Source organism: Enterobacter sp. 296B2, assembly GCF_034106185.1.
Lineage (GTDB): Bacteria > Pseudomonadota > Gammaproteobacteria > Enterobacterales > Enterobacteriaceae > Enterobacter > Enterobacter cloacae_N.
Window position 1 is genome coordinate 1 of record NZ_JAWNCA010000018.1, and the last position, 57477, is coordinate 57477.

Sequence of the window (57477 nt, forward strand, 5' to 3'; positions counted from 1 at the left end):
AATTATTCTGCCTAAATTTGTTTCCTGGCGGGGGGGGGGGGGGGCCCCCCCGGTGGGGGCCGCGGGCGTTCATCAGAACATGGTGTACAGGGAGTAGAAGATCGCAGAGATAGCGATAAGGCCCATGATAACCACAAACACGTTGCTGACCTGGCCGCTGTACTTGCGCATGGCAGGCACTTTCTGAATTGCGTACATCGGCATCAGGAACAGAATCATCGCGATAACCGGGCCACCCAGGGTTTCAATCATGCCCAGGATGCTTGGGTTCAGCGTTGCTACCGCCCAGGTGGTGAGCAGCATGAACAGTGCAGTGATTTTGTTCAGCTTGTTGATTTCAATGCTCTTGCCTTTACCGCGCAGAGATTTAATCACCATACCGTTGAAGCCTTCACGTGCGCCCAGGTAGTGGCCCAGGAAGGATTTGGTGATGGCGATCATCGCGATGATCGGTGCCATCCACGCAATCAGCGGTGCGTTAAAGTGGTTCGCCAGGTAAGACAGAATAGAGATGTTCTGCTCTTTCGCTGCCGCCAGGTCCGCCGGGGAGAGGCTCAGTACGCAGCTGAAGACGAAGAACATCACGGTCAGCACCATCATCACGTGAGCGCGGGCCAGAATGCTGGAGCACTTCTTCTCTGCACCATTACCGTACTCTTCGCGTTTCGCCACGGCGAAAGAGGAGATGATTGGGGAGTGGTTGAAGGAGAAGACCATTACCGGGATCGCCAGCCATAGGGTCATCAGCAGGCCGTTACCGGTCGCAGACGCGCTGCTCAGGGACAGGGTTTCCAGCGCTGCACCGTTCCACTGTGGGATCAGGTAGCAGGCCAGCAGCATCAGCGCAGCCACAAACGGGAAGACCAGCACGCTCATGGCCTTAACAATCATCTGCTCGCCGAAGCGCACGATGGTCATCATGCCCACGATCAGGATCAGAGACAGAATGGCACGCGGTGGCGGCGTCATGTGCAGTTGGTGCGTCATGAAGCTTTCAACGGTGTTGGTGATTGCCACGCTGTAAACCAGCAGGATTGGGTAAATCGCGAAGAAGTAGAGCAGGGTAATCAGTTTACCTGCGCCAACGCCAAAGTGTTCTTCAACCACTTCGGTGATGTCTTCGCCCGGGTTTTTACCGGACAGCACGAAGCGGGTCAGACCGCGGTGTGCGAAGTAGGTCATCGGGAAGGCGATGATGGCCATAATGATCAGCGGAATCAGACCGCCGACGCCTGCGTTGATAGGAAGGAACAGTACACCAGCGCCGATTGCCGTGCCGTAAAGGCCAAGCATCCACATGGTATCCGTTTTGCGCCAACCACTTCGGGATTCAATCGAAGCAACGGTGCTGGTTTGAGTGGTTTCCATCTGTATCTCCTGGAGGAAGCAAATTGTCAGGTTTTTAGTCAAATCCGATGAAAAAGTGCCTGACGGTAATATGAAATTCGTTCAGTGACGGTTTTTTAATAATTTTCGCCCGTAACTATTGGCGGGCGGAAAGATACATTCTCGTTATGAATCTATCAGTGATCGCGATCCCAAATGCAATAATCCACTTATGATGTGGGCATCTTTAGACCATTTATCTGTTAAAAAAACATCAAAGAGAATTTACGCGCGCGAAGGCTACCACCAACGACATGTAAGCTAAAAGAGCGGCCCGCTAGATAGGTGTCTTTCGCTGTAAAGAAATGTCTTTATAGGATTTTCTGGCAAGTAATTTGGATTAAGGCTGATAAATTACGGTTGTTAAATGGAGGTAATCGTTTGCGTTCACCGTAAGTTTGTTAAATCTATACGTGAAACCTATGAATTGATTCGGTAATAAAAAAAGCCGGGACCCGCTACAGGGTGCCCCGGCTTTACGAAGAAGACGCTGAGCGTTACGTGCAGATTTCGTAGCACGGAATGTAGGCTGAACCCGGCAACTTCATACGGTGTTGAGCCACAAAGCCCTGCAGCATGTCATCCATACGGCGCATCATCTCCGGGTCGCCGTGGATCTTGTACGGACCATACTGCTCAATCGCGCGGATGCCCATCTCCTTCACGTTCCCCGCCACAATCCCGGAGAAGGCGCGACGCAGGTCGGCGGCCAGCACTTCCACCGGCTGGTCCGGATAGAGTTTCAGGTTCGCCATATTTTCATGGGTAGGCTCGAACGGGATCTGAAGGTCTGGTGCAATACGGATTGACCAGTTAAAGCTGTACGCATCACCGGTATCACGACGATTCTCTTTCACCAGCGGCATCGCTTTTTTCATCTGACGCGCCACTTCCGCCGCGTCATCAATGATGATGCGATAGTGGCGACGCGCGGCTTCGCCCAGCGTATGCACGATAAACTCGTCCAGCACGCGGAAGTAGTCGGCGCTCTCTTTTGGCCCGGTCAGGATCAGCGGCAGAACCTGATCTTTGTTGGCCGGGTTCATCAGAATCCCCAGCAGATAGAGCAGCTCTTCCGCCGTTCCCACGCCGCCCGGGAAGATGATAATCCCGTGAGCGATACGGACAAACGCCTCAAGGCGCTTCTCGATATCCGGCATGATAATCAGCTCATTGACCAGCGGGTTCGGCGGCTCGGCGGCAATGATTGACGGCTCAGTCATGCCGATAAACCGTCCTTCTTTGTAACGCTGCTGCGCATGACCCACCGCTGCACCTTTCATTGGTGCTTCCATCGCACCCGGACCACAGCCGGTACAGATATTCAGCTCGCGCAGGCCAAGCTGCGTTCCGACCCGGCGGGCATAGAGATATTCGGTTTCGTTAATCGAGTGGCCGCCCCAGCAGACGACCATGTTCGGTGCTTCGCCAACGTGCAGGGCGCGGGCGTTGCGCAGAATAGAGAACACCAGGTTGGTGATATGGACCGAGCTTTCCAGGTCGAGATGCTGGAAGCGGCCTGCATTGTGGATCTGCCCGTTAACAAACAGGATATCGCGCAGCACCGCAAACAGGTTAGCCTGAAGGGAACGAATGATACGCCCGTCGACAAAGGCCTCTTCCGGCGGGTTGATGACTTCAAGCTTCACGCCGCGCTCGCGGCGCAGCACGTTAATATCAAAGCTTTCGAAGCGGGACAGCAGTTCTTTACTGTTATCTGTCAGGCTTCCGGAGTTCAGTACGGCAAGTGAACAGTTACGAAACAGTTGATAAAGATCGCTGCTGGCCGTGCGTTTAAGCATGTCCACTTCCAGCTGCGACAACATATCCATTGAGCCAAGCGGGCTAATATGTGTAATCAAGTGAGCTCCTTATGGGACGATTATCGTCATTCCCTTTGATTACAATAGCCCTGGCGCGTGACGTTTCACAACACTTCGGCGGAATACCGCCCGCATATTGTGAAAATATTTATATTATTGACGTACCAGCCGACCCGTTGCCGGCACAAAATCGGTGTTGGTGCGCCACGGGTTAATGTCCAGCCCGCCACGGCGGGTATAGCGCGCGTAGACGCTCAGCTTTTCCGGCTGGCAGAAACGCTGAATATCGTTAAAAATGCGCTCCACGCACTGCTCGTGGAATTCGTTGTGATTGCGGAACGACACCAGATAGCGCAGCAGCTTTTCCCGGTCAATTTTCGGCCCGCGGTACTGGATCTGCACCGAACCCCAGTCCGGCTGGTGGGTAATCAGGCAGTTAGACTTTAGCAGATGGCTGACCAGCGTCTCTTCAACCACTTTTCCGCTCGCCGCGTTTTCGAGGTAATCTGCGCTGAAATCATAATTCTCCACCTCGATGTCCTGCTCGTCGATGCAGGTCCCGTGGAAGTGGGCAATCGGCTGCCCCTCCAGCTCGTGCAGGCGGTACAGTGACACGCTCACCTTTCCCTGTGCGCAGGCGGTTAAATCGCGTTCCAGCGTCTGCTGAACATCATCCCAGCTGTTAAATTTGGTCTGGTTAAAGCTGTTGAGATAGAGCTTAAAGCTTTTGGATTCCACCAGGTTCTGGCTGGCGTAATCCAGCTCAACGTGGCCGACCGCCACCTGAGGCAGACCGCGCGCGTTAAGCCACGAGAGTTCGTACAGCGTCCAGATATCGCCGCCGACAAACGGCAATGCGTCCGCATGCAGTCCAAGGGGATCGCGGTTCAGGCTGCGCGGCACACCCTGCAGCAGGCCTGCATCGTAGGTATCGCGGTAATCGGTCGATTTACCCAGCGTTAAGCCGGTTAACGCCTGATGATTTTCGTAAGACATGTTTCATAGCCACTTTACAGGTACACTTATGGGCAGAGTTTATCCTGTCTTACAAGAAGAGAGAAATCGGTGGACATCGAAACCGCAAATGCCCTTACTACCTTCACGACCCGCTATTGCGATGCATGGCATGAAAAGCACGGAACATGGCCGCAAAGCGCTGATTTATATGGCGTGCCGTCGCCGTGCATTATCTCTTCGCAGGATGACAACGTTATCTGGCAACCGAAGCCCAATACCGCTGAGCAAAATGTAAATGCGGTTGAACGGGCTATGGACCTTGTGGTACAACCAGCGGTTCATGCATTTTATGCCACGCAGTTTGCAGGGGATATGCTCGCGCGCTTTGGTGATTTGACGCTGACGCTGTTGCAGACCTGGAGCGAAGACGATCTGCAGCGTGTTCAGGAAAACCTGATTGGTCATCTGGTCACGCAAAAACGCCTTAAGCTTTCTCCGACGCTCTTTATTGCCACGCTGGACAGCGAACTGGATGTGATATCCGTCTGCAACCTGTCCGGGGAAGTGATTAAAGAGGCCATCGGTACCCGCAATCGCGAAACTCTCGCCCCCTCTCTTGCGGATTTCCTTACCCAGCTTGAGCCACTTCTGTAATCCATGATGCTACGGCGCGTGTGAGAGATCTCTTACAAGGTTTGTAAGAGATCGCTGGATCGTTCAGTATTGCCTTATTTAATTCAGAATAATATCACTCTGTTTTTCAAAGAATTAGTTGTTCATCGCATCTTTTTTAGGGATTTCTTACGGCTTACAGTGCTGCAAGGGTGGGTTGTAAGACGAAGCGGAATAGCGGATTCTATCTCCGTCGACAGGACGCCGACACGAGAAACGAACATCAGGATGATGGCGTTTCTTACTCAGGACACGTCAGGATGGCGCTGCAGGAAGGCTTCAGGATGAAGTAAAGGGATAACGCAGGACGCGTAAGGGACACCTCCAGGAAGGAGAACGAGAACCGAACAGGATGGTCGGTGGGTCAGGAAGGCCAGGACGTTTCAGGATGAAACAAGCGTGTCAGGAAGATGCGGGCAGGATGCGAAAGGTATAAGGATGACCAGGCCTTCGGGCATCAGGAAAAGTTGTCACGGAAGAGCAGGGAGCACGAATTGTAGCTGGAATGCTGCGAAACGAACCGGGAGCACTGTTTTTACAGTGCTCCCTTTTTTATCACCTGAAGAAATAACCTCCGCTAATTATCTTCATACAAAGTCACTCCTCCGATGATTAAATTTATTCTGAGATCACCGCGCCATTCTTAAATTTTATTGTGCTGCCATTTTTGTCTCTTTATTATCGATTTTGATTTTAAGTCTTATCTATAAACTTCATGCATTATTCTATTCTGGAGAAGAAAATGGCAATTCCTGCTTATTTATGGCTGAAGGATGATGGCGGCGCGGATATAAAAGGGTCAGTCGACGTTGTTAATCGTGAGGGGAGTATTGAAGTATTAAGTTTTTCTCATGGTCTGGATATTCCTGTGAGTGGCAATGATGGTAAAATTACAGGAACACGAATTCATAATGCAATGACGATTGGCAAAGAGTTTGACCGCTCCTCGGCTTATCTCTATAAGGCTGCTGCAACAGGGCAGACGTTGAAATCTGCTGAGCTTAAGTGGTACAGAATCAACGATGCGGGGATGGAAGAAGAGTACTTCAACATCTTTGTTGAGAATGTCAAAATCGTATCTATTCATCCTTTGATGAACAATTGCAAAGACCCAGCCACTTCACATATTAACCATATGGAATTTATTAGTCTGAGATATGATACGATCACCTGGAAGACTTGTGATGGAAATATAATGTTCACGGATTCATGGAATGACAGGCGAACCGTGTAATAAAATTGGTTTTGAAAGCTTATATACTATCAGCTTAAAAACTCATTCCTGTCAATTTAGGGGGCAAACTTCCCTTAAGGTCATTTTATGCCTGTCTACAAGTATAAAAATGTTATTATTTCAAGTGCCTCTTCTAGCGCCAGACAGGCAGTGTTGATCTGTCATGGCGGCCATACTCCTGCTCGAAACAGACTCATGACGGGATCGGGAGAGGTAATGGTGCCACATGGATTGAATGTTGGCTTTAACACGACTGAAGATAACTTTTCTATTGGGCCAAGGGTACTGCATTTTTTGCAAGGTTATGATTATTCGCCTGTTGAGATCGTGCGCGGAGGTGAAATCATAAAAAATTACTCGCTCAGCTGTGATGAAAAATATGCGGAACTCAATCCTACGTTAGATAAAGATGTGATTACGATATCTGATAAAGGGAAGGCACATATGTCAGATGTCTTTGAGGCGATTCGTATCCACTCTCTCATGTATACTACCCTCTACAGTTTTGCCTGCCGGGTCAACAAGCTGACTTACACCGGGGCAATCCAGGTAAGACGCTAAACTTAATGAACAAACGTTCAGCGAAGCTGGGGACTCCAGTCCCATCCAGCCTTGCTGGACGTCATTATCATTCCTGAGAGATTATGGAACAGAGTAATAAAATACGTCTTCAACTTCACGCCATCGAAGCCCTTTTGCGCCAACATCAGCTGTGGCAGGAGACTGCGCCGCAGCCGGAAGCGTTCGCCAGTACCCAGCCATTCTGCCTGGATACGCTGGCCCCGTTCGAGTGGCTCCAGTGGGTATTAATTCCGAGAATGCACGCGCTGCTGGAAGGCGGCCACCCGCTGCCGCAGGCGTTTGCTGTTTCTCCCTATTATGAAATGGCGCTTGAGGCTACGCACCCTGCTCGGGCTGTCATGCTGGCTGAGCTGGAAAAACTGGACGCCCTGTTTGCCGGTGATGAGGCATGACGCTGGAAATCCTCTATCAGGATGAGTGGCTGGTAGCGGTGAACAAACCATCTGGCTGGCTGGTGCACCGCAGCTGGCTCGATCGCGACGAGAAAGTGGTGGTGATGCAGACCGTGCGCGACCAGATTGGTCAGCATGTTTTTACCGCCCATCGTCTCGACAGGCCCACTTCCGGCGTGCTGCTGATGGGGCTTTCCAGCGAGGCGGGCCGCCTGCTGGCACAGCAGTTCGAGCAGCATCAGATCCAGAAGCGCTACCATGCGATCGTCCGTGGCTGGCTGACCGAATCCGCCACGCTCGACTATCCGCTGGTGGAGGAACTGGACAAAATCGCCGATAAATTTGCCCGGGATGACAAAGGTCCGCAGCCCGCAGTGACGGATTATCGCGGCATGGCGATCGCGGAAATGCCGGTGGCAACAAGCAAGTTTCCCACTACACGCTACAGCCTGGTTGAGCTTTTGCCCAAAACCGGACGCAAGCACCAGCTTCGTCGCCACCTTGCGCACCTGCGCCACCCGATAATTGGCGATAGCAAGCACGGCGATCTGCGCCAGAACCGCAGCGCGGCAGAGCATTTTGGCTGTAATCGTTTAATGCTGCACGCCAGCGAGCTTAGCCTGACTCACCCGTTTACCGGCGAACCATTGATCATCCGTGCGGGGCTGGACGACGTCTGGATGCAGGCGCTGTCACAGTTTGGCTGGCGGGGGCAACTCCCCGAAAATGAAAGGGTTGAGTTTGTATCAGGCAACGTTCAGGATGAACGGTAAGCGCAATAATCATGGGAGCAAAGCATGGCTGAAGTAGGCATTTTTGTCGGCACGATGTACGGCAACTCGCTGCTGGTAGCGGAAGAGGCTGAGGCGATTTTGACAAGCCGGGGCCATAAAGCCACGGTCTATGAAGATCCAGAGCTGGCGGACTGGGAAAAGTATAAAGATAAATACATTCTGGTGGTGACCTCCACCACCGGGCAGGGCGATCTGCCGGACAGCATCGTGCCGCTTTTCCAGGGTATTAAAGACCAGCTTGGCTACCAGCCTGACGTTCACTACGGCATCATTGCCCTGGGTGATAGCTCCTACGCCAACTTCTGCGGCGGCGGTAAGCAGTTCGATGCGCTTCTTCAGGAACAGAGCGCTAAGCGCGTCGGCGAGATGCTGCTGATCGATGCCGGTGAGCATCCTGAACCCGAAAGCGAGTCGAACCCGTGGGTTGAACACTGGGCAACGCTCCTTAAATAGTTTCGTAAGCCGGGTAAGGCGTAGCCGCCACCCGGCAATACACTCCACACCAAACGCCAATTCCGTGAACCACCTTCCACTCACCTGGGCTTATGCCATAAACAACCTCTCACATGCCCTTTAATACTGTGTTTTTGCACGGTGAGAGGACGCGTCACTCCTTCATATACTTTTCCGGTCACGATAAAACGGCTTCATGCCGAACTAAAACGACAAAACTAATCTCATTCTGATTACCCTACCGGTGCTGTACAGAATGAACAGGCGAAAGCTATGTTTCAGGAGTGCAACAATGAGTACATTAAGCCACGCAGCGAGCAGCGCTGAAAAGCGCACCAATGCCCGCTACTGGATAGTGGTGATGCTGTTTATCGTCACGTCCTTTAACTATGGTGACCGCGCCACGCTGTCGATTGCCGGCTCGGAAATGGCAAAAGACATCGGCCTTGATCCGGTGGGCATGGGTTACGTTTTCTCTGCATTCTCATGGGCCTACGTCATCGGCCAAATTCCTGGCGGCTGGCTGCTGGACCGCTTTGGCTCTAAACGCGTCTATTTCTGGTCCATTTTTATCTGGTCTGCTTTTACCCTTTTGCAGGGTTTCGTCGATATCTTCAGCGGCTTCGGCATTATCGTGGCGCTCTTTACGCTGCGCTTCCTGGTGGGCCTGGCGGAAGCACCTTCCTTCCCGGGCAACAGCCGCATTGTCGCGGCCTGGTTCCCGGCGCAGGAGAGGGGAACGGCGGTGGCAATTTTTAACTCCGCCCAGTATTTCGCGACGGTGATCTTTGCGCCCATTATGGGCTGGTTGACGCATGAGGTGGGCTGGTCGCACGTCTTCTTCTTCATGGGCGGGCTTGGGATCGTCATCAGCTTTATCTGGCTGAAAGTGATCCACGAACCCAACCAGCATCCTGGCGTGAACAAAAAAGAGCTGGAGTACATTGCCGAGGGCGGGGCGCTGATCAATATGGATCAGAAATCCGAGAAAGCAAAAGTCCCGTTCAGCCAGAAATGGGCGCAGATCAAACAGCTCGTCGGCTCGCGTATGATGATCGGTATCTATCTCGGCCAGTACTGTATCAACGCCTTAACCTACTTCTTTATCACCTGGTTCCCGGTTTACCTGGTGCAGGCGCGCGGTATGTCGATCCTGAAGGCGGGGTTTGTCGCCTCGGTCCCGGCAATCTGCGGCTTCATCGGCGGCGTGCTTGGCGGCGTAATTTCCGACTGGCTGATGCGCCGTACGGGGTCGCTGAATATCGCGCGGAAAACGCCGATCGTGCTCGGCATGCTGCTCTCCATGACCATGGTGTTCTGTAACTACGTCAGCGCCGAGTGGATGATTATCGGCTTTATGGCGATGGCCTTCTTCGGCAAAGGCATTGGCGCGCTGGGCTGGGCGGTGATGGCGGATACTGCGCCAAAAGAGATTAGCGGCCTGAGCGGCGGCCTGTTCAATATGTTCGGCAACGTTTCCGGGATTGTCACGCCAATCGCTATCGGCTACATCGTCGGCACCACGGGGTCTTTCAACGGCGCGCTGATCTACGTCGGCGTGCATGCTCTGGTGGCGGTTCTGAGCTACCTCGTGCTGGTAGGCGATATCAAACGCGTCGAACTTAAACCTGTTGGGGAGCGCGGCTGATGACAACGCAATCGAGCCCAACCGTGAACGAAATGAAGGTCATACCGGTGGCCGGTCAGGACAGCATGCTGCTCAATATTGGCGGCGCGCACAACGCCTGGTTTACCCGGAATATCGTCGTGCTGAAAGACAGCGCAGGGAATACCGGCGTGGGCGAGGCCCCTGGCGGAGAGGTGATTTACCAGACGCTGGTCGATGCCATTCCGCAGGTGGTGGGCCAGGAGGTCGCCCGCCTGAACAAGGTGGTTCAGCGAGTGCATAAGGGTAACCAGTCGGCGGACTTTGATACCTTTGGCAAGGGCGCATGGACGTTCGAGCTGCGCGTCAATGCGGTGGCCGCCCTGGAAGCGGCGCTGCTGGATTTACTCGGTAAAGCCCTTAACGTTCCGGTCTGCGAACTGCTGGGGCCGGGCAAACAGCGTGATGCGGTCACCGTGCTGGGCTATCTGTTCTACGTTGGCGATCGCAATAAAACCGATCTCCCCTATCTGGCCCGCTCACCGGGCGACCACGACTGGTATCAGCTGCGCCACCAGGAAACGCTCTCCAGCGAGGCGGTGGTCCGCCTCGCTGAGGCTGCGCAGGATCGCTACGGTTTTAAGGATTTCAAGCTGAAGGGCGGCGTACTGCCCGGTGAACAGGAGATTGAAACGGCACGGGCGCTGAAAAAACGCTTCCCGGCGGCGCGCATCACCGTTGACCCGAACGGCGCATGGCTGCTGGATGAAGCGATTAGCCTGTGCAAAGGGCTGAGGGAAGTCCTGACCTACGCTGAAGACCCGTGCGGCGCTGAGCAGGGCTTTTCTGGTCGCGAGGTGATGGCTGAGTTTCGTCGTGCCACCGGCCTGCCGGTCGCGACCAATATGATCGCCACCAACTGGCGCGAAATGGGCCATGCGGTAATGCTGAACGCCGTCGACATTCCGCTGGCGGACCCGCACTTCTGGACGCTTTCAGGAGCGGTGCGCGTGGCGCAGCTGTGCGACGACTGGGGTCTGACCTGGGGTTGCCACTCGAACAATCACTTTGATATTTCGCTGGCGATGTTTACCCACGTTGGCGCGGCGGCGCCGGGGAACCCGACAGCCATCGATACCCACTGGATTTGGCAGGAAGGCGAAGCCCGCCTGACGAAAAATCCGCTGGAAATCAAAAACGGTAAAATTGCCGTACCCGATGCGCCCGGACTGGGCGTGGAGCTTGACTGGGATCGGGTCCATAACGCCCACGAGGCGTATAAAAAGCTACCGGGCGGCGCGCGTAACGACGCGGGTCCGATGCAGTATCTTATTCCCGGCTGGACATTTGACCGTAAGCGCCCTGTTTTTGGACGTCACTGATAAAAGGATTACACGATGAGTACTTTTACTACCCCTGTCGTCACTTCCATGCAAATCATTCCGGTCGCGGGTCATGACAGCATGTTGATGAACCTGAGCGGGGCGCATGCGCCGTTTTTTACCCGCAATATTGTCATTATCAAGGACAATGCCGGCCATACCGGCGTGGGTGAAATTCCGGGCGGGGAGAAGATCCGCAAAACGCTGGAAGATGCCATTCCGCTGGTGGTGGGAAAAACGCTGGGTGAGTACAAAAATGTCCTCAACACCGTGCGCAACACCTTTGCCGATCGCGATGCCGGCGGCCGCGGCCTGCAAACCTTCGATTTGCGCACCACTATCCATGTGGTGACCGGCATTGAAGCCGCGATGCTGGATCTGCTGGGCCAGCACCTGGGCGTTAACGTTGCCTCGCTGCTGGGCGAGGGCCAGCAGCGCAGTGAAGTGGAGATGCTCGGCTATCTGTTCTTTGTCGGCGACCGCAAGCTGACGCCGCTGCCGTACCAGAGCCAGCCGGACGAACGATGCGACTGGTACCGTGTACGTCACGAAGAAGCGATGACCCCGGATGCGATAGTGCGCCTTGCGGAAGCCGCGTATGAAAAATATGGTTTTAATGATTTCAAACTGAAAGGCGGCGTGCTGGCCGGGGAAGAGGAGGCGGAAGCCATTACCGCGCTGGCAAAACGTTTCCCGCAGGCGCGCGTGACGCTCGATCCGAACGGTGCGTGGTCGCTTGATGAAGCGATCAACATTGGCAAACAGCTGAAAGGCGTGCTGGCGTATGCGGAAGATCCGTGCGGGGCTGAGCAAGGCTTCTCGGGCCGCGAAGTCATGGCGGAATTCCGTCGCGCCACGGGGCTGCCGACTGCGACCAATATGATCGCCACCGACTGGCGTCAGATGGGGCACACGCTCTCTCTGCAATCGGTGGATATCCCGCTGGCGGACCCGCACTTCTGGACGATGCAGGGCTCGGTTCGCGTAGCGCAGATGTGCCATGAGTTTGGCCTGACCTGGGGTTCACACTCCAACAATCACTTTGACGTGTCGCTGGCGATGTTCACCCACGTTGCTGCCGCCGCGCAGGGCGCCATTACCGCGATCGACACGCACTGGATCTGGCAGGAGGGTAACCAGCGCCTGACCAAAGAGCCGTTTGAGATTAAAGGTGGCATGGTGCAGGTACCGTCAACTCCAGGTCTTGGCGTGGAGCTGGATATGGACCAGGTGATGAAGGCTCACGAGCTGTATCAAAAACATGGTCTGGGCGCGCGCGACGACGCGATGGCGATGCAGTACCTGATCCCTGACTGGACATTCGACAATAAACGTCCGTGCATGGTACGATAAACGCATTGGGACCGCTCCCATGAGCGGTTCTCTACGTGGTGTATGCTTAACGTAACGACTATGCGTAAGGATGGCTTATGAAAATTGTTATCGCACCGGACTCGTATAAGGAAAGTTTGAGTGCGCTTGAGGTTGCGACAGCAATCGAGCGCGGTTTTCGCGAGATTTTCCCTGAGGCGGTTTACGTCAAACTGCCAGTCGCTGACGGCGGTGAAGGTACGGTTGAGGCGATGATCGCAGCAACGCAGGGACGCATTGTGCACGTTCCGGTGACCGGTCCGCTGGGCGAGCGAGTGGAAGGGTTTTATGGGATATCCGGTGACGAGCAGAGCGCCTTTATTGAAATGGCGGCGGCAAGCGGTCTGGAGCTGGTTGTACCTTCACTGCGTGACCCTCTGAGAACGACCTCCTGGGGTACGGGTGAACTTATCCGCCACGCGCTGGATGCGGGCGTTAAGCATATCATCATCGGTATCGGCGGCAGCGCCACCAATGACGGCGGCGCCGGGATGGTGCAGGCGCTGGGGGCGAAGCTGCTGGACGACAATGAACAGCCGCTGGGGCAGGGCGGGGGCGAGCTGGGTAGACTCGCGCGTATTGACCTGAGCGGCCTCGACAAGCGTCTGGCGGAGTGCCGGATAGAAGTCGCATGCGATGTGACGAATCCGCTCACCGGGAAGGATGGCGCGTCAGCAGTGTTTGGCCCGCAAAAGGGCGCCACGCCAGAGATGATCGTCACCCTGGACAACGCGCTTGCGCACTATGCGAGAGTCATTGCCCGGGACCTGGATATTGATGTGCTCAACCTTGCCGGTGGCGGCGCGGCGGGTGGCATGGGCGCGGCGCTGTACGCTTTTTGTGGCGCACAGTTGCGCCAGGGCATTGAGATTGTGACCGATGCGCTACACCTGGCCGACCAGGTGGCCGATGCGGATCTGGTGATCACCGGGGAAGGCCGCATCGACAGCCAGACGATCCACGGCAAGGTGCCGGTGGGGGTGGCGAAAGTGGCGAAACGCTTTAATAAGCCCGTTATCGGCATTGCGGGCAGCCTGACGGCGGACGTTGGCGTGGTACACGATCACGGCTTAGACGCGGTGTTTAGCGTGCTCTATACCATCTGCTCGCTGGAGGACGCGCTGGAAAATGCCAGCGCGAATGTACAGATGGCCGCAAGGAATATCGCGGCGGTGCTGAAAGTGGGGCAGGGGATGTAGTTTCCCCCCTCACCCTAACCCTCTCCCCAAAGGGGAGAGGGACTTTGTACACCCTCGCCCCTTTGGGGAGAGGGCCGGGGTGAGGGGAAAATCAGGCCGCACCCGCCTCAGTTCCCCAATACCTTCATCGCTTCCCGCGTTACGTTATCCATTTCATCCAGCAGCTCCAGGAACTCCGGTTCAAGCTCCGATTCCGGCGTACCCGCGCGCAGCTGCTGCTCCAGCAGCTGGCAGAGGTTTTTCAGTCGCGGTACGCCGCTGTAGCCGCAGCTGCCGTGCAGCTTGTGGATCGCTTCCAGCAGTTCTTCCGGGTTCTCGCCCACCAGCTGTTCTTCAACCTTGTTCCGAATCTCCGGCAGAAACGCGACCAGCATTTGCAGCATCTCTCGCGCTAAATCGGGTTTTCCTGCTGCCTGGCGCAGGGCAAGCTGCCAGTCAAAAGTCGCGTTCTGGTTGACGCTGATTTCAACCGGTTCGCTGGAAACCGTGTACGTCCCACCAATGTGCCCCGGCTTATAGCGTAACAGCAGGTTATGAAGCTTCTCTTCGTCGATAGGTTTCGCCAGGTAATCATTCATCCCGGCACTCAGCAGCTTCTCTTTCTGACCGGCCATCGCATGCGCGGTGACCGCAATCACCGGCGTTTGCTGCTGGTGCGGGAGCTGGTGGATCAGCTCACAGGCCCGAATGCCATCCATGCCGGGCATCTGAATATCCATCAGAATCAAATCGAACTGCATCTGTTTAGCCAGTTCAACCGCCTGCGCGCCGCTGGTACACAGCTCAACGTGCTGAACCTGGTCTTCCAGCAATACGCCAATTAGCTTCAGGTTTGCCGGATTATCATCCACCGCCATCACGCTCATGGGCAGTTTTTGCTCATCGTTAATCAACGGCAGGGCGTGCTGGCTAAGACGGCAATACTCCGTGAGCGCGGGCAGCAGGCGAGTCGCGGTGAGCGGCTTAAGCAGGCATGCTGCCGCCCCGTCGTTTTTCAACTCTTCCGCATTTATCTGGGCGTGGCAGGGCAGTGCCAGCAGCAGGTAGTCTGTCATCGACGCGGCTTTCGCCAGCCGCTCCTGCTGCATGGTCAGCTCGCCGGTGAAAGTCACCGGGATCCCCATCAGCAGAATGTCGTAATGATCAACGGCAAGGGCTGAGAAGGTTGGACTGTAAACCACCTCCAGCGGCGTGGTGCTTAAGATATCCAGCGCGCACTGCGCCGCCGCCGCGTTAGGCTCGACGTAGGCCAGACGCTTCCCTTTCAGACAGTCCGTCACCGGGCCGTCGGTCAGCACGTTTGGATTGAGGTCCAGGTTAATGTGGAACCAGAAGGTTGAGCCGCGGTTTGGCTGGCTATGGAAAGAGATATCTCCGCCCATCTCGTTCACCAGCCTCTGCGTGATCACCAGCCCAAGCCCGGTACCGCCATGGCGGCGGGAAATGCTGGCATCTGCCTGGCGGAAGGCCTGGAACAGACGCGACTGATCCCGCTCCGGAATGCCGATGCCGGTATCGCGGATTTGAACCTCAATCTGTACCTTGTTATTACTGATCGCGCGTTTTTCTACCAGGATGTCGATGTTGCCGCTTTCGGTGAATTTAATGGCATTCCCGACAAGATTGGTAATGACCTGCTGCAGGCGCAGCGGATCGCCAATGACGTTGTCCGGCACGTCGTTTTTAATATTGAGCGTTAGCTCAAGGCCCTTGTCGTGCGAGGAGTGCGCGAGCAGCGTCACCACTTCATCGAGCGTACTGCGCAGCGGGAACGGAATACTTTCCAGAATCAGTTTGCCCGCCTCCAGCTTGGAGAAGTCCAGCACGTCGTTAATGATCGCCAGCAGGTTATTGGCCGAACGTTCAATGGTGTGCAGGTGATCGCGCTGAGTCGGATTAAGCTCGCTTTTTAGCGTCAGGCGGGTAAAGCCGATCACGCCATTGAGCGGCGTGCGCAGCTCGTGCGACATATTGGCCAGGAACTCAGACTTAATACGCGCCGCTTCCTGAGCGCGCTTTTTCGCCAGATCCAGTTCAACGTTCTGGATCTCCATCTGCTCCAGCGTTTCGCGCAGGTCAGAGGTGGCCTGGTCAACGTTATGCTGCATCTCTTCATGATAGGCCGCCAGCGACATCGCCATCGAGTTAATGCCGTTTTTCAGCATATCCAGCTCGCCCAGCATAAATCCTTCCACGCGGCTGTCGAGCTGTCCCCGGCGGATGCGGTCAACGGTGTTAACCATATTACGGATGGGGCCTGTTACGTCGCGCATCAGACGCCAGCCGAAGATCAGCGCGATACCAATGCAGAACAGCATCATCACGCCAGAGATAAAAATTTCTTTGTACTGCTGCAGCCGTACCGACTTGAGATCCAGCTCCAGCGCTACATATCCCAGCATGTTATTGCTGGATTTAGCATCGGATTGCGCAGACTCATCGGGGGAATAGCTTTCCGACACGATCGGCGTGCGCAGGATCATGATATCGCCGCGGCGCAACACGGTGAGATGGCGCGGGAAGGGCGTACCGTCCGGGATCTTCAGCGTTGCCGGATCGAGATGAAAATTCGAGGTGACAAACAGGCGGTTATGTTCGTCGTAAACGGAAATGGCGCGAACAATGTCCGAGTGGCGCCGGTGGAGCACGCTGATTAACTGCCCAATGGATTCGCGGTTTTGCAGGTTCATCCCGTACTCGCTTGAGACGGCGAGCGGTTCGATAATGCTGGCGCCTGCATCCTCCAGCTGTCGCTGCAAATCGTTATAGCGGTGCACGACAAAGAAGATACTCAGCAGCAAACCGATGAGAACGGTGGGGGCGAGGATCAAAATCATCATGCGCGCGCGCAGGCTGTAGTTGGTCATGGCGTTCCGTTATGGGACAATTAAAATAATTATGTTTATGTGAGAAAAATCTCGGCGATGGCGCAATTCTACTCTGCAAAGCGACGCGTGACGACGCGTCAAATCATTACTGTTGAAACCACGGAGCTTGATCCGTTTGGTCAGGGAGTGGCTCGTCACAACGGTAAGACTCTGTTTATAACAGGTTTGCTGCCAACAGAACGAGCAGAAATTACGCTGACGGAAGACAAACGCCAGTACGCGCGCGGACAGGTGAAGCGTCGCCTCAACGATAGCCCGCAGCGCGTGGCGCCCCGCTGCCCCCATTTTGGCGTGTGCGGCGGCTGCCAGCAACAGCATGCGAGCACAGAATTACAGCAAAAAAGTAAAAGCCAGGCCCTGGCGCGTCTGCTGAAGCACGACGTTAACGAAATTATCGCCGATGAGCCCTGGGGCTATCGCCGCCGCGCGCGTCTTAGCCTGAGCTATCAGCCTAAAACGGCGCGGCTGGAGATGGGTTTTCGCAAAGCGGCCTCCAGCGATATCGTTGACGTGAAGCAGTGCCCCATTCTGGCGCCCCATCTTGAGGCATTGCTTCCTGACGTGCACCGTTGTCTTGCATCGCTCGACGGGGTGCGTTCACTGGGCCACGTTGAACTGGTGCTGGCGAACAATGGCCCGCTGATGGTGCTGCGCCACACCGCGGCGCTGTCGAAAAAAGATCGCGAAAAACTGGAACGCTTTTCGCATTCTCATGAGCTTGCGCTTTTCCTCGCGCCGCAAAGCGAGATACTTGAACAGGTAACAGGTGAAGCTCCCTGGTATGCGTCAGACGGGCTACGCTTAACGTTCAGCCCGCGGGATTTCATTCAGGTCAACGACGGCGTAAACCAGCAGATGGTGGCGAACGCCCTGGCATGGCTTGACGTACAGCCCACTGACCGGGTGCTCGATCTGTTCTGCGGCATGGGTAACTTTACTCTGCCGGTGGCGCGCAGAGCGGCAAGCGTCGTCGGCGTGGAAGGCGTTGAGGCGCTGGTGGCGAAAGGGCAGGAGAACGCGCGGCAGAACGGCTTGCAAAATGTGACATTCTTTCATCAAAATCTTGAGGACGATGTCACCCAACAGCCGTGGGCACAGCAGGGCTTTGACAAAATCCTGCTCGACCCGGCGCGTGCCGGTGCCCCGGGCGTGATGGCACATATTATTAAACTCGCGCCGAAGCGTGTGGTCTATGTTTCCTGTAACCCGGCAACGCTTGCCCGGGACAGTGAGGCGTTACTCAGCGCGGGTTACCAGATTCAGCGTCTGGCAATGCTGGACATGTTCCCGCACACTGGACATCTGGAATCGATGGTGTTGTTCGAGCACATCTAATTTGTTTGGCTTGTCGACTTCGACAGGCCCTGGTCCCTAAAGGAGAGGACAATGGTTGCGGTAAGAAGTGCACATCTCAATAAAGCTGGGGAGTTTGACCCACAAAAATGGATCGCAAGTCTGGGAATTTCCAGCCAGCAGTCGTGTGAACGCTTAACCGAAACCTGGGCCTACTGTCTGCGCACCACGCAGGGACACCCGGATGCCGATCTTCTCTTATGGCGCGGCGTGGAGATGGTGGAAATCTTGTCCATGCTGAACATGGACATCGAAACCCTGCAGGCCGCGCTGCTGTTCCCTCTCGCGGATGCGGACGTGGTCAGCGAAGACGTGCTGCGCGACAGCGTCGGGAAATCCGTCGTTGCGCTGATCCACGGCGTGCGCGATATGGCGGCTATCCGCCAGCTTAAAGCCGCGCATACCGACTCCGTCTCCTCTGAGCAGGTTGATAACGTCCGCCGGATGCTGCTTGCCATGGTGGATGATTTCCGCTGCGTGGTCATCAAGCTGGCCGAGCGTATTGCCCACCTGCGCGAGGTCAAAGATGCGCCGGAAGACGAGCGCGTGCTGGCCGCAAAAGAGTGTACGAACATTTATGCCCCGCTGGCGAACCGCTTAGGGATTGGTCAGCTGAAATGGGAGCTGGAAGATTACTGCTTCCGCTACCTGCATCCGGCAGAATATAAGCGCATTGCTAAACTTCTGCACGAGCGCCGTATCGACCGCGAGCACTATATCGAGGAATTTGTCGGCGGCCTGCGCCAGGCGATGAAAGAAGAGAATGTGCGTGCCGAAGTTTACGGTCGACCTAAGCATATCTACAGCATCTGGCGCAAAATGCAGAAGAAACACCTCGCCTTTGACGAGCTGTTTGACGTGCGCGCCGTGCGTATCGTGGCGGAGCGTCTGCAGGACTGCTACGCCGCGCTGGGTATAGTACATACTCACTTCCGCCATCTGCCGGATGAGTTCGATGACTACGTCGCGAACCCCAAACCAAACGGCTATCAGTCCATTCATACCGTGGTGCTTGGCCCCGGCGGCAAAACGGTCGAGATTCAGATCCGCACCAAACAGATGCATGAAGACGCCGAGCTGGGCGTTGCCGCGCACTGGAAATATAAAGAAGGTACCTCGGGCGGAGCGCGTTCTGGCCATGAAGACCGCATTGCCTGGCTGCGCAAGCTGATTGCGTGGCAAGAAGAGATGGCCGACTCCGGCGAGATGCTCGATGAGGTGCGTAGCCAGGTCTTTGATGACCGCGTCTACGTCTTTACCCCGAAAGGGGACGTTGTCGACCTGCCGGCCGGCTCTACGCCGCTCGATTTTGCTTATCATATCCACAGCGACGTGGGGCACCGCTGCATCGGGGCGAAGATCGGCGGACGTATCGTACCGTTTACCTACCAGCTGCAGATGGGCGACCAGATTGAAATCATCACCCAGAAGCAGCCTAACCCGAGCCGCGACTGGCTTAACCCGAACCTGGGCTACGTCACTACCAGCCGCGGGCGCTCTAAAATCCACGCCTGGTTCCGCAAGCAGGATCGTGACAAAAACATTCTTGCCGGTCGCCAGATCCTCGACGACGAGCTGGAGCATATCGGGATCAGCCTGAAAGAGGCGGAAAAGTTCCTGCTGCCGCGCTACAACTTCAACGAGCTGGACGAGCTGCTGGCGGCGATTGGCGGCGGTGATATCCGTCTTAATCAGATGGTCAACTTCCTGCAGGCGCAGTTCAACAAGCCTAGCGCGGAGGAACAGGACGCGGCGGCGCTGAAGCAGCTGCAGCAGAAAACCTATGCCCCGCAGCAGCGCAGCAAAGACAACGGCCGCGTGGTGGTTGAGGGCGTGGGCAACCTGATGCACCACATCGCCCGCTGCTGCCAGCCGATTCCGGGTGACGACATCGTCGGCTTTATCACTCAGGGGCGCGGGATCTCTATCCACCGCTCCGACTGCGACCAGCTTGCGGAGCTGCAGTCCCATGCGCCGGAGCGCATCGTGGAGGCGGTCTGGGGTGAGAGCTACTCCGCCGGTTACTCGCTGGTGGTGCGCGTTACCGCCAACGACCGCAGCGGCCTGCTGCGCGATATCACCACCATTCTCGCCAACGAGAAGGTCAACGTGCTGGGCGTTGCCAGCCGCAGCGATACTCGCGAGCAGCTTGCCACCATCGATATGACCATCGAAATCTACAACCTGCAGGTGCTCGGCCGCGTGCTGGGCAAGCTGAACCAGGTGCCGGATGTGATTGACGCGCGTCGTCTGCACGGCGGTTAAGATTTCCCTCTTTTGTAGGCCGGGTAAGGCGTAAGCCGCCACCCGGCATTTTTTTATCAGGACTTAATCATGACTCAAATCGACCGCCTGCTTGGCATCATGAAACGCCTGCGCGACCCGGAAAACGGCTGTCCATGGGACAAAGAGCAGACTTTCGCCACCATCGCGCCCTATACCCTCGAAGAGACCTATGAGGTGCTGGACGCCATTTCCCGCGAGGACTTTGATGACCTGCGCGGTGAACTCGGCGACCTGCTGTTCCAGGTGGTCTTCTACGCCCAGATGGCGCAGGAGGAAGGGCGCTTTAACTTTGAGGATATCTGCGCCGCTATCAGCGACAAGCTGGAGCGCCGCCACCCGCATATCTTTGGCGATGCCACCGCAGGAAACAGCGCAGAGGTGCTGGCCCGCTGGGAGCAGATAAAAAGCGCCGAGCGCGCTGAAAAGTCCCAGCACTCTGCGCTGGACGACATCCCGCTGAGCCTGCCCGCGCTGATGCGCGCCCACAAAATTCAGAAACGCTGCTCGGCCGTGGGTTTTGACTGGGACTCTCTGGGACCGGTGCTGGGTAAAGTGCATGAAGAGATCGATGAAGTGATGCACGAAGCGCAGCAGGCGGTGGTGGATGAAGCAAAGCTGGAGGAAGAGATGGGCGACCTGCTGTTCGCGACCGTCAACCTTTCTCGCCATTTAGGGGTAAAAGCAGAAACCGCCCTGCAAAAAGCCAACCTGAAATTCGAACGACGCTTTCGTGAAGTAGAGCGGATTGTGGCCTCGCGCGGCCTGGAAATGACCGGAATTGACCTCGACGCTATGGAAGAAGTCTGGCAGGAAGTAAAACGCCAGGAATCTGATCTCTAACGGAATTTTGCGATCAAGCGCAATTTGTGTGATTTTTTAAATGACAAGCGCTTGATTTGCGTCAAAAACATTTACCCAAAAGGGGCTATTTTCTCACTCCTTATGTTTGTCATGGCCTGGAATGGAGACGGAGAATGAAAGTTTGTGGCGCTCGCCGTGTTCGGGTATACTACTTTCCCGTCCTGGTTATTCCATCGTTTCACCCTAACTTCTCAGGTTCAGCATGACAACGAACTATATTTTTGTGACCGGCGGGGTCGTATCCTCTCTGGGTAAAGGCATTGCCGCAGCCTCCCTCGCAGCCATTCTTGAAGCCCGTGGCCTCAATGTGACCATGATGAAACTGGATCCGTACATCAACGTCGATCCTGGCACCATGAGCCCAACCCAACACGGGGAAGTGTTCGTTACTGAAGACGGCGCTGAAACCGATCTGGATCTTGGCCACTACGAGCGTTTCATTCGTACCAAAATGACCCGTCGTAACAACTTTACGACTGGCCGCATCTACTCTGACGTTCTGCGTAAAGAGCGCCGCGGTGACTACCTGGGCGCGACCGTGCAGGTTATCCCACACATCACTAACGCAATCAAAGAGCGTGTCCTTGCCGGTGGCGAAGGGCATGACGTTGTGCTGGTTGAAATCGGCGGCACCGTGGGTGATATCGAATCCCTGCCATTCCTCGAAGCGATTCGTCAGCTGGCGGTAGACATTGGTCGTGAACACGCGCTGTTCATGCACCTGACGCTGGTGCCTTACATGGCGGCAGCAGGTGAAGTGAAAACCAAACCGACTCAGCACTCTGTTAAAGAGCTGCTCTCCATCGGTATTCAGCCTGACATCCTGGTTTGCCGCTCTGATCGCGCAATCCCGGCGAACGAACGTGCGAAAATTGCATTGTTCTGTAACGTGCCTGAAAAAGCCGTTATTTCAATGAAAGATGTCGATTCCATTTATAAAATCCCGGGCCTGTTGAAATCACAGGGTCTGGACGATTATATTTGTAAACGATTCAGCTTGAACTGTCCGGAAGCTAACCTGTCTGAATGGGAACAGGTTATTTACGAAGAAGCTAACCCGGCGGGCGAAGTGACTATCGGTATGGTCGGCAAGTACATCGAACTGCCGGACGCCTATAAGTCTGTTATCGAAGCGCTGAAACACGGTGGTCTGAAGAACCGCGTCTCCGTGAACATCAAGCTGATTGATTCGCAGGATGTTGAAACACGTGGCGTTGAAATTCTGAAAGATCTGGATGCTATCCTCATCCCTGGCGGCTTCGGCTACCGTGGTGTTGAAGGCAAGATCGCCACTGCACGCTATGCGCGTGAAAACAATATTCCATACCTCGGCATCTGCCTGGGTATGCAGGTTGCGCTGATCGAATTTGCGCGCAACGTAGCGGGAATGGAAAACGCGAACTCTACGGAATTTGTGCCAGACTGTAAGTACCCTGTAGTGGCGCTGATTACGGAATGGCGTGACGAAGACGGTAACGTTGAAGTCCGTACCGAGAAGAGCGATCTGGGTGGCACTATGCGTCTTGGCGCACAGGCTTGCCAGCTGTCCGACGATAGCGTGGTTCGCAAGCTGTACGGCGAGCCGGTCATCACCGAGCGCCATCGTCACCGCTATGAAGTCAACAACATGTTGTTGAAACAAATTGAAGCCGCGGGCCTGCGTGTTGCGGGTCGCTCCGGGGATGATCAGTTAGTCGAGATCATCGAGGTGCCAAACCATCCGTGGTTTGTCGCCTGCCAGTTCCACCCGGAATTTACTTCAACGCCGCGTGATGGACATCCGCTGTTTGCAGGCTTCGTGAAAGCCGCCAACGAGTACCAGAAGCGTCAGGCGAAGTAAAAAAAGTTAGAACGGCAACGCGTACCAACGGTACGCGTTGTTTGTCTGGAGTTTTAGTTTAACTTGTACTGAGGAAAATCTAATGTCCAAAATCGTTAAAGTCATCGGTCGTGAAATCATCGACTCCCGTGGTAACCCGACCGTTGAAGCCGAAGTTCATCTGGAAGGTGGTTTCGTCGGTATGGCAGCTGCTCCATCAGGTGCTTCTACAGGTTCTCGCGAAGCGCTGGAACTGCGTGATGGCGACAAATCCCGTTTCATGGGCAAAGGCGTACTGAAAGCGGTTGGCGCTGTTAACGGTCCTATTGCTCAGGCTATCGTTGGCAAAGATGCCAAAGATCAGGCTGGCATCGACAAGATCATGATCGATCTGGACGGTACTGAAAACAAATCTAACTTTGGTGCGAACGCAATCCTGGCAGTTTCCCTGGCGAACGCCAAAGCAGCAGCCGCTGCTAAAGGTATGCCACTGTTCGAGCACATCGCTGAACTGAACGGCACCCCAGGCAAATACTCTATGCCTGTACCAATGATGAACATCATCAACGGTGGTGAGCACGCAGACAACAACGTTGATATTCAGGAATTCATGATTCAGCCAGTTGGCGCGAAAACCCTGAAAGAAGCGGTTCGTATGGGTTCTGAAGTGTTCCACAACCTGGCGAAAGTTCTGAAAGCTAAAGGTATGAACACTGCTGTTGGTGACGAAGGTGGCTACGCGCCAAACCTGGGTTCTAACGCAGAAGCACTGGCTGTTATCGCTGAAGCGGTTAAAGCAGCAGGCTACGAGCTGGGCAAAGACATTACCCTGGCGATGGACTGTGCAGCATCTGAATTCTACAAAGACGGTAAATACGTTCTGGCTGGCGAAGGCAACAAAGCGTTCACCTCCGAAGAGTTCACTCACTTCCTGGAAGACCTGACCAAACAGTACCCAATCGTTTCTATCGAAGACGGTCTGGACGAGTCTGACTGGGATGGTTTCGCATACCAGACCAAAGTACTGGGCGACAAAATCCAGCTGGTTGGTGACGATCTGTTCGTAACCAACACCAAGATCCTGAAAGAAGGCATCGAGAAAGGCATCGTTAACTCCATCCTGATCAAATTCAACCAGATCGGTTCTCTGACCGAAACGCTGGCTGCGATCAAAATGGCGAAAGACGCTGGCTACACCGCTGTTATCTCTCACCGTTCTGGCGAAACTGAAGACGCGACCATTGCTGACCTGGCTGTGGGTACCGCTGCTGGCCAGATCAAAACCGGTTCTATGAGCCGTTCTGACCGTGTTGCTAAATACAACCAGCTGATTCGTATCGAAGAAGCGCTGGGTGAAAAAGCGCCTTACAACGGTCGTAAAGAGATCAAAGGCCAGGCATAATTGCTTAAGCCTTAAAATGAAAATGCCAGTCGAATGACTGGCATTTTTTTTGGCTATTTAAAATCGACCGCCATCTGCTCCGGAATGGTTAGCCCCCGGGTGGTTTGCACGCAGCGGGCAATATAATCCGTAAACCGGGGTGGCTTTGGCATCCCCATGCTGAGCAGTTTATCGTTGCTGAAGCGCACGTTCAGCGTGGCAAAGGCACCGTATAAACGCATGGCTCTCAGCATCAGACGTTCGTTGCATGGGCCAAAAATTGTTTTCAGCTCACGGCGCATTTTGACCAGCGTTTCGTAGCTGACCTGCGCGTACTTATCGCCAACAGGCGCTTTCTCCAGTGCCTGCGCCATCGCCCGATCGATATCCGCAAAGCGAACGCTATTCTCTTCCCCGGCAGAAATGTGTACCACTTCTCCCGGACGCGCGTTGCTGTTGAGCAGCATTAACATCGCATCGGCGCAATAATCCACCGGGACAACGTCGATTCGGTCTTCCATCGAGCACATAAACTTCTGCAGCATCAGGCCCATGCTAAAGACCCAGAAGATGCTGCTCGACGGCGTGCAGCCGTGGCGGGTATGGCCGACGACGATGGACGGACGAGCGATGAGCAGCGGCAGATTCGGGCACTTCTGGCGCATCAGCTGTTCGATGGTTGACTTCGAATACGTGTATTCCACCAGGTGCTCAGCATTTTCTCTGAATTCCGCACTTTCGGCGACCAGCGAATCCTGCTCCGGCGTGCATGACATTGCGGTGCCTACGTGCAGGAAACGCTGCAGCCCTGCGACCTGCTCCATGCGGCGCGCCAGCGCAAGGGTACCTTCGACGTTTACCTTCCAGATCAGCGGGTTATTCCCAAATGACGCAACTGCCGCACAGTTAACGACATGCGTAACCTTGTCCAGTCGGGGATCGTTCAGAAAGGCTTCCGGGTGGCTGAGGTCACCAATAAGGATATTATCCACGCTCAGGGAGGCCAGCTTCTTCTCAGGAACGTTAAACTTACGCATGTTCTCCTGCACGCGCGCCAGCCCGCTCTGCGGATCGTCGGCGCGGGCAAGCAAAAGGAGTTTTACGGATTGATCGCTGGTCAGGATTTTTTCAAGTACTGCCCCGCCCAGAAAACCGGTCACGCCTGTAATCAATAACATCTTCATTAATACCGTCTCATTATGATTGATGAGGCGGATTGTAGGCGCGCAAAAGTAAACGGCATTTAAATAATAAAACGCAGGAATCGAGAGCGTCTTAAGCTTATTTTAAGGAAAGGAAATCAGGGGAAAATATTGGACAGTGCGGAGAGCGGGAAAATTCAATTTATTAATATTTATATTTCAACCATATGATTTTAAATCGATTTTATCGAGGTTGGTGGCGCGATGAGTGTAATTCAAAATGTAATAAATAAAATATTTTGTTACACCAAACGTTTATCAGGTAAATGAATTGAGCCTTGCTTAAGTGAAATTGGGAAAAATAAAACGCAGGCTATTTATTAAGCCTGCGAATGGTTTTCAGAGCAGAAGAGGAAGCGTGGCGCTGGCCGTTTGCTGGCTAACGTCAGCGTAATGACCATCCAGAGCAATCATGGATGTCGTCAGCAATTCGATCAGCAGCATCACCCCAACCTTGGCATTGAGCGCACCTGCGCTAAGGGGGCCTTCTGGCTTGGCGGCCACCAGCTGCATATCGCTAAGAGACGCCAGCGGGCTGCGGGGCGTGTTACTGAGCGCAAGAACTTTCACGCCCTGCTTGCGGGCAAGTTTCACCACGTGAAGCAAATCTCGCGTTGAACCGGAACTGGAGATCGCCACCACCAGCGTCTCTGCCGAAAGCGTTGTCGCATTCATGGCTGCGCGGTGCATATCGCTAAACAGCTGTGCAGGTTTACCCAGCCTTAATAGCTTGTAATGCAGGTACTCCCCGAGGATCGCGCTGGCCGCGACGCCATAAATCTGCACGGATTGCGCCTGGTGCAGCGCCAGTGCGGCCTTTTCAAGCAGCGCGCGGTCGAGGAGTCTCGCGGTATCCTGCAGAGCCTGAACCGACTCATCCACCACGCTGTCAATCTCATCCCCCGCCTGACGCGCGGGCTGGCCCTGCTGAATATCCAGCGCCAGCGCCATTTTAAATTCGTTATACCCTTTGCAGCCCAGCGTCCGGCAAAGACGCGTCACGCTGGCCTCGCTGGTGTGGCTCTCGCGCGCCAGCTCGGTGATGGTCAGGTAGAGCACCCGGGCAGGGTCGCTCAGGACAAACTCGCCGAGTTTTTGCTGCGTTGGGCTGTACCCGGAAGCTTCCTGGCGGAGCTTCAGCAGCAGGTTTTCATGGTCCGACATGCCACGTCCTTAATGTGTTTCACTGCGACTAGTGTGGCGGAAAGCGGGGGAAAGATGCCAGTCATTTTAAAAAAGTATGATCGGCCTCCTGGTTTTTGATGATAATTTTCACTATTAAAAATTAATATGATAAAAATTTTCATCTTTTAACGGGGGGATGAAAAAATGATGCAAATATTCAGTGGTGCTTCGTCGGGGGAATGGTTTGAAAAAGCGCAGCGCTTTGGCAAATCCTTTATGTTGCCTATCGCCGTGTTGCCCGCGGCGGGTCTGCTGCTCGGTATCGGCGGGGCGTTATCGAACCCCAATACGCTGGCGGCCTATCCATTTTTAGATGTGAGCTGGCTTCAGGCCATTTTCACCATCATGAGCAGTGCCGGTTCAATTGTGTTTGCGAACCTCTCGGTGCTGTTTGCCGTTGGGGTGGCCGTCGGTCTGGCAAAAAGCGATAAGGGCACGGCGGGGCTGGCGGCGCTACTCGCGTTTCTGGTGATGAATGCCACCATCAACGCGCTGCTGATCCTCACCGGCAAACTGGCGCACGAAAACCCCGGTGCCGTCGGGCAGGGCATGACGCTGGGCATTCAGACGCTGGAAACCGGCGTGTTTGGCGGCGTGGTGATTGGTCTCGTGACCTGCGCGCTGCACCACCGTTTTAACAAGATAGCGCTTCCGCAGTTCCTGGGCTTTTTTGGCGGCTCGCGCTTTGTCCCTATTATCAGCTCGCTGGCGGCTATACTCGTCGGTGCGCTCATGACCGTGGTATGGCCGCACTTCCAGAAGCTGATTTTTGGTCTGGGCGGGCTGGTGGATGCCACCGGTTATCTGGGCACCCTGCTGTACGGCTTCATTTTGCGCATGCTGGGCCCGTTTGGTCTGCACCACATCTTCTATCTGCCGTTCTGGACCACCGCGCTCGGCGGCAGCGAGATTGTCAACGGTCACCTGGTGGAGGGCACGCAGCGGATCTTCTTCGCCCAGCTGGCCGATCCCACGACGCGTCAGTTTTACGAAGGCACGTCACGCTTCATGTCCGGGCGCTTTATTACGATGATGTTTGGCCTGCTCGGCGCCTGTCTGGCGATGTACCACACGGCTAAACCGGAGAATAAAAAGCGCGTTGCCGGGCTGCTGCTCTCCGCGGCGTTAACCTCGTTTCTGACGGGAATAACCGAGCCCATCGAGTTCTCCTTCCTGTTTATTGCCCCGGTGCTCTACGTCATTCACGCGCTGTTTGACGGGCTGGCGTTCATGCTCGCACACATGCTGCACATCACCATCGGGCAAACCTTCTCCGGCGGTTTTATCGACTTCGTGCTGTTCGGCATCCTGCAGGGGGAGGCCAAAACCAACTGGATGTTCGTTCCGCTGGTCGGCGTGCCCTGGTTCTTCCTCTACTACTTCACTTTCCGCTATCTGATTAACCGCTTTGATTTTGCCACGCCGGGTCGGGAAAGGGAGGCGATGGCCAGTGAAGTGGCCTTATCGCAGAGCGAGCGCGCCGTTGCGGTGATCGCCGGGTTAGGCGGAAAAGACAATCTCGAAGAGGTGGACTGCTGCGCCACGCGTCTTCGCGTCACGGTGAAAGACGGCAGCAAAGTGAATGATGCGGCGCTGAAAGCCACCGGCGCGCGCGGCGTCATCGTGCGCGGTAACGGCGTGCAGGTCATTTATGGCCCGCACGTCACGATTATCAAAAACGAAGTGGAAGAGATCTTATCGTAATGAAAACTGTACTGGGTAACCTGAAGGGAAAACTGGTCGTCTCCTGTCAGGCGCTGGAAAATGAACCGCTGCACAGCCCGTTTATCATGTCGCGGATGGCGCTGGCGGCGGCGCAGGGCGGGGCCGCCGCCATTCGCGCCAACAGCGTGGTGGATATCAAAGCCATTAAGCAGCAGGTCTCTTTACCTGTCATCGGCATCATCAAGCGGGATTATTCAGATAGTGAGGTGTTCATCACCGCCACGATGAAGGAGGTGGATGAGCTCATGGCCGTCTCTCCGGAAATCATTGCGCTTGATGCGACGGCGCGGGAGCGTCCCGGTGGGGAATCCCTGGAAACGCTGGTCACGCGCATCCGCTCGCGTTATCCCTCGGTACTGCTGATGGCGGATATTTCCACGGTAGACGAGGCCGTGACGGCGCAGGCGCTTGGCTTTGACTGCGTCGGCACCACGCTTTATGGCTATACGGCGGAAACGGCGGGCCATTCGCTTCCGGAGAACGACTGCGCGTTCCTGAAGGCCGTGCTGGCTGTCGTGACGGTTCCGGTGATTGCCGAAGGCAATGTGGATACGCCTGAACGCGCGGCCAGATGCCTGGCGCTGGGTGCGCATACGGTCGTTGTCGGCGGGGCGATTACCCGTCCACAGCAAATCACCGCGCGCTTTATGGCGGCGATTAGCGCGCAAAGCACCGATGGAGCATGACCATCCGGCGGGGATCTGCGATACTTATCGTTTATCCCCTTTACTGAGATGACTATGCAGTACCCGATTAACGAGATGTTCCAGACCCTGCAAGGCGAGGGTTACTTTACCGGCGTTCCCGCTATTTTCATTCGTTTACAGGGATGCCCGGTTGGCTGTGCCTGGTGTGATACCAAACATACGTGGGATAAGCTCGCAGATCGGGAAGTGTCGCTGTTTAGCATTCTGGCGAAAACTAAAGAGAGCGATAAGTGGGGCGCGGGCAGTCCAGAGGATCTGCTGGCCATTATTGGTCGTCAGGGCTGGACGGCGCGCCACGTCGTGATCACCGGCGGTGAACCCTGCATCCACGATCTGACGCCGCTGACCGAGCTGCTCGAAAAGAACGGCTACAGCTGCCAGATCGAGACCAGCGGCACCCATGAAGTGCGCTGCTCGCATACCACCTGGGTGACGGTATCGCCAAAAGTGAATATGCGCGGCGGGTATAACGTGCTGTCTCAGGCGCTGGAGCGCGCGGATGAAATCAAGCACCCGGTAGGGCGCGTGCGTGATATCGAAGCGCTGGATGAACTGCTGGCAACGCTGACGGATGAGAAGCAGCGGGTGATTGCCCTGCAGCCGATCAGCCAGAAAGAGGATGCGACGCGCCTGTGCATTGAAACCTGCATTGCGCGCAACTGGCGCCTGTCGATGCAGACGCACAAGTACCTGAATATTGCCTAAAAAAAAGCCCGGTTTGCCGGGCTTTTTTTTACTCTCCGCGATACACGCAGCCTGCCGTGCAGGTCTCTTTGATCATCACCGCGCTCAGCAGCGGTACCAGCGGCTTCATCTGATCCCAAATCCATTTTGCCAGCACTTCGCTGGTCGGGTTTTCAAGACCCGGGATTTCATTCAGGTAGTAGTGATCCAGACGATCGTAGGTCGGCTTAAACGCGGCTTTCAGCTCGGCAAAGTCCATGATCCAACCGGTATGCGGATCAACTTCACCGGTGATCTCAAGACGCACCATGAACGAATGCCCGTGCAGGCGGCCGCATTTATGCCCTTCAGGCACATGCGGAAGGTGGTGGGCGGCTTCGAAGGTGAAATCTTTAAACAGTGTGGTGGACATGATCGCTCTCAGTAATGCGGAAAAAACCGCCGCATAGTACCGGAAAGCACAATTTTTAGCATTAACTAAAACGGCTCTGAACGACACCAGCCTCACATTCAGGGGCTTTATCTATTTTTATTATTGCATTTCAATAGGTTATTTAATCGTTTTTATCGTTAAGAACGATAACTAAAACAGGTTAGTCCATTTGGTTATTTATTATTTCCATCCCTTCTTTAATTGTTATTATCCACGCCGTTAACCTTATCTTCAGTTTGGATTTATTCGCTTAAAGTCCGCTTGGCTACTGGAACATAACGACGCATGACAACACAGGCCCCACCTTCAAACTTGCTTCCCCTGAACCCGGAGCAACTGGCGCGCCTTCAGGCTGCCACCTCTGATTTTTCTCCCACTCAGCTTGCCTGGGTCTCCGGTTATTTCTGGGGAATGCTCAACCAGCAGCCTGGCGCTGTGGCGGGCGCACCGGCAACGGCCGTGGAAATTCCGGCCATTACGCTGATCAGCGCCTCGCAAACGGGCAACGCACGCCGCGTGGCCGAAGCGCTGCGTGACGACCTGCTGGCCGCCAAACTGAACGTGAACCTGGTCAACGCCGGGGATTATAAATTCAAGCAAATCGCGTCAGAAAAACTGCTGGTGGTGGTGGCTTCTACGCAGGGTGAAGGTGAACCTGCTGAAGAAGCGGTGGCGCTGCATAAGTTCCTGTTCTCGAAAAAAGCGCCGAAGCTGGATGGCACGGCGTTTGCCGTATTTGGCCTGGGCGATACCTCCTATGAATTCTTCTGCCAGTCCGGTAAAGACTTCGACAGCAAGCTGGCGGAGCTGGGCGCGGAGCGCCTGCTGGACCGCGTGGACGCGGATGTGGAATACCAGACGGCCGCCGCCGAATGGCGCGCGCGCATCGTTGAGGTGCTGAAAGCCCGCGTCCCGAAAGAGACCCCGGCGCAGGCTGCCGTAACCGCTGCGGGCACCGTCAATGAGATCCACACCAGCCCCTACACCAAAGAGGCGCCGCTGACGGCGAGCCTGTCGGTGAACCAGAAAATTACCGGTCGCGACTCGGAAAAAGACGTGCGCCATATTGAAATCGATCTTGGCGACTCCGGCCTGCGCTATCAGCCTGGGGATGCGCTGGGCGTCTGGTATCAGAACGATCCGGCGCTGGTGAAAGAGCTGGTCGAGCTGCTGTGGCTGAAGGGTGATGAGCCTGTCACCGTGGAGGGCAAAACGCTGCCGCTCTCCGAGGCGCTGCAGTGGCATTTCGAGCTGACTGTGAACACCCCGAATATCGTTGAAAATTACGCCACCTTAACGCGCAGCGAATCGCTGCTGCCGCTGGTGGGCGATAAGGCGAAGCTGCAGCATTACGCCGCTACGACGCCGATTGTCGATATGGTGCGTTTCTCTCCGGCACAGCTGGATGCCGACGCGCTGATCGGCCTGCTGCGTCCGCTGACCCCGCGCCTGTACTCCATTGCCTCTTCCCAGGCGGAAGTGGAAAGCGAAGTTCACGTTACCGTCGGCGTGGTGCGCTACGACATCGAAGGCCGCGCTCGCGCGGGTGGCGCGTCGAGCTTCCTGGCCGATCGCGTGGAAGAAGAGGGCGAAGTGCGCGTCTTTATCGAGCACAACGACAACTTCCGCCTGCCGGCGAACCCTGAGACCCCGGTCATCATGATTGGACCGGGCACCGGCATTGCGCCGTTCCGCGCCTTCATGCAGCAGCGTGCTGCAGACGAAGCGCCGGGCAAAAACTGGCTGTTCTTCGGCAACCCGCACTTTACCGAAGATTTCCTCTACCAGGTTGAGTGGCAGCGCTACGTCAAAGAAGGCGTACTGACCCGCATTGACCTGGCCTGGTCCCGCGACCAGAAAGAAAAAATATACGTACAAGACAAACTGCGCGAACAGGGCGCAGAGCTGTGGCGCTGGATCAATGACGGTGCCCACATTTATGTCTGCGGCGACGCCAATCGCATGGCGAAAGACGTTGAGCAGGCACTGCTGGAAGTGATTGCCGAGTTCGGCGGTATGGATGCCGAAGCGGCGGATGAATTTTTAAGTGAGCTGCGCGTTGAGCGCCGTTATCAGCGAGATGTCTACTAATGAGCGAAAAACATCCAGGGCCACTGGTGGTCGAAGGTAAACTGACAGACGCCGAGCGCATGAAGCTGGAAAGCAACTATCTGCGCGGCACCATTGCTGAAGATCTGAATGACGGTCTCACCGGCGGCTTCAAAGGCGACAACTTCCTGTTGATCCGCTTCCACGGCATGTATCAGCAGGACGACCGCGATATCCGCGCCGAGCGCGCTGAACAGAAGCTGGAGCCTCGCCACGCCATGCTGCTGCGCTGCCGCCTGCCGGGCGGGGTGATCACCACCAAACAGTGGCAGGCGATCGATAAGTTTGCCGGTGAAAATACAATTTATGGCAGCATCCGCCTGACCAACCGTCAGACCTTCCAGTTCCACGGCATTCTGAAGAAGAACGTCAAGCCGGTTCACCAGATGCTCCACTCCGTCGGGCTGGACGCGCTGGCGACCGCCAACGACATGAACCGTAACGTGCTCTGCACCTCGAACCCGTACGAGTCCGAGCTGCACGCCGAAGCGTATGAGTGGGCGAAGAAGATCTCCGAGCACCTCCTGCCGCGCACCCGCGCCTACGCGGAGATCTGGCTCGATCAGGAGAAAGTCGCCACCACCGACGAAGAACCGATCCTCGGTCAGACCTACCTGCCGCGTAAGTTTAAAACTACCGTGGTGATCCCTCCGCAGAACGATATCGATCTGCACGCCAACGACATGAACTTCGTGGCGATTGCCGAAAACGGCAAGCTGATTGGCTTTAACCTGCTGGTGGGCGGCGGCCTGTCTATTGAGCACGGTAACAAGAAAACCTACGCCCGCACCGCAAGCGAGTTCGGTTTCCTGCCGCTGGAGCACACGCTGGCCGTGGCAGAAGCGGTGGTGACCACCCAGCGCGACTGGGGCAACCGTACCGATCGTAAAAACGCGAAAACCAAATACACCCTGGAGCGCGTGGGCGTGGAGACGTTCAAAGAGGAAGTGGAGCGTCGCGCGGGGATAAAATTTGAGCCGATCCGCCCTTACGAATTCACCGGTCGCGGCGATCGCATCGGCTGGGTGAAAGGGATCGACAATAAATGGCACCTGACGCTGTTTATTGAAAACGGCCGTATTCTGGATTATCCGGGCCGTCCGCTGAAAACCGGTCTGCTGGAAATTGCGAAGATCCACAAAGGCGAGTTCCGCATTACCGCTAACCAGAACCTGATCGTTGCCGGCGTGCCGGAGAGCCAGAAGGCGAAGATCGAGAAGCTGGCGCGCGATCACGGGTTGATGGATGCGGTCAAACCGCAGCGTGAAAACTCGATGGCCTGCGTGTCGTTCCCGACCTGCCCGCTGGCGATGGCCGAAGCGGAACGTTTCCTGCCGTCATTCACCGATAAAGTGGAAGCGATTCTGGAAAAACACGGTATTCCGGACGAGCATATTGTTATGCGCGTGACGGGCTGCCCGAACGGCTGCGGTCGAGCGATGCTGGCCGAACTGGGGCTGGTAGGCAAAGCGCCGGGCCGCTATAACCTGCACCTGGGCGGTAACCGTATCGGCACGCGCATTCCGCGCATGTTCCGCGAGAACATCACCGAGACGGAAATTCTTGATTCCATCGACGAGCTTGTCGGGCGCTGGGCGAAAGAGCGCGAAGCGGGTGAAGGCTTCGGCGACTTTACGGTGCGTGCGGGCATCATTCGCCCGGTGCTCGATCCCGCAAGGGATTTCTGGGAGTAACCACGAGAGGTAATTATGTCCGTACTCGATCTAAATGCCCTGAATGAACTGCCAAAAGTCGAACGCATTCTTCAGCTTTCAGAAACTAACGCCCACCTTGAAACGCTGGATGCCGAAGGGCGCGTGGCGTGGGCGCTGGAAAACCTGCCGGGAGACTATGTGCTCTCGTCGAGCTTTGGTATTCAGGCGGCAGTCAGCCTGCATCTGGTGAATCAGATCCGTCCGGACATTCCGGTGATCCTCACCGATACCGGCTACCTGTTCCCGGAAACCTATCAGTTTATTGACGAGCTGACGGACAAGCTCAGGCTGAACCTCAAAGTCTACCGCGCCACGGAAAGCGCGGCCTGGCAGGAGGCGCGCTACGGCAAACTGTGGGAGCAGGGCGTTGAGGGCATTGAAAAATACAATGAGATCAACAAAGTTGAGCCGATGAACCGGGCGCTGAAAGAGCTAAACGCGCAGACCTGGTTTGCCGGCCTGCGCCGCGAGCAGTCGGGAAGCCGCGCCACGCTACCGGTGCTGGCGGTTCAACGCGGCGTGTTCAAAGTGCTGCCGATTATCGACTGGGATAACCGGACGGTGTATCAGTATCTGCAAAAACACGGGCTGAAGTACCATCCGCTGTGGGACCAGGGCTACCTGTCGGTGGGCGACACCCACACCACGCGCAAATGGGAACCGGGAATGGCGGAAGAAGAGACGCGATTTTTCGGGCTGAAGCGCGAGTGCGGGCTGCACGAAGGGTAAAGATACTACCCCTCACCCCTGCCCTCTCCCCAACGGGGAGAGGGGGAAAAGACGGCTTCGTGCGAGCCCCTCTCACCAAAGGGGCGAGGGGGAAAAGACGGCTTCGTGCGATCCCCTCTCACCAAAGGGGCGAGGGGGAAAAGACGGCTCCGTGCGATCCCCTCTCCCCTAAGGGGAGAGGGTTAGGGTGAGGGGGAAAATAACGCGCTAGGCTTTCCCCGCTTTCGCCAGCTCCTTCACCAGCGGCAGCATCACCTTCACCACGTCGCGGCTGCGATGTTCAATCCGCTGCGGCAGGGCACTGTCTATGTGCTGCTGGTTATCCAGCTGCACATTATGCCAGCTGGTCCCGTCCGGGAACGCTTTCGATTTAGCGCGCTGCTGATAGCCATCTTTTTTGCCCAGCGCCCAGTTCGTCGCCTCGACGTACAGCACCGGAATGCCTGCCTTATCAAACACTTCTCCGTCATTACAACAGCCAGTGCCTTTTGGATAATCCGGGTTACCGCCTGGGTTTGTCGCGGCATAGACGCCATGCGTACGGGCAAGCGCCAGCGCGCGGTCGCGGGTGAGTTTACGCACGCTGCTCGGCGTGCTCTGTCCGCTATTAAAATAGAGCTTATCGCCCACGATCAGATTATCGAGGTTAATCACCAGCAGCGTATTTTTCTTCTCCTCGGCGCTCATCCGTTTAAGGAGATTCTCAGCGCCGAGTTTCCCTTCTTCTTCGCCGCTGGTCGCCACAAAGCGAATACCGTATTTCGTCGGGATATTCTTAAGGCGTTCAGCCAGTTCAAGCATCACGCCGAGACCCGCTGCGTTGTCGTCCATACCCTGCAGCGTCAGTCCCCCAAGGTTATTATCAATATCGGCGTCGCTCATTGGCGCGTAGGTATCCAGGTGAGCCATGATAATGATCTGCTCAGCCGCCTTTCCTTCGTGCGCTGCAATCACCGTACTGCCGGTCACGTTATGCCAGTTCTGCGTTTTATTGCGTGAGGTATAGATGTAGCGGCTGTGAAACGAGCGAATATCACTCTGGTAGCCCATCTGTGCAAACTGCTGGCGAATATAGTCGGCGGAGAGCATCTCCGCGGGTGAACCGGTCATGCGGCCAGGGAAAACCGTCGCAATATGCCGCGCCTGCATAGTGGCGATTTCACCATAAGGTTGATTTTTTGCCTGAGCCGGAAGGATAAAGCAAACGCCGAGCGCCAGGGCAGCAATACGGTGGCGCGTTGCGGAAAACATAGTGAGTCCTTAAAAACAGAGCAAAATAATAACGTGCATAGTATGAAACTGTGATCGTCCATACACAATTTGAATTGCTCTTAAATGCCCGAAATGTCGCGAGTTAAGCACTTTTTGGTATTTGCTTTTTCATGTCGTTATTCCATTGAGTAACTACTCATTCCAATTCGTAATTTCATTCGATCTAAGCCGCCCCCTATAGTCCCTCTATTCCTCGTTGTTAGTGAGTTGTTGCCTGTGGACTATCTGCCCCTTTTTGCCGCCTTAAAAGACCGACCGGTACTGGTTGTCGGCACGGGTGAAATTGCCGATCGCAAAATCGCGTTTCTGCAGCGTGCAGGGGCACAGGTGCGTGTCGTTGAAGAGGCGGATTTCGACGAGTCACAACTCGACAGTGTGGTGCTGGTGATTGCGGCAACTGAAAATCGGGAACTGAACCGGCGTGTCTCTGAAGCCGCCCAGGTCCGTCACCGTCTGGTGAACGTGGTGGACGACCAGCCTTTATGCTCATTTATCTTCCCGTCGATCGTTGACCGTTCGCCGCTGCTGGTGGCGATCTCCTCCGGCGGCACCGCGCCGGTGCTGGCGCGCGTCCTGCGGGAAAAAATCGAAGCGCTGCTGCCGACCAGCCTCGGACGCATGGCGGAGAAAGCCAGCTACTGGCGCAACCATTTAAAAAACCGTCTGACCAGCGTGACGGAACGCCGTCGCTTCTGGGAGCGCGTGTTTCGCGGCCGCTTTGCCAGCCTGATGCATGCCGGTAATGAAACGGCGGCGCAGAAAATCCTCGAAGACGAACTGGATAACCCCGGCAACACGAGCGGGGAGATCATTCTTGTGGGGGCAGGGCCGGGCGATGCCGGGCTGCTGACGCTGCGTGGCCTGCAGGTTTTGCAGGACGCGGACGTGGTGTTCTACGACCATCTGGTCACCGACGGCGTGCGCGAGTTGATCCGTCGCGACGCGGAGCAAATCTGCGTCGGCAAACGGGCTGGCGAGCACTCGGTGCCACAGCACGACACCAACCAGATGCTGGTTGATGCCGCCAAAGCGGGTAAAACCGTGGTGCGCCTGAAAGGGGGCGATCCGTTTATTTTCGGTCGCGGCGGTGAAGAGCTGCAGGCGGCAGCCGAGGCGGGCGTACCGTTCCAGGTGGTGCCCGGCATCACGGCGGCCTCTGCGGTGACGGCCTACGCCGGTATTCCGCTGACCCATCGCGATTACGCCCAGAGCGTGACCTTTGTAACCGGCCACTACAAGGCCGACAGCACTCCGTTCGACTGGTCGCATCTCGCCCAGAGCCGCCAGACGCTGGCGATCTACATGGGCACGATGAAGGCGGCAGACATCAGTGAACAGCTTATTCAGCACGGTCGCGAGGCGACGACGCCCGTTGCCGTCATTTCTCGCGGCACGCGCGTCGATCAGCACGTTGCGACGGGCACGCTGGAACATCTTGCAACCCTGGCGAAAGACGCCCCGATGCCCGCCCTGATTGTGGTGGGGGAAGTGGTGCAGCTGCACAGCACGCTCGCCTGGTTTCAGAACACAACCGATACAGAAGGCTTTGGTTCTTCTGTCGTAAATTTGGCTTAAGGAACGGTTATGGACCAAAAACGTCTTACACACCTGCGGCAGCTTGAAGCGGAGAGTATCCATATTATCCGCGAAGTGGCCGCCGAGTTTTCTAACCCGGTGATGATGTACTCCATCGGTAAAGATTCCAGCGTCATGCTGCATCTGGCGCGTAAAGCGTTTTATCCAGGTACGCTGCCGTTCCCGCTGCTGCACGTGGATACCGGCTGGAAATTCCGCGAAATGTACGAGTTCCGCGACCGTACCGCGAAAGCCTACGGCTGCGAGCTTCTGGTGCATAAAAACCCGGAAGGGGTGGCGATGGGCATTAACCCGTTCGTGCACGGTAGCGCCAAGCATACCGATATCATGAAAACCGAAGGGCTGAAGCAGGCGTTGAACAAATACGGTTTCGACGCGGCTTTCGGCGGCGCGCGCCGTGATGAAGAGAAATCCCGCGCCAAAGAGCGTATCTACTCCTTCCGCGATCGCTTCCACCGCTGGGACCCGAAAAACCAGCGCCCGGAGCTGTGGCACAACTACAACGGCCAGATCAACAAGGGCGAAAGCATTCGCGTCTTCCCGCTCTCCAACTGGACCGAGCTGGATATCTGGCAGTACATCTATCTGGAAAATATTGAGATCGTGCCACTTTATCTGGCCGCCGAGCGCCCGGTGCTGGAGCGCGACGGCATGCTGATGATGATCGACGACGATCGCATCGACCTGCAGCCGGGTGAAGTGATCAAAAAACAGATGGTGCGTTTCCGTACCCTCGGCTGCTGGCCGCTGACCGGCGCGGTGGAATCCAACGCGCAGACGCTGCCGGAGATCATCGAAGAGATGCTGGTGTCCACCACCAGCGAGCGACAGGGGCGCGTGATTGACCGCGACCAGGCCGGCTCCATGGAGCTGAAGAAACGTCAGGGTTATTTCTAAGGAGCCGCCATGAACACCACTATTGCTCAACAAATTGCCAACGAAGGCGGCGTCGAAGCGTATCTGCACGCGCAACAGCACAAAAGCCTGCTGCGTTTTCTGACCTGCGGCAGCGTGGATGACGGGAAAAGTACCCTGATTGGCCGCCTGCTGCACGATACGCGCCAGATTTATGAAGATCAGCTCTCTTCCCTGCACAACGACAGCAAGCGTCACGGTACCCAGGGCGAAAAACTCGACCTGGCGCTGCTGGTGGACGGCCTGCAGGCGGAGCGCGAGCAGGGCATCACCATTGACGTGGCCTACCGCTACTTCTCGACCGAAAAGCGCAAATTTATTATTGCCGACACGCCAGGGCACGAGCAGTACACCCGTAATATGGCGACCGGCGCCTCTACCTGCGATCTGGCGATTCTGCTGATGGACGCGCGTAAAGGCGTGCTGGATCAGACCCGCCGCCACAGCTTTATCTCGACGCTGCTGGGGATCAAACATCTGGTGGTGGCGGTCAACAAGATGGATCTGGTGAACTTCAGCGAAGAGAAATTCGAGGAGATCCGCCAGAGCTACCTGACCTTTGCCGAACAGCTGCCGGGCAACCTGGATATTCGTTTTGTGCCGCTTTCGGCGCTGGAAGGCGATAACGTCGCCTCACAGAGCGCGAACATGCCGTGGTACAGCGGCCCGACGCTGCTGGAAGTGCTGGAGACCGTTGAGATCCAGCGCGTGGTCGACACCCAGCCGATGCGCTTCCCGGTGCAGTACGTTAACCGTCCTAACCTCGATTTCCGCGGCTTCTCCGGCACTATCGCCTCCGGCGCCGTGAAGGTGGGGCAGCGCGTCAAGGTGCTGCCATCGGGTGTGGAGTCGGCTATCGCTCGCATCGTGACGTTCGACGGTGACCTGCAGGAAGCCGGGGCAGGGGAAGCGGTCACGCTGGTGCTGAAAGACGAAATTGACATCAGCCGCGGCGACCTGCTGGTCGACGCGCAGGAGACGTTGGCGGCGGTGCAGGGCGCGTCCGTGGACGTGGTGTGGATGGCCGAACAGCCGCTGACAGCAGGCCAGAGCTACGACATCAAAATTGCGGGCAAGAAAACCCGCGCCCGCGTGGACGGCATTCAGTTCCAGGTGGACATCAACAACCTGACCCACCGTGACGTGAGCGAGCTGCCGCTGAACGGTATTGGCCTGGTGGATCTGACCTTCGACGAGCCGCTGGTGCTGGATCCGTATCAGCAGAACCCGGTAACCGGCGGGCTGATCTTTATCGACCGTCTGACGAACGTTACCGTCGGCGCGGGGATGGTGCGTGAGCCAAACGAGCAGGCGACCGCGGCCTCGGAATTCAGCGCCTTCGAACTGGAACTTAACGCGCTGGTGCGTAAGCACTTCCCGCACTGGGGCGTCCGCGATCTGCTGGGAGGTAAGTAATGGCCGCCCATGATGAGAACGTCGTCTGGCATCCTCATCCGGTCACCGTCGCCCAGCGCGAACAGCTCCACGGCCACCGTGGGGTTGTGCTGTGGTTTACCGGGCTGTCTGGCTCCGGTAAATCCACGGTAGCGGGCGCGCTGGAAGAGGCGCTGCATCAGCAGGGAGTGAGTACCTACCTGCTGGATGGCGACAACGTGCGTCACGGCCTGTGCAGCGATTTGGGGTTCAGCGACGACGACCGTAAAGAGAACATTCGCCGGGTGGGGGAGGTTGCCAGCCTGATGGCGGACGCCGGGCTGGTGGTGCTGACGGCGTTTATCTCACCGCACCGCGCCGAACGCCAGATGGTGCGCGAGCGCGTGGGCCAGGATCGCTTTATTGAAGTGTTTGTCGATACGCCGCTGGAGATCTGTGAAGCGCGCGATCCGAAAGGGCTGTATAAAAAAGCGCGTGCCGGCGAGCTGCGAAACTTCACCGGAATTGACTCGGTTTACGAAGCGCCTGAATCGCCTGAGATTCATCTGAAGGGTCAACAATTGGTAACAAATTTAGTAAGCCAATTATTAGACCTGCTCAGACGGGACGATATTATCAGATCCTGAGGCGGTATCGTTCGGGAGCTGTCTTCCCGAACGATGAGTCACGGTCACAGGATTAGCTATGCGCAACAGTGAAAACTACATTATCACCACCGGGTCGGAACCGTTAACCACCGATGACGAGACGACCTGGTCCTTCCCTGGGGCGATAGTCGGCTTTGCGTCGTGGTTACTGGCGCTGGGTATCCCGTTTTTGATCTACGGGGGTAACACCCTTTTCTTTTTTCTCTACACCTGGCCCTTCTTCCTGGCGCTGATGCCCGTTGCGGTCGTTGTTGGGGTTGCGCTGCACTCCCTTTTCAACGGCAAGCTCCTGTATAGTACGGTTATCACGATTGCCACCGTTGTCGTCATCTTTGGTCTGCTGTTTTTATGGCTGATGGGCTAACTTGCGACATAATTAAAACCCCGCAGTAGAGTCGAACGGAAAGTTATGGGATGATGATGCCGTTTTTTCAGGGGGCAGGATGGGTAAACTAACGCTGCTGTTGCTGGCTTTGCTAATCTGGCTGCAATATTCGCTGTGGTTCGGTAAAAACGGACTGCACGACTACAGCCGGGTGAGCGATGACGTCGCGGCTCAGCAGGCAACAAACGCCAAACTTAAGGCGCGTAACGATCAACTCTTTGCTGAAATTGATGACCTCAATGGCGGACAAGAGGCGATTGAGGAACGCGCGCGTAATGAACTTAGTATGACTAAGCCGGGCGAAACCTTTTATCGTCTGGTTCCGGATGCGTCTAAACGCAATCAGGGCTCAGCACAAAACAATCGATAATCAGGCCCAGGATTACGACATGGCAGCAACTTTTTCGGACGTATGTGCCGTGGTGCCGGCCGCAGGTTTTGGTCGGCGCATGCAGACAGAATGTCCCAAGCAGTATCTCTCAATTGGCGATAAAACGATCCTCGAGCACGCCGTGGCGGCGCTGCTGGCGCACCCGCGGGTGACGCACGTGGTCATCGCCATCAGTTCCGGCGATGCGCGTTTTGCGCAGCTGCCGCTGGCAAACCACCCACAGATTACCGTTGTCGATGGCGGTGCCGAGCGCGCCGATTCCGTGCTGGCAGGCATTCAGGCTGCCGGAAACGCGCAGTGGGTACTGGTGCATGACGCGGCGCGTCCGTGTCTCCATCAGGACGATCTGGCACGCCTGCTGGCGCTGAGCGAAACCAGCAAAGTGGGCGGCATTCTGGCCGCGCCGGTGCGCGACACCATGAAGCGCGCCGAGCCGGGCATGCATGCAATCGCCCACACCGTTGAGCGCGTCGACTTATGGCACGCGCTGACGCCGCAATTTTTCCCCCGCGAACTGCTCCACGACTGCTTAACGCGTGCGCTTAACGAAGGTGCGACCATCACGGACGAAGCCTCCGCGCTGGAGTATTGCGGTTTTCACCCAACGCTTGTTGAAGGACGCGCTGATAATATAAAAGTGACGCGCCCGGAAGATTTACAGCTCGCGGAATTTTATCTTACCCGTTCGACCCATCAGGAGAAGGCATAATGCGAATTGGACACGGTTTTGATGTACACGCCTTTGGAGGCGTTGGCCCAATTATCATTGGCGGCGTACGTATTCCTTACGAAAAAGGGCTGCTGGCGCATTCTGATGGCGACGTGGCGCTGCATGCGCTGACCGACGCGCTGCTCGGCGCTGCCGCGCTCGGCGATATCGGCAAGCTGTTCCCGGACACCGATCCGGCCTTTAAAGGAGCAGACAGCCGCGAACTATTGCGCGAAGCGTGGCGCCGCATTCAGGCCAAGGGTTACACCCTCGGCAACGTCGACGTGACGATTATTGCCCAGGCCCCGAAAATGCTGCCGCACATTCCGCAGATGCGCGTGTTCATCGCCGAAGATCTGGGCTGCCATATGGACGATGTCAACGTCAAAGCTACCACCACGGAGAAACTGGGCTTTACCGGTCGTGGCGAAGGGATCGCCTGTGAAGCCGTGGCGCTGCTGCTGAAGGCAACAAAATGACGGACTTCGATAACCTGACGTACCTGCACGGTAAGCCGCAGGGGAACGGTGTGCTGAAAGCCAGCCCGGAGGATTTCCTCGTGGTGGAGGATCTGGGCTTTGAGCCGGATGGCGAAGGCGAACATATCCTGGTGCGTATTCTGAAAAATGGCTGCAATACCCGCTTTGTGGCCGACGCGCTGGCAAAATTCCTCAAAATTCATGCCCGCGAAGTGAGCTTTGCCGGGCAGAAAGATAAACATGCCGTCACCGAGCAGTGGCTCTGCGCGCGCGTTCCCGGCAATACGATGCCTGATTTAAGCAAATTTGAGCTTGAAGGCTGTAAGGTGCTGGAGTACGCCCGCCACAAGCGCAAGCTGCGCCTGGGAGCGTTGAAAGGCAACGCGTTTACGCTGGTGCTGCGCGAAGTGTCTGACCGTGAAGACGTTGAAAAACGCCTGAATGCCATTAATGACCGCGGCGTACCGAACTACTTTGGCGCGCAGCGCTTTGGCATTGGCGGCAGCAACCTGCAGGGCGCGCTGCGCTGGGCGCAAAGCGATGCACCGGTGCGCGACAGGAATAAACGCAGTTTTTGGTTGTCGGCGGCCCGCAGCGCGTTGTTTAATCAGATTGTGAGCGAAAGGCTGAAAAAACCGGACGCGAATCAAGTTGTTGTTGGCGATGCGCTACAATTAGCGGGACGCGGAAGCTGGTTTGTTGCAACGGCCGAAGAAATGGCCGATGTCCAGGCGCGCGTGGATGCCAAAGCGCTGATGATTACCGCAGCTTTGCCGGGCTCAGGCGACTGGGGCACCCAGGGCGACGCGCTGAGCGCAGAGCAGTCGGCGGTGGCGGATGCGCCAGAATTACAATCCTTGCTGGTGCGGGAAAAAGTCGAAGCAGCACGCCGCGCGATGCTGCTCTATCCGCAGCAGTTAAGCTGGAACTGGTGGGATGACGTAACCGTCGAGTTACGCTTCTGGCTGCCGGCAGGTAGCTTTGCCACCAGTGTTGTCAGGGAACTTATCAACACCTCGGGTGATTATGCGAATATTGCTGAGTAACGATGACGGGATCCACGCGCCGGGCATTCAGACCCTGGCGAAGCACCTCCGTGAATTTGCGGATGTGCAGGTTGTGGCTCCCGATCGTAACCGCAGTGGAGCGTCTAACTCGCTGACGCTGGAGTCGTCGCTTCGCACCTTTACCTTTGAAAATGGCGATATTGCCGTGCAGATGGGCACGCCGACCGACTGTGTCTTTCTGGGCGTGAACGCGCTGATGCGGCCGCGTCCGGATATCGTCGTCTCCGGCATCAACGCCGGGCCGAACCTTGGCGATGACGTGATTTACTCCGGAACGGTAGCGGCGGCAATGGAGGGGCGCCATCTGGGGTTCCCGGCGCTGGCGGTCTCGTTAAACGGCCACACGCACTACGATACCGCCGCCGCGGTAACCTGCTCGATCCTGCGGGCGCTCGGCCGCGAACCGCTGCGTACCGGACGTATTCTCAACATCAACGTGCCGGATCTTCCTCTCAGTGAAATTAAAGGCATTCGCGTTACGCGATGCGGAAGCCGACACCCGGCCGATCAGGTGATCCCGCAGCAGGATCCTCGCGGCAACACGCTTTACTGGATAGGGCCTCCTGGCGATAAGTGCGATGCGGGTCCGGACACCGATTTTGCCGCCGTGGATGAAGGCTACGTCTCGGTTACCCCGCTGCACGTAGATTTAACCGCGTATAGCGCGCATGATGTGGTGTCGGGCTGGCTGGATCGCGCAGGAGTGAACGCGCAATGGTAAGCAAACGTGTACAAACTCTTCTGGAACAACTTCGCGCACAGGGGATCCGCGACGAGCACGTGCTTGAGGCGCTCGCTCAGGTCCCGCGTGAGAAATTTGTAGACGAGGCGTTTGAACACAAAGCGTGGGAAAACGTGGCGCTGCCCATCGGGCAAGGCCAGACGATTTCGCAGCCTTATATGGTGGCGCGGATGACGGAGCTGCTGGAGCTCACGCCCGACTCACGCGTGCTGGAGATTGGCACCGGGTCGGGGTATCAGACCGCCATCCTGGCGCATCTGGTACACCATGTCTGTTCCGTAGAGCGGATCAAAGGTTTGCAATGGCAGGCGCGTCGTCGCCTGAAACAACTTGATTTACATAATGTTTCGACACGACACGGTGATGGATGGCAGGGTTGGCAGGCTCGCGCCCCGTTTGACGCTATCATCGTGACGGCGGCTCCGCCTGAAATTCCCGCTGCGCTCTTGTCGCAGCTGGATGAGGGGGGCATTCTTGTTCTGCCCGTTGGGGACGAGCAGCAGCTGCTGAAGCGCGTTCGTCGGCGCGGCGACGAGTTTATTATCGACACCGTGGAAGCCGTGCGCTTTGTGCCTCTGGTAAAAGGGGAGTTGGCCTGAGACTCAGATTTATCCAGGGTTATTAAGGCAAATTCAGCGTATGGTGTGGCGCGAAAGATTCGTGTCATCACGGTAAATTTTAAGTCACTGGTAGTTAACACATTCCTGGGGGATAAATGAGCGCGGGAAGCCCTAAATTCACCATCAGCCGTGTTGCGGCATTATCACTGGTTTCGCTCTGGCTGGCAGGCTGTACAAGTTCTAATAACGCGCCTGCGCCCGTCAGTTCCGTCGGGGGAAACAGCGGCTCTGGTAACACGTCCAGCGGAATGTTGATCACGCCTCCGCCTAAAATGGGCACTGCTGCGCCGCAGCAAACACCACAAATTCAGCCTGTGCAACATCCTGTTACACAGCCAACGCAGATTCAGCCAGTTGAACAGCCTGTTCAGACCCAAAATGGCCGCATAGTCTATAACCGCCAGTATGGGAACATTCCGAAAGGCAGCTATACCGGCGGCAGCACCTATACCGTGAAGCGCGGCGATACGCTGTTCTATATTGCCTGGATCACCGGGAACGATTTCCGTGACCTCGCGCAGCGCAATAACGTCCAGGCCCCGTATGCTCTGGAAGTTGGCCAAACGCTCCAGGTGGGCAACGCAACGGGTACGCCTCTGACGCCTGGCAATACGGTTTCAGCGGCCGATGTGACGGCTCAAAATAACAGCGTTAAGCCTGCACAAAAATCCACCACGGTGGTTGCTTCACAACCTGTAATTACGTATTCTGAGGATTCAGGTGATCAGACTGCTAACAAAATGTTGCCGAATAATAAAGGGACTGCGACTGTTGTCACAGCACCGACCACGGCACCTGTGGTTAGCTCTACTGAACCGACTGCAAGCAGTCAGAATGCCAGTTCGTCCATCACCGCATGGCGCTGGCCAACCGACGGCAAGATTATCGAGAACTTCGCAACCTCTGAGGGTGGAAACAAAGGGATCGATATCGCAGGCAGTAAAGGACAGGCTATCATCGCGACCGCAGACGGACGCGTTGTGTATGCCGGTAACGCTCTGCGCGGTTACGGTAATCTTATTATCATCAAACATAATGATGATTACCTGAGTGCCTACGCCCATAACGACACAATGCTGGTCCGGGAACAACAAGAAGTTAAGGCGGGGCAAAAAATCGCTACCATGGGTAGCACCGGAACCAGTTCTACACGCTTGCATTTTGAAATTCGTTACAAGGGGAAATCCGTAAACCCGCTGCAGTATTTGCCGCAGCGATAAATTGACGGGGCATGCCAGCCAGGGTGTCTCGTTCAGGGATCACGGGTAGGAGCCACCTTATGAGTCAGAATACGCTGAAAGTTCATGATTTAAATGAAGACGCGGAATTTGATGAGAACGGAGCAGAGGCTTTTGACGAAAAAGCCTTAGTAGAAGAGGAACCCAGTGATAACGATTTGGCTGAAGAAGAGCTGTTATCGCAGGGCGCCACACAGCGTGTACTGGACGCGACTCAGCTTTACCTTGGGGAGATTGGTTACTCCCCACTGCTAACGGCCGAAGAAGAAGTCTATTTCGCACGTCGTGCTTTGCGTGGTGATGTTGCCTCGCGTCGTCGCATGATTGAAAGTAACCTGCGACTGGTCGTGAAAATTGCCCGCCGTTACGGCAATCGTGGTCTGGCTCTGCTGGATCTGATTGAAGAGGGCAACTTAGGTCTCATCCGCGCAGTTGAGAAGTTTGACCCGGAACGCGGGTTCCGTTTCTCAACCTACGCGACCTGGTGGATTCGTCAGACCATCGAACGGGCTATTATGAACCAGACCCGTACGATCCGCCTGCCGATCCACATCGTCAAAGAGTTGAACGTCTATCTGCGTACCGCGCGCGAGTTGTCCCATAAACTGGACCACGAGCCAAGCGCAGAAGAAATTGCCGAACAACTCGACAAACCGGTTGATGACGTAAGCCGTATGCTGCGTCTCAACGAGCGCATTACCTCCGTTGACACCCCTCTGGGTGGCGACTCCGAAAAAGCGCTGCTGGACATCCTGGCCGATGAAAAAGACAACGGTCCGGAAGACACCACGCAGGACGATGACATGAAGCAGAGCATCGTCAAATGGCTGTTCGAACTGAACGCCAAACAGCGTGAAGTGCTGGCACGTCGTTTCGGTTTACTGGGGTATGAAGCTGCGACACTGGAAGACGTCGGCCGCGAAATTGGCCTGACCCGTGAACGTGTTCGTCAGATTCAGGTAGAAGGTCTGCGCCGCCTGCGTGAAATCCTGCAGGGGCAAGGTCTGAATATCGAAGCGCTGTTCCGCGAATAAGCAACCTTTCGTCAAAAAAGGCCCGTCGTGAGACGGGCCTTTTTCTTTTGTGTTACGGCTGTGCCGCCGTTTCGTGCAGCAGACGCCACGTTATTTTGTCGCCTTCCTGACTGAGCACCGCGGTTGACCAGCGCACGTTGACGGGCAGGTCTGGCCGGGTTTGCGTCTCTCGGTAGTGCAGCACCGCGCCGTGGGGCCACGCCTGTCGCGTCGTTAATTCATCAATAACGATCTTCAGTCCGGGACGGCTTCCGCGCTGACTGTGCAGAAAGCCCACAAGGCCGTCATAGTCGACATGGACGCCGCCCGGCGGGATCATCAGAAAATCTGGACGGAAGCGGGCGAGCAGGGCGTCGGAATCGCCTTCACCTTTGCCTAACCAGTCTTCAAGCGCAATGTGGAGGTCGATAATCTCGTGTTCGAAAGGCGTCATGAATTCTCCTGTCGCAGCTGGGTCAGCAGCTGCGTATTGTTAAGACGAAAAACGTACAGTACAGGCAGCAAGGTCATGCCTGCGGCAAAAATAAACATCCCGTGCCAGGCGGCGAGCGGTGCCAGATAACTCTGCGCCAGACTCAGGGCCTCTGCCAGCAGCAGGGCGCCGGCAAAAAAGCTCAGCTGACGATTGAGATTCCACAGCGCGCTGGCATCCGGCATCTCTTCCCGGCGCATCGTCAGAAAAGCGCTGCTCTGAGCTGTACTGCTGCACAGGCTTCCCCCCGCGCCCATCAGGGTAAACGCAGCGGCAGGAAGCAGCGTAGCCGAGCTGACGAGAATCAAAATCAGGATACCCGTCGCCTGCAGCAGGCAGCCGATGACAATCAGCGGCTGGGGGCCGATACGGTTAAAATAGCGTCCCGTCGCCGTGATGGCGATAAACGATGCCACGGACCAGGGCAGCATGAGCATTCCCGCTGCGGCTGGGCTCATGTTCGCCTCGTGCTGAAGATAAAACATGCCCGTAACGTTCACCCCAATAAACATGCCGGGCACGCATAAATAGACAAGCATAGAAAAACGCAAAAGCGGGTCCGCGAGCAACCGCAGGTTGAGCAGTCTGGCCGCTTTCATCGCGGGTATTTCGTGTTTAAGCCACAGGCAGGCCAGCACAAAGGTCACGATGGCCACCGGGAGCGTGGCGAAAAATATCCAGCGCCAGCTCACTGCCTCTACCAGCACGCCTCCGAGCGCAGGGGAACAGGCGGGAGCAAGCAGCGCCACCAGCATCACCGCCGAGGAGAGTCTGGCACGCTCGTGAGGCTGAAACTGTTGCCAGGTCAGCGCCTGTCCGACGGGGATGAGTAAGCCTCCGCCCACGCCCTGCAGCACGCGCCAGGCAATCAGACTTTCCAGCGTTGCAGACAAGCCTGCCGCAGCAGAAGCCGCGCTGAACAGAAAAAGCGAGAGCAGGATGACGCGCTTTGGTCCGACGCGGCGCGTGAGCATGCTGCTGAACGGGATCGCCAGCGTCAGGCCGGCAATGTACCCGTTACTCACCCAGGCAAGCGCTGAAGGCGTGGCGTTAAGGGCATGCGCCATCGCCGGAAAGGCGACGCTGGCAATAAACATGTTGATCAAATCAAGAAAAAAGCCCAGCAGATAGACGGCGGCGACTTTACTGCGATACGTCATGGTGGATCCTCCCGTGAGGAGGCGTATCGTATCGGCCCCGGAAGTACGGATAAACCTGACAAAGCGCGATATACTGTCAAAAAAATTTTGACAGTAAAAGGCGTGAGGATGATTAACCTACAGCGGACGCAGATGTTTGTTGCGGTGGCCGATACCGGCAGCTTTACTGCCGCAGCCGATGCGCTGGGGCTGACAAAAGCCGTGGTCAGCTTCAATATTCGCCAGCTCGAAGCCGAGCTGGGGGTTACGCTGCTGCTGCGCTCCACCCGCCGCCTGACGTTAACCGAGGCGGGAGCGCTTTTTCATCAGCGCAGCGTGGCGCTTTTGAAGGACGCAGAACGGCTGCAGGATGATGTTCGCGCGAATCATGCGGGACTCACGGGTGAATTGCGGATCACCACCACGCCTGAGTACGGTTCACGGGTCGTGGTACCGTTGCTGGCCAGGTTCAGCCAGATGCACCCGGAGCTTCGCGTGCGTCATGTTTCGTCTTCACTCCATGCTGACCTTATCTCAGAGCGCTTTGACGTGGCTATCCGGTTGGGAACGCTTACCGATTCACGCTACCACGCCGCATTGATTTCACATTTTTCTATCCTGCCCGTCGCGACGCCCGAGTGGCGGGTTAATCATCCGGTTGAATCGCTTGAGCAGCTGGCGCACGCCGACTGGATTATTCACGAGCGCTTAGCTTCGCCGCTGCGCTGGCAGGTGAAAGATGCCAGCGGTACGCCTGAAATGCTGGAGATAAAAAAAGCGCCGCGCCTGTTTGCCGACAGTGCTCAGGCGCTTATGGCCTTTGCGCTCGCGGGAAGTGGCGTGGCGTTACTGCCTGAATGGCTGGTGCGCGATGCGCTTGATGCGGGAAAACTGGTCCCGGTTTTACCGGGCTATACCTTTACGCGGCAGGGCATCTACGCGGTTTATCCCGATGCCCGGCATGTGCCCGCGAAAGTGCGCACCTTTATCGATTTTATGCGCACCAGCGTCAATTAATCGTGCATCATCTTTTTGATGAGCGCAGAGAACTGCTCCCGTTCGGCCTTATTAAGACGCCCTAAAAACGCCTCATCCACCTCGTTGCCGACCGGCTGGCAGTTTGCAAGCAGGGCTTCGCCTTCCTGCGTCAGGAAGACAAACCGGCGGCGCTTATCTGCGGGATCGTGCTCGCGTTTGACCAGCCCGCGCGCCTCCATTCGGCTGAGCATCTCCGCCAGAGTCGCCTTCGTGCTGACCGCCACTTCGGTCAATGCCACCTGCTCAATGCCCGGGTGCTCGGCAATGGAGCGCATAACCGCATACTGCGGCTTGGTCAGTTCCGGCAGGGCATGTTGCCACTTAGCGGTATGCTGTTGAAAAAGCTGACGTAACAGGTGGAACGCCTCTTGTCTTAGTTCCATGAACACTCCGACAGAAAAAATCATCCCCTATGATAGCCGCTAAAGCCCGGGATGATAACGCGGGATTTTTTAGCAATTAGTGTGATCGTGTACGAACAATCTTGTCAGTAGAGCGATCCGGGAGTAGTTTATCTACAATGTTCGTACACGAACAAATTGATTGAGGTGATGAATGAGATTGATCGTGGGAATGACAGGAGCAACGGGGGCTCCGCTGGGCGTGGCGCTACTGCAGGCGCTGAGGGAAATGCCGGAGGTGGAGACCCATCTGGTCATGTCGAAGTGGGCAAAAACAACCATTGAGCTGGAAACGCCTTACAGCGTGCAGGACGTTGCTGCGTTGGCTGACGTTGTTCACAGCCCGGCTGACCAGGCCGCCACCATCTCCTCCGGCTCGTTTCGCACCGACGGCATGATCGTCATTCCCTGCAGCATGAAAACGCTGGCGGGGATCCGCGCGGGCTACGCCGAAGGGCTGGTGGGCCGTGCGGCAGATGTGGTGCTGAAAGAGGGGCGTAAGCTGGTGCTCGTTCCCCGCGAAACGCCGCTCAGCACCATTCATCTGGAGAACATGCTGGCGCTTTCCCGCATGGGCGTGGCGATGGTGCCGCCCATGCCTGCGTATTACAACCACCCGCAAACCGCCGATGACATCACCCAGCATATCGTAACCCGTGTGCTCGACCAGTTTGGTCTGGAGCACAAAAAGGCGCGCCGATGGAACGGGTTGCGGGAGGCGAAACATTTTTCACAGGAGAACAAAGATGGCATTTGATGATTTGAGAAGCTTCCTGCAGGCGCTCGATGAGCAAGGGCAACTGCTGAAAATTGAGGAAGAGGTGAATGCGGAGCCGGATCTGGCGGCGGCAGCCAACGCCACAGGCCGTATTGGCGACGGCGCACCCGCGCTGTGGTTCGACAACATTCGTGGCTTTACCGATGCCCGCGTGGTGATGAACACCATCGGCTCGTGGCAGAACCACGCCATATCGATGGGGCTGCCAGCGAATACCCCGGTAAAAAAACAGATCGACGAGTTTATTTGCCGCTGGGACAAATTCCCCGTTACGCCGGAGCGCCGCGCTAACCCGGCCTGGGCGCAAAATACCGTCGACGGTGAAGACATTAACCTGTTCGATATCCTGCCGCTGTTTCGCCTGAACGACGGTGACGGCGGTTTTTATCTCGATAAAGCGTGCGTTGTCTCGCGCGATCCGCTCGACCCGGACCATTTCGGCAAGCAGAACGTCGGGATCTACCGCATGGAGGTCAAGGGCAAGCGCAAGCTCGGCCTGCAGCCGGTACCGATGCACGATATCGCCCTCCATCTGCACAAAGCGGAAGAGCGCGGGCAAGACCTGCCGATCGCGATTACTCTCGGCAACGACCCGATCATCACCCTGATGGGCGCCACGCCGCTGAAATACGATCAGTCTGAGTATGAAATGGCCGGCGCGCTGCGCGAAAGCCCGTACCCGATTGCCACCGCGCCGCTGACCGGCTTCGACGTGCCGTGGGGGTCTGAAGTGATCCTGGAAGGGGTGATTGAAGGCCGCAAACGTGAAATCGAAGGGCCGTTCGGCGAGTTTACCGGACACTATTCCGGTGGCCGTAATATGACGGTGGTCCGTATCGACAAAGTTTCTTACCGCACCAAACCGATCTTCGAATCCCTTTACCTCGGCATGCCGTGGACCGAGATTGACTATCTGATGGGACCAGCCACCTGCGTGCCGCTTTATCAGCAGCTGAAGGCGGAATTCCCGGAAGTGCAGGCGGTGAACGCGATGTACACCCACGGTCTGCTGGCAATTATCTCCACCAAAAAACGCTACGGTGGTTTTGCCCGCGCGGTCGGTTTACGCGCCATGACCACGCCGCACGGTCTGGGCTACGTGAAGATGGTGATTATGGTGGATGAGGATGTCGATCCGTTCAACCTCCCGCAGGTGATGTGGGCGCTCTCATCGAAGGTCAATCCGGCAGGGGATCTGGTGCAGCTGCCGAACATGTCGGTGCTTGAACTCGACCCAGGCTCCAGCCCGGCGGGCATTACCGACAAACTGATTATTGATGCCACCACGCCTGTTGCACCGGACACCCGTGGCCACTACAGCCAGCCGGTACAGGATCTGCCTGAAACTAAAGCCTGGGCTGAAAAACTGACCGCGATGCTGGCAGCACGCCAATAAGGAGGAAAAGATGATTTGTCCACGTTGTGCCGATGAGCATATTGAAGTGATGGCGACGTCACCGGTGAAAGGGGTCTGGACCGTTTACCAGTGCCAGCATTGTCTTTATACCTGGCGCGATACCGAACCGCTGCGTCGTACCAGCCGCGAGCATTACCCGGAAGCGTTCCGCATGACGCAGAAGGATATTGATGAAGCACCGCAGGTGCCGACGATCCCGCCGCTGTTGTAAAAAAAAGCCCGGTGGCGCTGCGCTTACCGGGCCTACGGGTTTTGTAGGTCGGGTAAGGCAAAGCCGCCACCCGACAAAACAGACCGCAGAAAACTAAACCAGACTCTTCAACCGATAAATCCACTCCAGCGCCTGACGCGGCGTCAGTGAATCCGGGTCGAGGTTCTCCAGCGCTTCCACTGCAGGCGACGTTTCTTCCGCTGGCGCCAACAGCGACATCTGGGTGCCATCTATCTGCGTCGCTGCCGCATTCGGCGAGAGGCTTTCCAGCTCACGCAGCTTCTGGCGAGCGCGCTTGATCACCTCTTTTGGTACCCCTGCCAGCGCCGCGACGGCAAGGCCATAGCTCTTGCTCGCCGCGCCATCCTGCACCGTGTGCATAAAGGCGATGGTGTCGCCGTGCTCAAGTGCATCAAGATGAACGTTAGCCACGCCTTCCATTTTATTCGGCAGCTGCGTCAGTTCGAAGTAGTGGGTGGCGAACAGCGTCATGGCCTTGATTTTATTTGCGAGGCTTTCGGCGCAGGCCCAGGCCAGCGACAGGCCGTCATAGGTTGAGGTTCCGCGTCCTACCTCATCCATCAGCACCAGGCTGTGCTCCGTCGCGTTATGCAGAATGTTAGCCGTTTCGGTCATCTCGACCATAAAGGTTGAGCGACCGCTCGCCAGATCGTCCGCTGCCCCAACGCGGGTGAAGATACGGTCGATGGGGCCGATCTCCACTTTTTGCGCCGGGACGTAGCTGCCGATATACGCGAGCAAAGCAATCAGCGCCGTCTGGCGCATGTAGGTACTCTTACCGCCCATGTTCGGGCCGGTAATGATCAGCATTCTTCTTTGTGGCGACAGGCTCAGCGGGTTGGCAATGAACGGTTCGTTCAGCACCTGCTCAACTACCGGGTGACGGCCTTCAGTGATGCGAATGCCAGGCTTGTCGGTAAAGGTTGGGCAGGTATAGTTCAGCGTTTCCGCGCGTTCTGCCAGGTTCACCAGCACGTCCAGCTCCGCCAGCGCGCTGGCGCTCAGCTGCAGGTCGGCCAGGTGCGGCATCAGCATGTCAAACAGCTCGTCATACAGCTGTTTTTCCAGCGCCAGGGCTTTACCTTTCGAGGTGAGCACTTTGTCCTCGTACTCTTTCAGCTCGGGAATGATATAGCGTTCGGCGTTTTTCAACGTCTGGCGGCGGACGTAGTGAATCGGCGCCAGATGGCTCTGCCCGCGGCTAATCTGAATGTAATAACCGTGTACCGCGTTATATCCCACTTTCAGCGTGTCGAGTCCAAGACGCTCGCGTTCGCGGATTTCCAGCTTATCGAGATAGTCCGTTGCGCCGTCGGCCAGCGCGCGCCATTCGTCCAGCTCTTCGTTGTAGCCCGGAGCAATCACGCCGCCATCGCGCACCAGAACCGGAGGCGCATCGATAATGGCGCGCTCCAGCAGTTCGCGAAGCTCGGTAAATTCGCCCATGGTTTCACGAAGTTTCTGTACCGGCGCGCTGTCAACGTCGCTCAGCTGAGCACGCAGCTCCGGCAGCTGCTGGAAAGCATGCCGCATCCGCGCGAGGTCGCGCGGGCGCGCGGTGCGCAATGCCAGACGGGCAAGAATACGTTCCAGATCGCCTACCTGACGCAGGACCGGCTGCAGTTCGGTATAGCGATCCTGCAACGCAGCAATCGTCTGCTGGCGGCAAACCAGCGTATCGGTATCGCGAATCGGCATATGCAGCCAGCGTTTCAGCATGCGGCTGCCCATTGGCGTCACCGTGCTGTCGAGCACCGACGCGAGCGTGTTTTCAACGCCACCCGCCAGGTTCTGGGTGATCTCAAGGTTACGGCGCGTGGCGGCATCCATGATGATGCTGTCCTGCTGGCGCTCCATGGTGATAGAACGGATATGCGGCAGGGCGGTTCGCTGGGTGTCTTTCACGTACTGCAGGAGGCAACCTGCGGCACACAACCCGCGCGGAGCGTTTTCCACTCCAAAGCCAATCAGATCGCGGGTGCCAAACTGCAGGTTCAGCTGCTGGCGGGCGGTATCAATTTCGAATTCCCACAACGGGCGGCGGCGCAATCCGCGACGGCCTTCAATCAGCGCCATTTCGGCGAAGTCTTCGGCGTAGAGCAGCTCTGCCGGGTTGGTGCGCTGCAGTTCGGCAGCCATCGTTTCACGATCGGCCGGCTCACTCAGGCGAAAACGCCCGGAGCTGATGTCCAGCGTGGCATAGCCAAACCCTTTGCCATCCTGCCACAGCGCTGCCAGCAGGTTATCCTGGCGCTCCTGAAGCAGGGCTTCATCACTGATGGTGCCTGGCGTGACGATGCGTACGACTTTGCGCTCAACCGGGCCTTTCGAGGTTGCCGGGTCGCCGATCTGCTCGCAAATAGCGACGGACTCGCCCTGATTCACCAGCTTGGCCAGATAGTTTTCAACCGCGTGGTGCGGGATACCGGCCATCGGAATGGGCTCGCCTGCCGATGCGCCACGTTTGGTCAGCGAGATGTCGAGCAGCTGCGATGCACGCTTAGCATCGTCATAAAACAGCTCGTAAAAATCGCCCATACGGTAAAACAGCAGGATTTCCGGATGCTGTGCCTTCAGCTTCAGATACTGCTGCATCATTGGCGTATGTGCGTCGAAATTGTCGATTGTGCTCATGGAGTTATGATGTCCATTTCTTTGAAAATAAACCGTTTTGAGCGGCTCAGTGGCCGTTTGTTCCTTCTATTGTCGCATGAAAAAAAGGTCCGGCGCAGAAAAATGTGGCGGCTTTACGAGGTGCCTTCCGACATTAATTCGATGACAATTTTTCCATGCTCTACGCCCACCCTGACCCGGGAGTTAGTGGTAAAGCCCGCTTTTTCAAGCCAGTCGCCTTTTAAGCTCAGCGCCGCATGTACGCTGTACCGCTTTGGAATCTTCGTTTTTCGATCCTCGTGACGTTTTCTGAAATATCCCACTTTTAAATGGCGGTAGGGTTTGCCGATCGCGATCTCTTTCATAGGGTCTCCAGACTATACGGACAACGGTCATTCCTGATACCTGTATAAAATACCAGTGATTTTTAGCGGGCGCAGGGATAATAGTGGAATCAGGCTTCAGAAAACGGAATGCAACACCTGAAATTCAGCGTGTAAAAGTGTACTATTGATGCATCTTATTGTTCGGTAAGTCGCTATGACCGGTAAACGCATATCACGTGAAAAAGAGACCATCGCGAAAATGATCGCGTTGTACGAAAAGCAGTGTCCACAGGCTTCTCAGGAAGCGGGGCATTATCGGGCGCTCAACGCGTATGCCGATAAGCGCCTGGATAAGTGTGTTTTTGGTGAAGAAAAGCCCGCCTGTAAACAATGCCCGGTGCACTGCTACCAGCCTGCCAGACGTGAAGAGATGAAGCAGATTATGCGCTGGGCAGGCCCGCGTATGTTATGGCGACACCCCATTCTGACCGTCCGTCATCTGATGGATGACCGTCGTCCGGTGCCGGAACTGCCGGAAAAGTATCGCCCGAAAAAATAAGCCGTTCAGCTTCGTAGCGGGCGGCAAATTACATTCATGGCCAGCGCGCTACAGAGTGGAAAGAGCGCCAGCAGCAGCCAGGGATACATTGCCTGCGTTGAAGGCACCAGCGCGCGATCCAGCAGGCTGCCAAACAACAGGTTTCCGGCCAGTACCGCAATGCCTCCGGCAGTGGAGAGTGCGCCGTAGTGCGCGCCCAGCGTTGATTCCTCGGCGAACCGCGGAATGAGATCTTTTGCCGACGGCACCAGCAGCATCTGTCCCAGCGTCAGCAGCGTGACAAACGAGACCGAGGGCAGAAGCCGCAGCCAGCCTTCAGGCGGTACTGTTGCCGCGAACATTGCCACGCTCGCGAAGGCGGCGGAAAGCAGCAAAAAGCCCACCGGCAGAATGTTCACCGCGCCCACGCGACGGGCGAAACGCGCCAGCGGCAGCTGTAAGGTAATGATCAGAACGGAGGCCAGCATAAAAAGCGGGCCGAGATCTTTCTCGTTACCGCCGGAGCGCTGGATCTCTACCGGCAGCGCCAGATAGAGCTGGTTGTAGCTTAACAGCCAGGAGCTGTACGCAATGATAAAGGCGACAAAGCGCGGCTGGCGGAACGTCGTCCACCAGGGCACTATTTTTATCTTCTGTGAACGGTGTCCAGCAGCAGGCAGACAGAAGTAAAGCACCACTAACGCAATGATAAAGACGCCTGCACCCGCCAGCGCCACCTGGCGGAAGCCAAGCCCCGTTAGCAGGGCGCCAGCAACCGGGCCCAGTACTGCGCCGAGCTCCCCGCAGACGGCAAAGAGCGCAAACCACTCCGCGCGGCTTCGTTTGCCTTTCGCCTCACTGTGTGTGCCCGCTTTTGCCAGCAGAGCCTCAATTGAGGGAGAAAATAACGCGCCACCGACGCCCGTCAGACACGCGCCCAGAATAATCGGCCACAGCGATCCCCCGAAGGCCAGCAGCAGATAGCCCGAAACACGAACTATACAGCCGCTGAGGATAACCCCTTTCGCGCCAAACCGGTCCGAGAGTGCCCCGCCAACGATAAACATCCCCTGTTGCGAGAACGTGCGCAGGCCCAGGATCAGCC

The 57477-nt window shown here is 56.4% G+C and carries 53 protein-coding genes (1 of these 53 only partly in view); 39 read left to right on the forward strand and 14 right to left on the reverse strand.

The annotated features are described in order from the left end of the window. Positions 1 to 72: 72 nt before the first annotated feature. From URZ40_RS14150 to queF, 3 genes are all read right to left on the reverse strand, one after another. Positions 73 to 1368 (reverse strand): HAAAP family serine/threonine permease, encoded by a 1296-nt coding sequence (locus URZ40_RS14150; RefSeq protein ID WP_028014268.1) that lies wholly within the window; start codon positions 1366 to 1368, stop codon positions 73 to 75. A gap of 515 nt (positions 1369 to 1883) precedes the next feature. Further along, entirely contained in the window at positions 1884 to 3248 is a 1365-nt protein-coding gene (gene ppnN / locus URZ40_RS14155; protein WP_023309027.1) for a nucleotide 5'-monophosphate nucleosidase PpnN, read from the reverse strand. 114 nt (positions 3249 to 3362) lie between these two features. Continuing rightward, the gene (queF, locus tag URZ40_RS14160; RefSeq protein ID WP_116343495.1) at positions 3363 to 4205 is read right to left on the reverse strand and encodes an NADPH-dependent 7-cyano-7-deazaguanine reductase QueF; all 843 of its coding nucleotides are present in this window, start codon (positions 4203 to 4205) and stop codon (positions 3363 to 3365) included. A gap of 69 nt (positions 4206 to 4274) precedes the next feature. On the opposite strand from queF, the gene syd reads away from it, so the two are divergent. From syd to URZ40_RS14210, 10 genes are all read left to right on the forward strand, one after another. Further along, positions 4275 to 4820 carry a SecY-interacting protein gene (syd, locus tag URZ40_RS14165; protein ID WP_320720711.1) on the forward strand — a complete coding sequence of 182 codons (546 nt, stop codon included), beginning with the start codon at positions 4275 to 4277 and terminating at the stop codon, positions 4818 to 4820. 760 nt (positions 4821 to 5580) lie between these two features. Beyond that, positions 5581 to 6072 carry an Hcp family type VI secretion system effector gene (locus URZ40_RS14170; RefSeq protein ID WP_320720712.1) on the forward strand — a complete coding sequence of 164 codons (492 nt, stop codon included), beginning with the start codon at positions 5581 to 5583 and terminating at the stop codon, positions 6070 to 6072. Between the two features lie 87 nt (positions 6073 to 6159). After that, positions 6160 to 6633, forward strand: coding sequence for a putative adhesin (locus tag URZ40_RS14175; RefSeq protein WP_233003233.1), 474 nt, complete (start codon positions 6160 to 6162; stop codon positions 6631 to 6633). 83 nt (positions 6634 to 6716) lie between these two features. Then, entirely contained in the window at positions 6717 to 7046 is a 330-nt protein-coding gene (locus URZ40_RS14180; RefSeq protein WP_233003234.1) for a YqcC family protein, read from the forward strand. Then, a complete protein-coding gene (gene truC / locus URZ40_RS14185) occupies positions 7043 to 7819 on the forward strand; it encodes a tRNA pseudouridine(65) synthase TruC (protein ID WP_233003235.1) in 777 nt (258 codons plus the stop codon). Before URZ40_RS14180 ends, truC begins: the two co-directional genes overlap by 4 nt. A gap of 24 nt (positions 7820 to 7843) precedes the next feature. Continuing rightward, entirely contained in the window at positions 7844 to 8293 is a 450-nt protein-coding gene (locus tag URZ40_RS14190; protein WP_163330075.1) for a flavodoxin, read from the forward strand. Between the two features lie 292 nt (positions 8294 to 8585). After that, positions 8586 to 9941 carry a galactarate/glucarate/glycerate transporter GudP gene (gene gudP, locus URZ40_RS14195; RefSeq protein WP_116343490.1) on the forward strand — a complete coding sequence of 452 codons (1356 nt, stop codon included), beginning with the start codon at positions 8586 to 8588 and terminating at the stop codon, positions 9939 to 9941. Continuing rightward, a complete protein-coding gene (locus tag URZ40_RS14200) occupies positions 9941 to 11281 on the forward strand; it encodes an enolase C-terminal domain-like protein (protein WP_320720713.1) in 1341 nt (446 codons plus the stop codon). The genes gudP and URZ40_RS14200 overlap by 1 nt, the downstream gene beginning before the upstream one ends. Positions 11282 to 11296: 15 nt before the next feature. Further along, positions 11297 to 12634 carry a glucarate dehydratase gene (gene gudD / locus URZ40_RS14205; protein ID WP_320720714.1) on the forward strand — a complete coding sequence of 446 codons (1338 nt, stop codon included), beginning with the start codon at positions 11297 to 11299 and terminating at the stop codon, positions 12632 to 12634. 77 nt (positions 12635 to 12711) lie between these two features. After that, entirely contained in the window at positions 12712 to 13851 is a 1140-nt protein-coding gene (locus URZ40_RS14210; protein WP_316380120.1) for a glycerate kinase, read from the forward strand. Between the two features lie 107 nt (positions 13852 to 13958). On the opposite strand, the gene barA is transcribed toward URZ40_RS14210, so the two are convergent. Beyond that, positions 13959 to 16718 carry a two-component sensor histidine kinase BarA gene (gene barA / locus URZ40_RS14215; protein WP_320720715.1) on the reverse strand — a complete coding sequence of 920 codons (2760 nt, stop codon included), beginning with the start codon at positions 16716 to 16718 and terminating at the stop codon, positions 13959 to 13961. A 57-nt stretch (positions 16719 to 16775) separates the two neighbouring features. Here barA and rlmD point away from each other — a divergent pair, with 57 nt between their 5' ends. The 5 genes from rlmD (at position 16776) to eno (ending at position 24460) form a co-directional block, all read left to right on the forward strand. Continuing rightward, the gene (gene rlmD, locus URZ40_RS14220) at positions 16776 to 18074 is read left to right on the forward strand and encodes a 23S rRNA (uracil(1939)-C(5))-methyltransferase RlmD (RefSeq protein ID WP_320720716.1); all 1299 of its coding nucleotides are present in this window, start codon (positions 16776 to 16778) and stop codon (positions 18072 to 18074) included. A 51-nt stretch (positions 18075 to 18125) separates the two neighbouring features. Continuing rightward, positions 18126 to 20357 carry a GTP diphosphokinase gene (gene relA / locus URZ40_RS14225; RefSeq protein ID WP_008499628.1) on the forward strand — a complete coding sequence of 744 codons (2232 nt, stop codon included), beginning with the start codon at positions 18126 to 18128 and terminating at the stop codon, positions 20355 to 20357. A gap of 69 nt (positions 20358 to 20426) precedes the next feature. After that, entirely contained in the window at positions 20427 to 21218 is a 792-nt protein-coding gene (gene mazG, locus URZ40_RS14230; RefSeq protein WP_116343483.1) for a nucleoside triphosphate pyrophosphohydrolase, read from the forward strand. Between the two features lie 223 nt (positions 21219 to 21441). Then, complete coding sequence (gene pyrG, locus URZ40_RS14235) at positions 21442 to 23079, forward strand: glutamine hydrolyzing CTP synthase (RefSeq protein ID WP_116343482.1); 1638 nt, start codon at positions 21442 to 21444, stop codon at positions 23077 to 23079. An 82-nt stretch (positions 23080 to 23161) separates the two neighbouring features. Beyond that, a complete protein-coding gene (gene eno / locus URZ40_RS14240; RefSeq protein WP_006811784.1) occupies positions 23162 to 24460 on the forward strand; it encodes a phosphopyruvate hydratase in 1299 nt (432 codons plus the stop codon). Positions 24461 to 24513: 53 nt separating this feature from the next. Here eno and URZ40_RS14245 read toward each other — a convergent pair whose 3' ends face one another. Together URZ40_RS14245 and URZ40_RS14250 are read right to left on the reverse strand one after the other, a co-directional pair. Then, positions 24514 to 25623 (reverse strand): SDR family oxidoreductase, encoded by a 1110-nt coding sequence (locus URZ40_RS14245; protein WP_320720717.1) that lies wholly within the window; start codon positions 25621 to 25623, stop codon positions 24514 to 24516. 357 nt (positions 25624 to 25980) lie between these two features. Continuing rightward, on the reverse strand, positions 25981 to 26805 hold the full coding sequence (locus URZ40_RS14250) for a MurR/RpiR family transcriptional regulator (protein ID WP_320720718.1): 825 nt from the start codon (positions 26803 to 26805) through the stop codon (positions 25981 to 25983). A gap of 165 nt (positions 26806 to 26970) precedes the next feature. Here URZ40_RS14250 and URZ40_RS14255 point away from each other — a divergent pair, with 165 nt between their 5' ends. Genes URZ40_RS14255 through queE form a run of 3 tightly spaced genes read left to right on the forward strand, consistent with a single transcriptional unit; the run spans position 26971 to position 29963 of the window. Continuing rightward, positions 26971 to 28530, forward strand: a complete 1560-nt coding sequence (locus tag URZ40_RS14255) for a PTS transporter subunit EIIC (protein ID WP_316380125.1) — start codon at positions 26971 to 26973, stop codon at positions 28528 to 28530. After that, the gene (locus URZ40_RS14260) at positions 28530 to 29237 is read left to right on the forward strand and encodes an N-acetylmannosamine-6-phosphate 2-epimerase (protein WP_316380126.1); all 708 of its coding nucleotides are present in this window, start codon (positions 28530 to 28532) and stop codon (positions 29235 to 29237) included. Before URZ40_RS14255 ends, URZ40_RS14260 begins: the two co-directional genes overlap by 1 nt. Positions 29238 to 29291: 54 nt before the next feature. Beyond that, positions 29292 to 29963 carry a 7-carboxy-7-deazaguanine synthase QueE gene (gene queE, locus URZ40_RS14265; RefSeq protein ID WP_316380127.1) on the forward strand — a complete coding sequence of 224 codons (672 nt, stop codon included), beginning with the start codon at positions 29292 to 29294 and terminating at the stop codon, positions 29961 to 29963. Between the two features lie 28 nt (positions 29964 to 29991). Here queE and queD read toward each other — a convergent pair whose 3' ends face one another. Further along, entirely contained in the window at positions 29992 to 30354 is a 363-nt protein-coding gene (gene queD, locus URZ40_RS14270) for a 6-carboxytetrahydropterin synthase QueD (RefSeq protein ID WP_014885039.1), read from the reverse strand. A gap of 306 nt (positions 30355 to 30660) precedes the next feature. Here queD and cysJ point away from each other — a divergent pair, with 306 nt between their 5' ends. Genes cysJ through cysH form a run of 3 tightly spaced genes read left to right on the forward strand, consistent with a single transcriptional unit; the run spans position 30661 to position 34928 of the window. Further along, complete coding sequence (gene cysJ, locus URZ40_RS14275) at positions 30661 to 32466, forward strand: NADPH-dependent assimilatory sulfite reductase flavoprotein subunit (RefSeq protein WP_116343476.1); 1806 nt, start codon at positions 30661 to 30663, stop codon at positions 32464 to 32466. Next, positions 32466 to 34178 (forward strand): assimilatory sulfite reductase (NADPH) hemoprotein subunit, encoded by a 1713-nt coding sequence (gene cysI / locus URZ40_RS14280; protein ID WP_116343475.1) that lies wholly within the window; start codon positions 32466 to 32468, stop codon positions 34176 to 34178. Before cysJ ends, cysI begins: the two co-directional genes overlap by 1 nt. A 15-nt stretch (positions 34179 to 34193) precedes the next feature. Next, the gene (gene cysH, locus URZ40_RS14285) at positions 34194 to 34928 is read left to right on the forward strand and encodes a phosphoadenosine phosphosulfate reductase (protein WP_116343474.1); all 735 of its coding nucleotides are present in this window, start codon (positions 34194 to 34196) and stop codon (positions 34926 to 34928) included. A 207-nt stretch (positions 34929 to 35135) separates the two neighbouring features. On the opposite strand, the gene URZ40_RS14290 is transcribed toward cysH, so the two are convergent. Continuing rightward, positions 35136 to 36179, reverse strand: coding sequence for an aminopeptidase (locus tag URZ40_RS14290; RefSeq protein WP_116343473.1), 1044 nt, complete (start codon positions 36177 to 36179; stop codon positions 35136 to 35138). A 246-nt stretch (positions 36180 to 36425) separates the two neighbouring features. Between URZ40_RS14290 and cysG the strand changes: the two genes are divergently transcribed. The 13 genes from cysG (at position 36426) to rpoS (ending at position 47418) form a co-directional block, all read left to right on the forward strand. Beyond that, a complete protein-coding gene (gene cysG, locus URZ40_RS14295) occupies positions 36426 to 37775 on the forward strand; it encodes a siroheme synthase CysG (protein WP_316380199.1) in 1350 nt (449 codons plus the stop codon). A 9-nt stretch (positions 37776 to 37784) separates the two neighbouring features. Beyond that, positions 37785 to 38693, forward strand: coding sequence for a sulfate adenylyltransferase subunit CysD (cysD, locus tag URZ40_RS14300; RefSeq protein ID WP_008499613.1), 909 nt, complete (start codon positions 37785 to 37787; stop codon positions 38691 to 38693). Positions 38694 to 38702: 9 nt separating this feature from the next. Beyond that, positions 38703 to 40127, forward strand: a complete 1425-nt coding sequence (gene cysN, locus URZ40_RS14305) for a sulfate adenylyltransferase subunit CysN (RefSeq protein WP_316380129.1) — start codon at positions 38703 to 38705, stop codon at positions 40125 to 40127. Continuing rightward, positions 40127 to 40732: an adenylyl-sulfate kinase gene (gene cysC, locus URZ40_RS14310; RefSeq protein WP_080330141.1), complete on the forward strand. Its 606-nt coding sequence runs from the start codon at positions 40127 to 40129 to the stop codon at positions 40730 to 40732. Before cysN ends, cysC begins: the two co-directional genes overlap by 1 nt. Before the next feature lie 58 nt (positions 40733 to 40790). Then, entirely contained in the window at positions 40791 to 41117 is a 327-nt protein-coding gene (locus URZ40_RS14315) for a DUF3561 family protein (protein ID WP_080330142.1), read from the forward strand. A gap of 79 nt (positions 41118 to 41196) precedes the next feature. Beyond that, positions 41197 to 41508: a cell division protein FtsB gene (ftsB, locus tag URZ40_RS14320; protein WP_008499609.1), complete on the forward strand. Its 312-nt coding sequence runs from the start codon at positions 41197 to 41199 to the stop codon at positions 41506 to 41508. A gap of 19 nt (positions 41509 to 41527) precedes the next feature. After that, positions 41528 to 42238 carry a 2-C-methyl-D-erythritol 4-phosphate cytidylyltransferase gene (gene ispD / locus URZ40_RS14325; RefSeq protein ID WP_116343470.1) on the forward strand — a complete coding sequence of 237 codons (711 nt, stop codon included), beginning with the start codon at positions 41528 to 41530 and terminating at the stop codon, positions 42236 to 42238. Then, on the forward strand, positions 42238 to 42717 hold the full coding sequence (ispF, locus tag URZ40_RS14330; RefSeq protein WP_020996297.1) for a 2-C-methyl-D-erythritol 2,4-cyclodiphosphate synthase: 480 nt from the start codon (positions 42238 to 42240) through the stop codon (positions 42715 to 42717). Before ispD ends, ispF begins: the two co-directional genes overlap by 1 nt. Continuing rightward, positions 42714 to 43763 carry a tRNA pseudouridine(13) synthase TruD gene (gene truD / locus URZ40_RS14335; protein ID WP_316380130.1) on the forward strand — a complete coding sequence of 350 codons (1050 nt, stop codon included), beginning with the start codon at positions 42714 to 42716 and terminating at the stop codon, positions 43761 to 43763. Before ispF ends, truD begins: the two co-directional genes overlap by 4 nt. Continuing rightward, positions 43744 to 44505, forward strand: a complete 762-nt coding sequence (surE, locus tag URZ40_RS14340; protein ID WP_316380131.1) for a 5'/3'-nucleotidase SurE — start codon at positions 43744 to 43746, stop codon at positions 44503 to 44505. Before truD ends, surE begins: the two co-directional genes overlap by 20 nt. Then, positions 44499 to 45125, forward strand: coding sequence for a protein-L-isoaspartate(D-aspartate) O-methyltransferase (locus tag URZ40_RS14345; protein WP_116343467.1), 627 nt, complete (start codon positions 44499 to 44501; stop codon positions 45123 to 45125). The genes surE and URZ40_RS14345 overlap by 7 nt, the downstream gene beginning before the upstream one ends. A gap of 116 nt (positions 45126 to 45241) precedes the next feature. Further along, positions 45242 to 46366 (forward strand): murein hydrolase activator NlpD, encoded by a 1125-nt coding sequence (nlpD, locus tag URZ40_RS14350; protein ID WP_041908436.1) that lies wholly within the window; start codon positions 45242 to 45244, stop codon positions 46364 to 46366. Positions 46367 to 46425: 59 nt separating this feature from the next. Then, positions 46426 to 47418, forward strand: coding sequence for an RNA polymerase sigma factor RpoS (gene rpoS / locus URZ40_RS14355; RefSeq protein ID WP_013098493.1), 993 nt, complete (start codon positions 46426 to 46428; stop codon positions 47416 to 47418). A gap of 52 nt (positions 47419 to 47470) precedes the next feature. Here rpoS and URZ40_RS14360 read toward each other — a convergent pair whose 3' ends face one another. Beyond that, the gene (locus tag URZ40_RS14360) at positions 47471 to 47851 is read right to left on the reverse strand and encodes a DUF4440 domain-containing protein (protein WP_163330088.1); all 381 of its coding nucleotides are present in this window, start codon (positions 47849 to 47851) and stop codon (positions 47471 to 47473) included. Beyond that, positions 47848 to 49050, reverse strand: a complete 1203-nt coding sequence (locus URZ40_RS14365) for an MFS transporter (RefSeq protein ID WP_320720719.1) — start codon at positions 49048 to 49050, stop codon at positions 47848 to 47850. Before URZ40_RS14365 ends, URZ40_RS14360 begins: the two co-directional genes overlap by 4 nt. Positions 49051 to 49158: 108 nt before the next feature. Here URZ40_RS14365 and URZ40_RS14370 point away from each other — a divergent pair, with 108 nt between their 5' ends. After that, on the forward strand, positions 49159 to 50046 hold the full coding sequence (locus URZ40_RS14370) for a LysR family transcriptional regulator (protein WP_192982529.1): 888 nt from the start codon (positions 49159 to 49161) through the stop codon (positions 50044 to 50046). Here URZ40_RS14370 and URZ40_RS14375 read toward each other — a convergent pair. After that, positions 50043 to 50450, reverse strand: coding sequence for a MarR family winged helix-turn-helix transcriptional regulator (locus URZ40_RS14375; protein ID WP_116343463.1), 408 nt, complete (start codon positions 50448 to 50450; stop codon positions 50043 to 50045). The genes URZ40_RS14370 and URZ40_RS14375 overlap by 4 nt on opposite strands. A 172-nt stretch (positions 50451 to 50622) precedes the next feature. Here URZ40_RS14375 and URZ40_RS14380 point away from each other — a divergent pair, with 172 nt between their 5' ends. The 3 genes from URZ40_RS14380 to URZ40_RS14390 are packed head-to-tail and all read left to right on the forward strand — an operon-like array spanning position 50623 to position 52874. Next, positions 50623 to 51225 (forward strand): non-oxidative hydroxyarylic acid decarboxylases subunit B, encoded by a 603-nt coding sequence (locus URZ40_RS14380; RefSeq protein ID WP_116343462.1) that lies wholly within the window; start codon positions 50623 to 50625, stop codon positions 51223 to 51225. Beyond that, the gene (locus URZ40_RS14385; RefSeq protein ID WP_320720720.1) at positions 51215 to 52642 is read left to right on the forward strand and encodes a non-oxidative hydroxyarylic acid decarboxylases subunit C; all 1428 of its coding nucleotides are present in this window, start codon (positions 51215 to 51217) and stop codon (positions 52640 to 52642) included. Before URZ40_RS14380 ends, URZ40_RS14385 begins: the two co-directional genes overlap by 11 nt. A 10-nt stretch (positions 52643 to 52652) precedes the next feature. Further along, positions 52653 to 52874, forward strand: coding sequence for a non-oxidative hydroxyarylic acid decarboxylases subunit D (locus URZ40_RS14390; RefSeq protein WP_003862116.1), 222 nt, complete (start codon positions 52653 to 52655; stop codon positions 52872 to 52874). 93 nt (positions 52875 to 52967) lie between these two features. Here URZ40_RS14390 and mutS read toward each other — a convergent pair whose 3' ends face one another. Next, the gene (gene mutS, locus URZ40_RS14395) at positions 52968 to 55529 is read right to left on the reverse strand and encodes a DNA mismatch repair protein MutS (protein ID WP_316380136.1); all 2562 of its coding nucleotides are present in this window, start codon (positions 55527 to 55529) and stop codon (positions 52968 to 52970) included. 113 nt (positions 55530 to 55642) lie between these two features. After that, positions 55643 to 55873 carry a SymE family type I addiction module toxin gene (locus URZ40_RS14400; protein ID WP_116343457.1) on the reverse strand — a complete coding sequence of 77 codons (231 nt, stop codon included), beginning with the start codon at positions 55871 to 55873 and terminating at the stop codon, positions 55643 to 55645. Positions 55874 to 56048: 175 nt separating this feature from the next. Here URZ40_RS14400 and URZ40_RS14405 point away from each other — a divergent pair, with 175 nt between their 5' ends. Beyond that, positions 56049 to 56393: a nitrous oxide-stimulated promoter family protein gene (locus tag URZ40_RS14405; protein WP_116343456.1), complete on the forward strand. Its 345-nt coding sequence runs from the start codon at positions 56049 to 56051 to the stop codon at positions 56391 to 56393. Positions 56394 to 56398: 5 nt separating this feature from the next. Here URZ40_RS14405 and URZ40_RS14410 read toward each other — a convergent pair whose 3' ends face one another. Continuing rightward, positions 56399 to 57477: the 3' portion of an MFS transporter gene (locus tag URZ40_RS14410; protein WP_192984344.1), read on the reverse strand. 142 nt of this gene lie beyond the right edge of the window; the window shows 1079 of its 1221 coding nt (coding positions 143-1221); the start codon falls outside the window, past its right edge; its stop codon occupies positions 56399 to 56401.

Bases quoted from the DNA above. Each gene is read 5' to 3' on its own strand.
- URZ40_RS14150 (WP_028014268.1), bottom strand. From the start codon at position 1,368: ATGGAAACCACTCAAACCAGCACCGTTGCTTCGATTGAATCCCGAAGT.
- queF (WP_116343495.1), bottom strand. From the start codon at position 4,205: ATGTCTTACGAAAATCATCAGGCGTTAACCGGCTTAACGCTGGGTAAA.
- URZ40_RS14170 (WP_320720712.1), top strand. From the start codon at position 5,581: ATGGCAATTCCTGCTTATTTATGGCTGAAGGATGATGGCGGCGCGGAT.
- URZ40_RS14175 (WP_233003233.1), top strand. From the start codon at position 6,160: ATGCCTGTCTACAAGTATAAAAATGTTATTATTTCAAGTGCCTCTTCT.
- URZ40_RS14180 (WP_233003234.1), top strand. From the start codon at position 6,717: ATGGAACAGAGTAATAAAATACGTCTTCAACTTCACGCCATCGAAGCC.
- truC (WP_233003235.1), top strand. From the start codon at position 7,043: ATGACGCTGGAAATCCTCTATCAGGATGAGTGGCTGGTAGCGGTGAAC.
- URZ40_RS14190 (WP_163330075.1), top strand. From the start codon at position 7,844: ATGGCTGAAGTAGGCATTTTTGTCGGCACGATGTACGGCAACTCGCTG.
- gudP (WP_116343490.1), top strand. From the start codon at position 8,586: ATGAGTACATTAAGCCACGCAGCGAGCAGCGCTGAAAAGCGCACCAAT.
- URZ40_RS14200 (WP_320720713.1), top strand. From the start codon at position 9,941: ATGACAACGCAATCGAGCCCAACCGTGAACGAAATGAAGGTCATACCG.
- gudD (WP_320720714.1), top strand. From the start codon at position 11,297: ATGAGTACTTTTACTACCCCTGTCGTCACTTCCATGCAAATCATTCCG.
- URZ40_RS14210 (WP_316380120.1), top strand. From the start codon at position 12,712: ATGAAAATTGTTATCGCACCGGACTCGTATAAGGAAAGTTTGAGTGCG.
- barA (WP_320720715.1), bottom strand. From the start codon at position 16,718: ATGACCAACTACAGCCTGCGCGCGCGCATGATGATTTTGATCCTCGCC.
- rlmD (WP_320720716.1), top strand. From the start codon at position 16,776: ATGGCGCAATTCTACTCTGCAAAGCGACGCGTGACGACGCGTCAAATC.
- relA (WP_008499628.1), top strand. From the start codon at position 18,126: ATGGTTGCGGTAAGAAGTGCACATCTCAATAAAGCTGGGGAGTTTGAC.
- mazG (WP_116343483.1), top strand. From the start codon at position 20,427: ATGACTCAAATCGACCGCCTGCTTGGCATCATGAAACGCCTGCGCGAC.
- pyrG (WP_116343482.1), top strand. From the start codon at position 21,442: ATGACAACGAACTATATTTTTGTGACCGGCGGGGTCGTATCCTCTCTG.
- eno (WP_006811784.1), top strand. From the start codon at position 23,162: ATGTCCAAAATCGTTAAAGTCATCGGTCGTGAAATCATCGACTCCCGT.
- URZ40_RS14245 (WP_320720717.1), bottom strand. From the start codon at position 25,623: ATGAAGATGTTATTGATTACAGGCGTGACCGGTTTTCTGGGCGGGGCA.
- URZ40_RS14250 (WP_320720718.1), bottom strand. From the start codon at position 26,805: ATGTCGGACCATGAAAACCTGCTGCTGAAGCTCCGCCAGGAAGCTTCC.
- URZ40_RS14255 (WP_316380125.1), top strand. From the start codon at position 26,971: ATGATGCAAATATTCAGTGGTGCTTCGTCGGGGGAATGGTTTGAAAAA.
- URZ40_RS14260 (WP_316380126.1), top strand. From the start codon at position 28,530: ATGAAAACTGTACTGGGTAACCTGAAGGGAAAACTGGTCGTCTCCTGT.
- queE (WP_316380127.1), top strand. From the start codon at position 29,292: ATGCAGTACCCGATTAACGAGATGTTCCAGACCCTGCAAGGCGAGGGT.
- queD (WP_014885039.1), bottom strand. From the start codon at position 30,354: ATGTCCACCACACTGTTTAAAGATTTCACCTTCGAAGCCGCCCACCAC.
- cysJ (WP_116343476.1), top strand. From the start codon at position 30,661: ATGACAACACAGGCCCCACCTTCAAACTTGCTTCCCCTGAACCCGGAG.
- cysI (WP_116343475.1), top strand. From the start codon at position 32,466: ATGAGCGAAAAACATCCAGGGCCACTGGTGGTCGAAGGTAAACTGACA.
- cysH (WP_116343474.1), top strand. From the start codon at position 34,194: ATGTCCGTACTCGATCTAAATGCCCTGAATGAACTGCCAAAAGTCGAA.
- URZ40_RS14290 (WP_116343473.1), bottom strand. From the start codon at position 36,179: ATGTTTTCCGCAACGCGCCACCGTATTGCTGCCCTGGCGCTCGGCGTT.
- cysD (WP_008499613.1), top strand. From the start codon at position 37,785: ATGGACCAAAAACGTCTTACACACCTGCGGCAGCTTGAAGCGGAGAGT.
- cysN (WP_316380129.1), top strand. From the start codon at position 38,703: ATGAACACCACTATTGCTCAACAAATTGCCAACGAAGGCGGCGTCGAA.
- cysC (WP_080330141.1), top strand. From the start codon at position 40,127: ATGGCCGCCCATGATGAGAACGTCGTCTGGCATCCTCATCCGGTCACC.
- URZ40_RS14315 (WP_080330142.1), top strand. From the start codon at position 40,791: ATGCGCAACAGTGAAAACTACATTATCACCACCGGGTCGGAACCGTTA.
- ftsB (WP_008499609.1), top strand. From the start codon at position 41,197: ATGGGTAAACTAACGCTGCTGTTGCTGGCTTTGCTAATCTGGCTGCAA.
- ispD (WP_116343470.1), top strand. From the start codon at position 41,528: ATGGCAGCAACTTTTTCGGACGTATGTGCCGTGGTGCCGGCCGCAGGT.
- ispF (WP_020996297.1), top strand. From the start codon at position 42,238: ATGCGAATTGGACACGGTTTTGATGTACACGCCTTTGGAGGCGTTGGC.
- truD (WP_316380130.1), top strand. From the start codon at position 42,714: ATGACGGACTTCGATAACCTGACGTACCTGCACGGTAAGCCGCAGGGG.
- surE (WP_316380131.1), top strand. From the start codon at position 43,744: ATGCGAATATTGCTGAGTAACGATGACGGGATCCACGCGCCGGGCATT.
- URZ40_RS14345 (WP_116343467.1), top strand. From the start codon at position 44,499: ATGGTAAGCAAACGTGTACAAACTCTTCTGGAACAACTTCGCGCACAG.
- nlpD (WP_041908436.1), top strand. From the start codon at position 45,242: ATGAGCGCGGGAAGCCCTAAATTCACCATCAGCCGTGTTGCGGCATTA.
- rpoS (WP_013098493.1), top strand. From the start codon at position 46,426: ATGAGTCAGAATACGCTGAAAGTTCATGATTTAAATGAAGACGCGGAA.
- URZ40_RS14360 (WP_163330088.1), bottom strand. From the start codon at position 47,851: ATGACGCCTTTCGAACACGAGATTATCGACCTCCACATTGCGCTTGAA.
- URZ40_RS14365 (WP_320720719.1), bottom strand. From the start codon at position 49,050: ATGACGTATCGCAGTAAAGTCGCCGCCGTCTATCTGCTGGGCTTTTTT.
- URZ40_RS14370 (WP_192982529.1), top strand. From the start codon at position 49,159: ATGATTAACCTACAGCGGACGCAGATGTTTGTTGCGGTGGCCGATACC.
- URZ40_RS14375 (WP_116343463.1), bottom strand. From the start codon at position 50,450: ATGGAACTAAGACAAGAGGCGTTCCACCTGTTACGTCAGCTTTTTCAA.
- URZ40_RS14380 (WP_116343462.1), top strand. From the start codon at position 50,623: ATGAGATTGATCGTGGGAATGACAGGAGCAACGGGGGCTCCGCTGGGC.
- URZ40_RS14385 (WP_320720720.1), top strand. From the start codon at position 51,215: ATGGCATTTGATGATTTGAGAAGCTTCCTGCAGGCGCTCGATGAGCAA.
- URZ40_RS14390 (WP_003862116.1), top strand. From the start codon at position 52,653: ATGATTTGTCCACGTTGTGCCGATGAGCATATTGAAGTGATGGCGACG.
- mutS (WP_316380136.1), bottom strand. From the start codon at position 55,529: ATGAGCACAATCGACAATTTCGACGCACATACGCCAATGATGCAGCAG.
- URZ40_RS14400 (WP_116343457.1), bottom strand. From the start codon at position 55,873: ATGAAAGAGATCGCGATCGGCAAACCCTACCGCCATTTAAAAGTGGGA.
- URZ40_RS14405 (WP_116343456.1), top strand. From the start codon at position 56,049: ATGACCGGTAAACGCATATCACGTGAAAAAGAGACCATCGCGAAAATG.